The organism is Streptomyces sp. NPDC107559 (genome assembly GCF_055657365.1).
This window is the reverse complement of sequence record NZ_JBVKBD010000006.1, coordinates 1-56627: the sequence shown is the minus strand read 5'-3', so window position 1 is coordinate 56627 and position 56627 is coordinate 1. Positions and strand designations below refer to the sequence as shown.

At 73.1% G+C, this 56627-nt stretch carries 47 protein-coding genes; 16 read left to right on the top strand and 31 right to left on the bottom strand.

The features are described 5' to 3' along the window. The first annotated feature begins 159 nt into the window (after positions 1-159). Entirely contained in the window at positions 160-1383 is a 1224-nt protein-coding gene (locus tag ACZ7OY_RS19555) for an RNA-guided endonuclease InsQ/TnpB family protein (protein WP_471912502.1), read from the top strand. A 63-nt stretch (positions 1384-1446) separates the two neighbouring features. Here the strand turns inward: ACZ7OY_RS19555 and ACZ7OY_RS19550 are convergent, their stop codons facing one another. Further along, positions 1447-2478 carry a hypothetical protein gene (locus ACZ7OY_RS19550; RefSeq protein ID WP_471912501.1) on the bottom strand — a complete coding sequence of 344 codons (1032 nt, stop codon included), beginning with the start codon at positions 2476-2478 and terminating at the stop codon, positions 1447-1449. A 338-nt stretch (positions 2479-2816) separates the two neighbouring features. Here ACZ7OY_RS19550 and ACZ7OY_RS19545 point away from each other — a divergent pair, with 338 nt between their 5' ends. After that, a complete protein-coding gene (locus ACZ7OY_RS19545; RefSeq protein WP_471912500.1) occupies positions 2817-4265 on the top strand; it encodes a serine hydrolase domain-containing protein in 1449 nt (482 codons plus the stop codon). Here ACZ7OY_RS19545 and ACZ7OY_RS19540 read toward each other — a convergent pair. From ACZ7OY_RS19540 to ACZ7OY_RS19520, 5 genes are all read right to left on the bottom strand, one after another. Beyond that, positions 4254-5879, bottom strand: coding sequence for a serine/threonine protein kinase (locus ACZ7OY_RS19540; RefSeq protein ID WP_471912499.1), 1626 nt, complete (start codon positions 5877-5879; stop codon positions 4254-4256). The genes ACZ7OY_RS19545 and ACZ7OY_RS19540 overlap by 12 nt on opposite strands. Before the next feature lie 366 nt (positions 5880-6245). Continuing rightward, a complete protein-coding gene (locus ACZ7OY_RS19535) occupies positions 6246-7328 on the bottom strand; it encodes a polyprenyl synthetase family protein (RefSeq protein WP_471912498.1) in 1083 nt (360 codons plus the stop codon). After that, entirely contained in the window at positions 7325-8461 is a 1137-nt protein-coding gene (locus ACZ7OY_RS19530) for a tetratricopeptide repeat protein (RefSeq protein ID WP_471912497.1), read from the bottom strand. Before ACZ7OY_RS19530 ends, ACZ7OY_RS19535 begins: the two co-directional genes overlap by 4 nt. A 172-nt stretch (positions 8462-8633) precedes the next feature. Next, positions 8634-10040, bottom strand: a complete 1407-nt coding sequence (locus ACZ7OY_RS19525) for a CAP domain-containing protein (RefSeq protein WP_471912496.1) — start codon at positions 10038-10040, stop codon at positions 8634-8636. 106 nt (positions 10041-10146) lie between these two features. Continuing rightward, on the bottom strand, positions 10147-11397 hold the full coding sequence (locus tag ACZ7OY_RS19520; RefSeq protein WP_471912495.1) for a serine hydrolase domain-containing protein: 1251 nt from the start codon (positions 11395-11397) through the stop codon (positions 10147-10149). Between the two features lie 334 nt (positions 11398-11731). On the opposite strand from ACZ7OY_RS19520, the gene ACZ7OY_RS19515 reads away from it, so the two are divergent. Continuing rightward, a complete protein-coding gene (locus tag ACZ7OY_RS19515; RefSeq protein WP_471912494.1) occupies positions 11732-13561 on the top strand; it encodes a M4 family metallopeptidase in 1830 nt (609 codons plus the stop codon). Between the two features lie 123 nt (positions 13562-13684). On the opposite strand, the gene ACZ7OY_RS19510 is transcribed toward ACZ7OY_RS19515, so the two are convergent. From ACZ7OY_RS19510 to ACZ7OY_RS19495, 4 genes are all read right to left on the bottom strand, one after another. Continuing rightward, entirely contained in the window at positions 13685-16666 is a 2982-nt protein-coding gene (locus tag ACZ7OY_RS19510; RefSeq protein ID WP_471912493.1) for a helix-turn-helix transcriptional regulator, read from the bottom strand. Between the two features lie 71 nt (positions 16667-16737). Then, the gene (locus tag ACZ7OY_RS19505) at positions 16738-17088 is read right to left on the bottom strand and encodes a UBP-type zinc finger domain-containing protein (RefSeq protein ID WP_471912492.1); all 351 of its coding nucleotides are present in this window, start codon (positions 17086-17088) and stop codon (positions 16738-16740) included. Next, a complete protein-coding gene (locus ACZ7OY_RS19500) occupies positions 17085-18545 on the bottom strand; it encodes an ATP-binding protein (protein WP_471912491.1) in 1461 nt (486 codons plus the stop codon). The genes ACZ7OY_RS19505 and ACZ7OY_RS19500 overlap by 4 nt, the downstream gene beginning before the upstream one ends. Further along, positions 18542-20218: an NAD(P)/FAD-dependent oxidoreductase gene (locus tag ACZ7OY_RS19495; protein WP_471912490.1), complete on the bottom strand. Its 1677-nt coding sequence runs from the start codon at positions 20216-20218 to the stop codon at positions 18542-18544. Before ACZ7OY_RS19495 ends, ACZ7OY_RS19500 begins: the two co-directional genes overlap by 4 nt. A 288-nt stretch (positions 20219-20506) precedes the next feature. Here ACZ7OY_RS19495 and ACZ7OY_RS19490 point away from each other — a divergent pair, with 288 nt between their 5' ends. Beyond that, a complete protein-coding gene (locus ACZ7OY_RS19490) occupies positions 20507-21379 on the top strand; it encodes a universal stress protein (RefSeq protein ID WP_471912489.1) in 873 nt (290 codons plus the stop codon). A 62-nt stretch (positions 21380-21441) separates the two neighbouring features. Here the strand turns inward: ACZ7OY_RS19490 and ACZ7OY_RS19485 are convergent, their stop codons facing one another. Next, positions 21442-22188: an MBL fold metallo-hydrolase gene (locus ACZ7OY_RS19485; protein WP_471912488.1), complete on the bottom strand. Its 747-nt coding sequence runs from the start codon at positions 22186-22188 to the stop codon at positions 21442-21444. A 96-nt stretch (positions 22189-22284) separates the two neighbouring features. Here ACZ7OY_RS19485 and ACZ7OY_RS19480 point away from each other — a divergent pair, with 96 nt between their 5' ends. Beyond that, a complete protein-coding gene (locus ACZ7OY_RS19480) occupies positions 22285-23037 on the top strand; it encodes a DUF6348 family protein (RefSeq protein WP_471912487.1) in 753 nt (250 codons plus the stop codon). Positions 23038-23107: 70 nt separating this feature from the next. On the opposite strand, the gene ACZ7OY_RS19475 is transcribed toward ACZ7OY_RS19480, so the two are convergent. After that, the gene (locus tag ACZ7OY_RS19475; RefSeq protein ID WP_471912486.1) at positions 23108-23737 is read right to left on the bottom strand and encodes an alpha-ketoglutarate-dependent dioxygenase AlkB family protein; all 630 of its coding nucleotides are present in this window, start codon (positions 23735-23737) and stop codon (positions 23108-23110) included. Positions 23738-23872: 135 nt separating this feature from the next. On the opposite strand from ACZ7OY_RS19475, the gene ACZ7OY_RS19470 reads away from it, so the two are divergent. Both ACZ7OY_RS19470 and ACZ7OY_RS19465 read left to right on the top strand, forming a co-directional pair. Beyond that, entirely contained in the window at positions 23873-24520 is a 648-nt protein-coding gene (locus tag ACZ7OY_RS19470) for a TetR/AcrR family transcriptional regulator (protein WP_471912485.1), read from the top strand. Positions 24521-24537: 17 nt separating this feature from the next. Then, positions 24538-26211 (top strand): FAD-binding dehydrogenase, encoded by a 1674-nt coding sequence (locus ACZ7OY_RS19465; RefSeq protein ID WP_471912484.1) that lies wholly within the window; start codon positions 24538-24540, stop codon positions 26209-26211. Between the two features lie 217 nt (positions 26212-26428). Here the strand turns inward: ACZ7OY_RS19465 and ACZ7OY_RS19460 are convergent, their stop codons facing one another. After that, complete coding sequence (locus tag ACZ7OY_RS19460; protein ID WP_471912483.1) at positions 26429-26779, bottom strand: DUF488 domain-containing protein; 351 nt, start codon at positions 26777-26779, stop codon at positions 26429-26431. 153 nt (positions 26780-26932) lie between these two features. On the opposite strand from ACZ7OY_RS19460, the gene ACZ7OY_RS19455 reads away from it, so the two are divergent. Continuing rightward, positions 26933-28357, top strand: a complete 1425-nt coding sequence (locus ACZ7OY_RS19455; RefSeq protein WP_471912482.1) for a M1 family metallopeptidase — start codon at positions 26933-26935, stop codon at positions 28355-28357. Between the two features lie 116 nt (positions 28358-28473). On the opposite strand, the gene ACZ7OY_RS19450 is transcribed toward ACZ7OY_RS19455, so the two are convergent. After that, positions 28474-28734, bottom strand: a complete 261-nt coding sequence (locus ACZ7OY_RS19450; RefSeq protein ID WP_471912481.1) for a WhiB family transcriptional regulator — start codon at positions 28732-28734, stop codon at positions 28474-28476. Positions 28735-28852: 118 nt separating this feature from the next. Continuing rightward, positions 28853-30073, bottom strand: a complete 1221-nt coding sequence (locus ACZ7OY_RS19445; RefSeq protein ID WP_471912480.1) for a saccharopine dehydrogenase family protein — start codon at positions 30071-30073, stop codon at positions 28853-28855. A gap of 305 nt (positions 30074-30378) precedes the next feature. On the opposite strand from ACZ7OY_RS19445, the gene ACZ7OY_RS19440 reads away from it, so the two are divergent. Then, positions 30379-31080, top strand: coding sequence for a TetR/AcrR family transcriptional regulator (locus tag ACZ7OY_RS19440; protein WP_351622583.1), 702 nt, complete (start codon positions 30379-30381; stop codon positions 31078-31080). Positions 31081-31168: 88 nt separating this feature from the next. Then, entirely contained in the window at positions 31169-32455 is a 1287-nt protein-coding gene (locus ACZ7OY_RS19435) for an MFS transporter (RefSeq protein ID WP_471912479.1), read from the top strand. Between the two features lie 78 nt (positions 32456-32533). On the opposite strand, the gene ACZ7OY_RS19430 is transcribed toward ACZ7OY_RS19435, so the two are convergent. Together ACZ7OY_RS19430 and ACZ7OY_RS19425 are read right to left on the bottom strand one after the other, a co-directional pair. Then, positions 32534-32989: a cyclic nucleotide-binding domain-containing protein gene (locus tag ACZ7OY_RS19430; protein ID WP_471912478.1), complete on the bottom strand. Its 456-nt coding sequence runs from the start codon at positions 32987-32989 to the stop codon at positions 32534-32536. A gap of 383 nt (positions 32990-33372) precedes the next feature. Further along, positions 33373-33600, bottom strand: coding sequence for a hypothetical protein (locus ACZ7OY_RS19425; RefSeq protein WP_471912477.1), 228 nt, complete (start codon positions 33598-33600; stop codon positions 33373-33375). Between the two features lie 253 nt (positions 33601-33853). Between ACZ7OY_RS19425 and ACZ7OY_RS19420 the strand changes: the two genes are divergently transcribed. From ACZ7OY_RS19420 to ACZ7OY_RS19410, 3 genes are all read left to right on the top strand, one after another. Beyond that, positions 33854-34318: an ATP-binding protein gene (locus tag ACZ7OY_RS19420; RefSeq protein WP_471912476.1), complete on the top strand. Its 465-nt coding sequence runs from the start codon at positions 33854-33856 to the stop codon at positions 34316-34318. A gap of 320 nt (positions 34319-34638) precedes the next feature. Beyond that, complete coding sequence (locus ACZ7OY_RS19415) at positions 34639-35508, top strand: SigB/SigF/SigG family RNA polymerase sigma factor (protein WP_471912475.1); 870 nt, start codon at positions 34639-34641, stop codon at positions 35506-35508. Positions 35509-35530: 22 nt separating this feature from the next. Then, on the top strand, positions 35531-36364 hold the full coding sequence (locus ACZ7OY_RS19410; RefSeq protein ID WP_471912474.1) for a DUF1206 domain-containing protein: 834 nt from the start codon (positions 35531-35533) through the stop codon (positions 36362-36364). A 176-nt stretch (positions 36365-36540) separates the two neighbouring features. Here ACZ7OY_RS19410 and ACZ7OY_RS19405 read toward each other — a convergent pair whose 3' ends face one another. From ACZ7OY_RS19405 to ACZ7OY_RS19365, 9 genes are all read right to left on the bottom strand, one after another. Continuing rightward, entirely contained in the window at positions 36541-38838 is a 2298-nt protein-coding gene (locus tag ACZ7OY_RS19405) for an FUSC family protein (RefSeq protein WP_471912473.1), read from the bottom strand. Positions 38839-38896: 58 nt separating this feature from the next. Next, on the bottom strand, positions 38897-40264 hold the full coding sequence (locus ACZ7OY_RS19400) for an NAD(P)/FAD-dependent oxidoreductase (protein ID WP_471912800.1): 1368 nt from the start codon (positions 40262-40264) through the stop codon (positions 38897-38899). 329 nt (positions 40265-40593) lie between these two features. Beyond that, the gene (locus ACZ7OY_RS19395; protein WP_471912472.1) at positions 40594-42474 is read right to left on the bottom strand and encodes a PP2C family protein-serine/threonine phosphatase; all 1881 of its coding nucleotides are present in this window, start codon (positions 42472-42474) and stop codon (positions 40594-40596) included. Beyond that, positions 42471-43553, bottom strand: a complete 1083-nt coding sequence (locus ACZ7OY_RS19390; RefSeq protein ID WP_471912471.1) for a SpoIIE family protein phosphatase — start codon at positions 43551-43553, stop codon at positions 42471-42473. Before ACZ7OY_RS19390 ends, ACZ7OY_RS19395 begins: the two co-directional genes overlap by 4 nt. Next, positions 43553-44002 carry an anti-sigma regulatory factor gene (locus ACZ7OY_RS19385; protein ID WP_471912470.1) on the bottom strand — a complete coding sequence of 150 codons (450 nt, stop codon included), beginning with the start codon at positions 44000-44002 and terminating at the stop codon, positions 43553-43555. The genes ACZ7OY_RS19390 and ACZ7OY_RS19385 overlap by 1 nt, the downstream gene beginning before the upstream one ends. Continuing rightward, the gene (locus ACZ7OY_RS19380; protein WP_471912469.1) at positions 44002-44418 is read right to left on the bottom strand and encodes an STAS domain-containing protein; all 417 of its coding nucleotides are present in this window, start codon (positions 44416-44418) and stop codon (positions 44002-44004) included. Before ACZ7OY_RS19380 ends, ACZ7OY_RS19385 begins: the two co-directional genes overlap by 1 nt. Beyond that, complete coding sequence (locus ACZ7OY_RS19375) at positions 44415-45323, bottom strand: STAS domain-containing protein (RefSeq protein ID WP_471912468.1); 909 nt, start codon at positions 45321-45323, stop codon at positions 44415-44417. The genes ACZ7OY_RS19380 and ACZ7OY_RS19375 overlap by 4 nt, the downstream gene beginning before the upstream one ends. Before the next feature lie 141 nt (positions 45324-45464). After that, positions 45465-45857 (bottom strand): STAS domain-containing protein, encoded by a 393-nt coding sequence (locus tag ACZ7OY_RS19370; RefSeq protein ID WP_471912467.1) that lies wholly within the window; start codon positions 45855-45857, stop codon positions 45465-45467. Between the two features lie 124 nt (positions 45858-45981). After that, entirely contained in the window at positions 45982-46845 is an 864-nt protein-coding gene (locus ACZ7OY_RS19365) for an RNA polymerase sigma factor SigF (RefSeq protein ID WP_471912466.1), read from the bottom strand. A 215-nt stretch (positions 46846-47060) separates the two neighbouring features. Between ACZ7OY_RS19365 and ACZ7OY_RS19360 the strand changes: the two genes are divergently transcribed. Together ACZ7OY_RS19360 and ACZ7OY_RS19355 are read left to right on the top strand one after the other, a co-directional pair. Beyond that, entirely contained in the window at positions 47061-48029 is a 969-nt protein-coding gene (locus ACZ7OY_RS19360) for an anti-sigma factor RsbA family regulatory protein (protein WP_471912465.1), read from the top strand. 140 nt (positions 48030-48169) lie between these two features. Beyond that, positions 48170-48541 carry a PRC-barrel domain containing protein gene (locus ACZ7OY_RS19355; protein WP_384728577.1) on the top strand — a complete coding sequence of 124 codons (372 nt, stop codon included), beginning with the start codon at positions 48170-48172 and terminating at the stop codon, positions 48539-48541. Between the two features lie 98 nt (positions 48542-48639). On the opposite strand, the gene ACZ7OY_RS19350 is transcribed toward ACZ7OY_RS19355, so the two are convergent. Beyond that, the gene (locus ACZ7OY_RS19350) at positions 48640-49074 is read right to left on the bottom strand and encodes an ATP-binding protein (protein WP_471912464.1); all 435 of its coding nucleotides are present in this window, start codon (positions 49072-49074) and stop codon (positions 48640-48642) included. Between the two features lie 306 nt (positions 49075-49380). Between ACZ7OY_RS19350 and ACZ7OY_RS19345 the strand changes: the two genes are divergently transcribed. Beyond that, a complete protein-coding gene (locus ACZ7OY_RS19345) occupies positions 49381-49560 on the top strand; it encodes a hypothetical protein (protein ID WP_471912463.1) in 180 nt (59 codons plus the stop codon). A gap of 34 nt (positions 49561-49594) precedes the next feature. On the opposite strand, the gene ACZ7OY_RS19340 is transcribed toward ACZ7OY_RS19345, so the two are convergent. The 4 genes from ACZ7OY_RS19340 to treS all read right to left on the bottom strand — a co-directional run. Beyond that, positions 49595-51502: an AMP-dependent synthetase/ligase gene (locus ACZ7OY_RS19340; protein ID WP_471912462.1), complete on the bottom strand. Its 1908-nt coding sequence runs from the start codon at positions 51500-51502 to the stop codon at positions 49595-49597. A 236-nt stretch (positions 51503-51738) separates the two neighbouring features. Beyond that, positions 51739-53943 (bottom strand): 1,4-alpha-glucan branching enzyme, encoded by a 2205-nt coding sequence (glgB, locus tag ACZ7OY_RS19335; protein ID WP_471912461.1) that lies wholly within the window; start codon positions 53941-53943, stop codon positions 51739-51741. Between the two features lie 4 nt (positions 53944-53947). Beyond that, entirely contained in the window at positions 53948-55309 is a 1362-nt protein-coding gene (locus ACZ7OY_RS19330) for a maltokinase N-terminal cap-like domain-containing protein (protein WP_471912460.1), read from the bottom strand. 28 nt (positions 55310-55337) lie between these two features. Continuing rightward, on the bottom strand, positions 55338-56627 hold a 1290-nt coding region (gene treS / locus ACZ7OY_RS19325), incomplete at its 5' end, for a maltose alpha-D-glucosyltransferase (RefSeq protein WP_471912459.1).

Here is a 56627-nt window from a genome sequence, read left to right as displayed (position 1 = left end):
CGGCTACCAGTCCAGTACTCATTCACAGTGCTCTGGCCTTCAGGCTGAGGGTGAAGCGAATCTCGTGGTGGCGTTCCGGCGGGGCCGGACTCCGCCGGTGACAGGTCGCTCGTATGTTCCCGGTGGTGGCACGGGTTCGATATGCCTAGGGTGCTCGTCATGCAGCTGCGGTACGCCTTCAGGCTGTACCCCGACGCTCCTCAACAGGCAGCACTGTCCAGGGCGTTCGGGTGCGCCCGAGTCGTGTTCAACGACGCGGTCCGGGCCCGTGAGGACGCCCGCAAGGCGGGGCGGCCGTTCCCGACGGCCGGGCAGCTGTCCCAGAAGCTGATCACTCAGGCGAAGCGGACGAAGGAACGGTCCTGGCTGGGCGAGGTCTCCGCGGTGGTACTCCAGCAGTCCCTGCGCGACGCCGAACAGGCCTACAAGAACTTCTTCGCCTCCCTCAGGGGCATCCGCAAGGGTCCGAAACTGGGTGCGCCCCGCTTCAAGTCCCGCAAGGACGCCCGGCAGTCGGTCCGGTTCACGGCCGACGCCCGCTGGAAGATTACCGACGGCGGCCGGCTGAGCCTGCCGAAGATCGGCGCGGTGAAGGTGAAATGGTCCCGCGCCGTGCCCGCCACACCAGCCTCCGTCACCGTGATCAAGGACGCGGCCGAGCGGTACTTCGCTTCCTTTGTTATCGACACCGACCCCGCCGCCGATGCCACCCGGATGCCCGACACCGGCCAGACGGTCGGTATCGACCTTGGCCTGACCCACTTCGCGGTTCTCTCGGACGGTACGAAGATCGACTCTCCGAGGTTCCTGCGCCGGGCGGAGAAGAAACTGAAGAAGGCCCAGCGGGAGCTGTCCCGTAAACAGAAGGGATCGAAGAACCGGGACAAAGCGCGCCTCAAGGTCGCCCGCACTCACGCCAAGGCGGCTGACGCACGCCGCGAATTCCACCATCAGCTCTCCACTCGGCTGATCTCCGAGAACCAAGGGATCGCCGTGGAAGACCTGTCGGTCCGGGGGCTGGCCCGCACCAGGCTGGCCAAGTCCGTCCATGATGCGGGCTGGGCGTCGTTCGTGAACATGCTGGAGTACAAGGCGGAACGGTACGGACGCACCCTGGTCCAGATCGGCCGGTTCACACCGACCTCGCAGACCTGTTCCACCTGTGGCGCCGTGGACGGACCCAAACCCCTCGGCATCCGGGAATGGACCTGCACCGCCTGCGGCACCCTCCACGACCGCGACCACAATGCCGCACTCAACATCAGACAGGCCGCCGGACTGGCGGCATCGGCCTGCGGAGCGCCGGTAGGACCAGAACCCGTTCTGGCGCAGCGCGAAGAAACAGGAAGCCACGGATTCCCGACCGGAAACCGTGCCGCGTAGCGGCACGGCAACCAGTCAGGGAAGGCCAGAATCCTCGCCCCTTCAGGGCGAGGAGCATGTCAATCAGCTCTTCGGGTGCCGCTCGCGGGAGGTGCGCAGCGCGGTGATGGCCGTACCGATCGCCGCCTGGAGCTCTTCGAGCCGCTGCACCATGTCGTCCTCGTAGAAGTCCTCGGCGTCGTCGAAGGTCAGCTCCTCGAAGACCTTCGTGGCCTTCTGGAGGCTGCTGTAGAACTTCGTCCGCCGTTCCTGGACCCGCAGCTCGGCGTCCGCCTCCACCGCCTCGACGACGAGGGACTTCATGGTGTCGTAGGCGTCGGCCGCCCACTCGACGGTGTCCTCGTCGTCCTCCAGCTCGTCCAGCAGCGACAGGTGCCGTTCGGCCTCCTGGCGCAGCGGGACGGGCGCGTCGACGGTCTGTCCGGCGGGCGTCCTGATCTGCCCGGACTCGGCGATCTGGCGGACGTACCCGATGCGGTCGGCGGAGCGGCTCTCGGAGGCCACCGCCTTCTTGAGATCGTCGGTGCGTACGACGTCGCGCGCCCACTCGGTCTGGAGCTCGGGGTCCTCCCGGACGCGGTCGAGCAGCGCCTGCCGGGCGGCCCGCGCGGTGGAGGGGTCGGCGAGGATGGCGGCGCGCAGGGCGGTGGGGTTCTCGGCCACCTCCAGCGCCTTCGTCGGACGGATGCCCTCGGCCTCGGCGGCCTCGGCGATGGCGGTGCCGCGCTCGGACGTGGCGCTGGACCGGGAGACGTAGTAGCTCAGCCACAGGTCGGCGTCCGGCAGCTCGACCTGCTGACCCGGTGCCAGCGCCTCGAAGTGCGGGACGACACCGTCGTCGGCGGCCCGGTCCCAGGCCTTGTAGTAGCGCATGACCCGCTCGGCGGAGCACTCCGCGAGTTCCGCGAACTCCTTGGCCGACACCTTGGCCGTCCCGTCCGCGCCCTGCCCGCCGGGCCGCACGCTGCGCGCCACCATCAGGCCGAAGGCCCAGCCGCCGGTCCGCGCGTACACGCCGAACTCGCGCGCGTCGCGCGCCACCAGGTCGGACAGGGGCGCGGGAGAGGTCTCGGGCGGGACGATCGCTACGGTCACGGGTGGCTCTCCTGATCGGTGGCGGCAGGGCTGGTCGGTCTGCACGGGTGCAGACCGACCAGCCTATATGGACCCATTGGTGATGTTTTCCGGGTTCGGGCAGGACCACCGGGCGCAGCCACCGGGTCCGGATGCGCCCGCCGGACCCGCCGGACCCGTCGGGTCCCTGCGCGCCGGGCGAATCCGGCGCGCACGCCGGGGGCGCCGGGCGGGAACCGGCGCACGGTGCGGGGGAGACTCGGCGGTCCGAGCGGAAAACCTCACATCGGGCGGAAGCCATCGTCCGCGAGGCGGGAAATGCCGTCGAACGCGACCGGGTCCAGGGGGAGGATGCCGGTATGAGCGAGCGAGCCCTGCCCACGAGCACCCCCGCCGCAGAGGGCGTCGACGCGTCCGGCGTCCACGCGTTCCTCGACGCCCTGCGGGACGCGCCGGACATCGAGCCGCACAGTCTGATGATCGTCAGACACGGCAGGCTGGTCGCCTCCGGCTGGTGGGCGCCCTACACGCCGGAACGCCCCCACCTGCTGTACTCGCTCAGCAAGAGCTTCACCGCGACCGCCGCCGGGTTCGCCCTGGCCGAGGGGCTGATCGATCTCGACGCCCCGGTGATCTCGTACTTCCCGGAGTTCGCGGCCGACATCACCGACGCCCGCAGCCGTGCGATGCGGGTACGGCATGTGGCGTCGATGTCCAGCGGGCACCTCGCCGAGACCGTCCAGGAGTCCCTCGCCCTCGACGCCGCGGAGCCCGTACGGGGATTTCTGCTGCTGCCACCGGAACGCGACCCGGGCACGGTCTTCGCCTACAACCAGCCGACCACGTACACGCTGGCCGCGATCGTCCAGCGGGTGACCGGGCAGTCCCTCACCGCATACCTGCGGCCACGGCTGCTGGATCCGCTCGGCATCGGCGCCGTGTCCTGGCTGCGGGACCGGGCAGGGCGCGAGCTCGGCTACAGCGGACTGCACGCCACCACCGACGCCGTCGCCCGGCTGGGCCAGCTGTATCTGAGCGGCGGGCTCTGGGCGGGCGAGCGGCTGCTGTCGCGGGAGTGGGTCGAGCTGGCCACCCGCGAGCACATCCCCACCTCGGTCGCCGTGGGCGCGGCGGACCGGCAGGACTGGGAACGCGGCTACGGGTTCCAGTTCTGGCAGTCCCGGCACGGCTACCGGGGCGACGGGGCGTACGGCCAGTTCTGCCTGGTGCTGCCCGAGTACGACGCCGTGATCGCGACGACCGCCGCGACCGTGCAGATGCAGGCCCTGCTGAACCTGGTCTGGCGGCATCTGCTGCCCGCCTTCGGCCCCGCGCCCCTGCCCGGCCGTGCGCGGGCGGACGCGGACCTCGCACAGCGGCTGGCGGCGCTCGCGCTGCCCCCGGCCGCGGGCCTGGGCGCGCCGCCCGAGCGGGCCGGGGACTGGGCCGGCGCCGAGTTCACCCCGGCCGGCGGGGTCTGCGCCGCCCAGCCGGACCTGACCTCGGTCGCCGTCGCGGCGGACCCGGACGGCTGGACGCTGACCCTGACCGAGGACGGCGAACCCCATCGGCTCCGGCTCGGGCCGGACCGGTGGAGCCTCGCGCAGGAGCCGCTGCCGACCGCGGTCAGCGGCGGGTGGACCGACGGGCGCACGCTCCAGGCGCACGTGCTGTTCCTGGAGACACCGCACCGGCTGGTGGTGACCTGTGCGCTCGACGACCGGACGTTCACGGCCCGCTGGTCCACCGAACCGCTGCACGGCGGGCGGCTGCGCTCCCTGCGCGCGCCGCGTGCCTCATTGCTGTGACCCCGGCCGGAACGTACGCAGCACGACGTCCAGCGCCTGCCGGTTCGCGGCGCTGCCCCAGTCGGCGGCGGGCGTCGTCCAGCGCAGTGAGAAGCTGCGGTTCCCGCCGAGCAGGAAGCCGCGGCCGAAGGTGCGCACCCCGGTGCCGCCCACGCCGGCGAGCCACTCCATGTCGGCGGCCTTGTAGCCCTGGTACGTGGTGGCGCGGATCTCCCCGATCCGCCGGAAGCCCGCGTCCTGCGCGAGGTTGGGCTCCACCTCGTCCCGCCACACGGCGACCGGGTCCGGGCCCGCGTTCTCGCTGTACGTCACCGCGAGCGTGCGCGGATCGCCCGCCGCGCCGAACGTGACGCGGTAGGCCCCATCGGCCGCGCGCTCGGTGCGCAGGGGCTGCCAGCCGCCGGGGAGGGCGACGTCGAAGCCCTCCGGTGCGGAGTAGACGCGGAAGCCGGCCGGCAGCGCGGTGGCGGAGCCCGAGGGGGACGGCGTGGGGGCCGTCGCGGTGGCGGTCGAGGTGCCGGCGGGTCTTTCACCGTCCGGCGCGCCGGCCGTGGCGGACGCCGCCGAGGACGTCGAGGGGCGGGACCGGGAGCCGGTCGCCGCGTCGCTGCCGGACGGCAGTCCGGTGGTGGCCAGCACGGCGACCGCGACGGTGACGACGGCCAGGCCGGTCCCCACGGCCATGGCCCGGCCGCTCCACTCCGGACCGGCGTGCCGGACGGCGACGTACGCCCCCCGCAGCCGGGGCGCGGGCGCGGCGGGCTGCGCCGCGTCGGGGTCAGCGGTGAGCACGCGGTCGAGGATCTCGCGCAGCTGCGGGCGGGTCAGCCGTTCCCGGGAGTTCTTGCGCAGCAGCCCCTGCACGGCCTGGGTCAGCGGCCCGCTGCGCACCGGGGTGCGCAGCGGCAGCCGGTCCACGCTCCGCAGCGTGGCCTCGGGCCGCTCCCGTTCCCGGAACGGCGGACGCCCCTCCAGCATCGAGTAGAGGATCGCGCCCAGCGCCCACAGGTCGGCCGCGGGGCCGATGCGTTCGTCACGTGCCTGTTCGGGGGAGGCGTACGACGGCGCCGTGACCCTGGGGGCGAGCGTCGCGCCCGCCAGCCCGAACCCGGTGACCGTGATCGGCCCCCGGTCGGGGACGTGGATCTGGCCCGGGCTGAGCTCGCCGTGCGTGATGCCCTGACCGTGCGCGGCCTCCAGCACGTCCAGCAGCTCCAGCCCGATCCGGGCCGCCCGCACATGGTCGAAGGAGCCCTGCCGGGCGAGGAGTTCGCTGAGCGGGGTGCCGTCGACCCACTCCGTGACGGTCCACAGGGCGCCCGCGTCCTCGACCGCGTCGACCACCGGCACGACCCGCCCGGGGCACAGCCGAACCAGGGTCTCCGACATGCGCAGGATGCGGCCGGTGGTCCGGCGGACGGCCTCCTCGCCCGTGGGACCGGTGCCGGCGGCGCCGTGCGGGAACCCGATCTGGGTGAGCAGACAGGGGCGTTGGGCTTCCAGGTCCTCGCCGTACCAGCAGATCCGGTTCACTTCGCGGGAGACGACATCGAGCAGCCGGTACCGCCCGGCCACCGACTCTTGTGTGAAGACATGCGCCTCGGCCATCGTCATCCCTCGCTGCAACCCGCGTAGTTCTGCTTTCCCATGGGTACGGGAGCCGTGACGGGATGTGTTCAATCGGATGCGACTTCCCGGGAATTCCTGTCCTTCGTTCAAAAATGGTCCGGTCCCGCGGTGCTGAAAATGCGTCAGACGACCGGAGCGCGGCCCGGCCGCCGCTCCCACCTCGGGCGGGGTGTCACGGCACCGTGCCACGATCGGGCGCCATGAATTCATCCACGCGTAACCCAGATAGCGATTGCTGACGGGTCCACCTGGCGGTAACCGGCGGTAAGAGAACCCCCATACGAAAAGTGCCGCGCCGGATTTTCTGCGCCCCGACCCACCCCCCTCGGCGAGCACCCGGGACGGTCGGCCTCAGAGCTCGCGGTCCACCAGGAACCCCAGCAGGGAGCGCAGGCCGGCGACGGCAGGCTCCCGCAGCACCGCGCCGCCGAGCGCCCTCTCCACGGCGGCGACGCGCCGCCCGGCCTCGGCCAGCGCCGCCCGGCGCCCGCCCGCCCGCTCGACCAGCTCCGCCGCCTCCTCGGCGTCCCCGCCCGCCGTCAGCAGCGCCGCGAGGCGGCTTGCCGCCGGATCGGGCGCGTCGAGGGCGAGCAGCACGGGCAGTGTCTTCTTCCGCTCGCGCAGATCGCCGTGCACGGGCTTGCCGGTGACGGCCGGATCGCCCCAGATGCCCAGCACGTCGTCGACGACCTGGAAGGCGACTCCCAGTTGGCGGCCCGCGCGGTCGAGCGCGGCCACCGTCGACGGCGGCGCGCCGCCGAGCCGGGCGCCCAGGGCGGCGGCGCAGCCCAGCAGGGCTCCCGTCTTGCCCTCGGCCATCGCCCGGTACTCGGCGGGCCGCACACGGTGCGGTCCGGTCCACGGGCGCTCGGCGAACAGCAGGTCGTCCGCCTGTCCGCGCACCACCTCACGCAGCGCCGCGGACAGCGCGCCCACGGCACCCGGCCCGCCGGGCGCGACGGCGAGCGTCTCCACGGCCAGTGCGAACAGCGCGTCCCCCGCGAGCACCGCCGGACCCGTGCCGTACGCCTTCCACACGGTGGGGCGGCGGCGCCTGGTCGCGTCGGCGTCCATGATGTCGTCGTGCACCAGGGAGAAGGCGTGCACGAGTTCCACGGCGACCGCGGCGGGGACGCCGGTCCGGGCCGGTGCGCCGGCCGCCTCCGCGCCCAGCACGGCCAGCGCCTGCCGCACCCCCTTGCCGCCGGTGCCGGCGGCCGGCGCACCGCCGACCTCGCACCAGCCGAAGGAGTACGCGGCCATCTCCCCGAGCCAGGGATGCAGTCGGCCCACAGCCTCCCGCAGGGCCGGATCCACGAGGGCGCGGCAGCGGTCGAGGACCTGGGAGGCGGAGGGGGCGAGAGCGTGGGGACCGGTGGTGGCCCGGGGGGAGGCGGGCGGAGTGGCGGGGAGGGCTTCGGGCATCGTCGTCATCGCGCGGCCTCCTCGCCGGTGGCGGTGGCGGTCGTCCTGGGGGTGGTGGCGGTGCCGGTCGTGCTGGTGCCTGTTTCCGGGGCGGCTCCCGTGTCCGTGCGCGGGGCGGTGTCGAGGCCCAGCTCCTCCTGCGCCCGTGTCACCATCTGCCGGGCGTGCCGCAGCCCGATCCGCTCCAGGGTCCGGGCCAGATCGGCCAGTTCGGCCGCGGTCTTCGCGCGGTCGCGGCCCAGCCGGGCCAGGGACTTGGCCAGACCGAGCCGGGCCAGCGCCTCGCCGCGAGGTTCGCCCATGGCGCGGAACTCGTCGAGCGCCAGCTCGTAACGCTGCCGGGCTTCGGCCCAACGCCCGGCACGGTAGAGGACGTTGCCCTGCATCTTGTGGTTGTAGGCGAGCGCGCTCGACAGGTTCATGTCCCGGCAGGTCGTCTCCGCCTCGGCCAGCAGCGCCAGTGCCCGCCCGGTGTCGCCGTCGCGCACCGAGACGACGTCGGCGAGCCCGCGCAGCGCCCAGGCGTGCCCGCGCCGGTCCTCCGCGCGCTCCGCAATCTCCGCCGCCTCCTCGAACAGGCCGTACGCGGTGTCGTAGGCGCCCGAGTTGCGGTGCATCTGGGCGATGCCCTCCAGCGCCCAGACCGTGTGCCGGGCCTCGCCGCGCCGACGGGCCTCGGCGAGGAGCTGTTCGTGCAGCCGCCCGACGGCCTCGTAGTCGCCCTGGATCCGGCCGGTCTCGGCCAGGCCCGCCAGCGAGTAGCCGCGGGCCACGATGTCGCCGCCGCGCTCACCGAGTTCGGCCGCGAGCCCCAGCAGCCGCCAGGCCAGGGGGAATGCGCCGCGCTGGCGGGCCAGTGTGCCGCCGCTCCACAGCGCCCAGGCCATCGCCGCGACGTCGCCCGCGTCCCGGGCCGCGCGGTAACTCGCCTTCCAGGCCAGGTCCGCCTCCCGCACCTGCCCCAGCCGTCGGTGCGCCTCCGCCACCGCCAGGCCCGAACGCGCGGCCTCGCCGCGCTGCCCGGCCCGTTCGGCGGCCCGGAGCTGTTCGGTGCCCGCGGCCAGCACGTCGACCAGGGACGAGTTCACGGAGAGGGTGGTGAGGGCGCCCTGGTACTCGGGGGCGCGTGCTTTGCCGTACATCGGTGCCTTTCCACGCAGGGGGACGCTGTCCGGCACTGCATCTATGCACTGTGCGTATACATACTGTGTATACGCGATGCGTATAGTGCGCCGGAAATCAGCCCCGGCACTGGAGGCCGGGGCCGTCGTCTGTTGTGGATCAAGACGTCGGAACGGGCGACGAGGTTGCCTCTCAGGCGCCGAAGAGCTGGGTCCAGTACGTACCCGCAGGTCCGCCGCCCGCGAAGCCGACCCCGATATGGGTGAAGTCGGGCTTGAGGATGTTGGCCCGATGCCCCGGACTGTTCATCCAGCCCTCGACCACCTCGGCGGGGGAGCGCTGACCGCAGGCGATGTTCTCGCCGATCGAGCGCCGGGTGGAGCCCGCCGCGGCGGCCCGGTCCCACGGCTGGGTCCCCTCGGGCGAGGTGTGGGAGTAGAAGGAGCGCGCCACCATGTCCGTGCTGTGGGCCCGCGCGGCGGTCGCCAGCAGTGGATCGGCGGACAGCGGCCGCAGGCCCGCGCGGGCGCGCTCGGTGTTGGTGAGGGCGACGACCTCGGCCTCGGTACGGGCCAGTCCGTCGGCGGTGAGCGGGGTCGCCCACAGCGCGGTCCAGTAGGTGTCGCCGCCGCCCGGCACCCGGGCCAGACCCGCGTGGCTGAACGCCGGGTCCAGGAGCGTGCGCCGGGGCTGGTCGGAGTCCAGGCAGTACGCGACGAACTCGGCCGGGGTGCGCGGTCCGGACACCAGATGCTCGCCGACGGTGAGATACGCGTATCCGGCGGCGGTGACGCGCTGGTGGACGGAGACACCGTCCCGTCCCTCGGTGTCGAGGCGGCGGGCCGCGGCCATGGCCGCCGCGTGCTCGCGCGCCGCACCGGCCAGCCGGGCGTCGAGGGCGACCGGCGGGGAGCCGGCCCGGGCGCGGGCGGAGTTGACCAGGTCCAGGAAGCCGTCCGGATCGGGGGCGGGCACGTGCCCCTGCCCGGGGCCGCCCGCCGCGACGGGGGCCCGGCCGTGCGCGGGCCGGACCCCGGACGCCGTCGGTGGCACCGGGCGGGCGGACGGTGCTGCCGGGCGGGCCGTCGGCGGTGCGGGGGGCGCGGCCGCCCCGGGCGGTTCGTCGGTGACGTCCACGCCGAAGTCCCGGGCGAGGCCCGCCAGCCCGTCCGCGTACCCCTGTCCTACGGCACGCAGTTTCCAGCCGGTGCCGCGCCGGTATATCTCCGCGAGCAGCAGGACCGTCTCCTGCCGGGGCCGCGGCGGGGTGAACCGGGCGAGCGGGCGGCCCTGCGGGTCGGTGACGTACAGGGTGGGGGCGGGCAGCCGGTCCAGGGAGGCGCCGGGGTCTGCGGGGCTGACCACCACCGTGACCCGGGTGGCGCCGCCGCGCAGCGCGGCCGGGTCGACCCGCAGGGTGTCACCGCCGAGCCGGGCACCCGGGGCGGACGGCTGGTTGTAGAAGACGAAGTCGCCGTCGCCCCGGACCCGGCCGCTGTCGTCGGTGACGAGCGCGGACACGTCGAACGGGCCGGGCACCCGAACGGTCAGCGCGCCGTCCGGGAGGGGCACATTGCCCCCGGGGACCAACTCGCTCATCCTGCCGCCCTGGTGTCGTGGTGCCGGGCCCTTGCCCGACATGCCGGGGCCCTCCATCCGACAACGCGCCCCGCGATGCGGAGGTTCCTGGCCCCGGCGCGCGGTGTCAGTCCCGCACGACCCCCGGGGCGATGTCCTCGTGCCGCTCCACCGACGAGGCCCGCCCGGCCGCGCCGCCCATGCGGTTGCGTGCACCGCAGAACGCGGATTCCAGCGTGCCGAGCATGGTGTTGAGCACCGCGCCGTTGTTGGAGGTCGTGGCGAGCGCGGTGAGGCTGCGACCGCCGTCCCCGGTGGTGAACGCGTAGCTGTAGTAGCCCTGTACGGCACCCGTGTGCCCGTACACGGACACCCCGCAGGACAGGTCGCGCCGCCGCAGTCCGAGCCCGTACCCCTGCGTGGGGTTGACCACGGTCCACCGCTTCATCTCGGCCAGCCGCGCGGCCGAGGTCAGCCGGCCGCGCAGCAGCGCCGCGTAGAAGGTGCCGAGGTCCCGGGTGCTGGAGATGATCGCGCCCGCGCTCTGCGCCCACGACGCCGTCTGCCCGGTGGCGTCGACCAGCGGGGCGCCGGCCTTGTCGGGGGTCAGATAGCCGTGGGCGTGACGGCCGGGGATCCCGGTGCCGGGATGGACGTAGAAGGTGTCGTGCAGTTTCAGCGGGTCGAAGATCCGCTTCCGGTACGCGGTGCCGACCGGCAGGCCGGTGAGCTTCTCGATCAGCAGCCCGGCGACGACGAAGTTGGTGTTGGAGTAGGAGTAGGCGCCGCCGGGCGCGGTGGTGCGCGGGTGCCGCAGCGACAGGGCCACCAGCTGGCGGTAGGTGAAGACCTTGGTGCGGACCGCTTCGAAGCCCCGGACCGAGTCGGCGAACATGTCGTTCGTGTAGTCGTACAGGCCGCTGCGGTGGCTCAGCACCTGGCGCACCGTGATCCGGGTGTCGGGCAGCAGACCGGGCAGATGACGGTCGACCGGGTCGTCCAGCTTCAGCCGGCCCTCGTCGACCAGCTGCAGCAGGACCACGGCGGAGAAGGTCTTGGTGATGCTGCCGACCCGGAAGCGGTCGGGGTCGGCCAGGAGCCGTCCGGTGGTCCGGTCGGCCACCCCGACGGCCGACCACCGGACCGTGCCGTGGTCGTCGATCCGGGCCATGGCACCGGGCGCGCCCTGCTGCTGCGCCGTGCGCAGGACCCCGCGCAGCCCCGTGAGATCGGGTTCGGGCAGCAGGGGCCGGGTGGTGGTGGCCGGGGCCGCGGTGGGGCTCGCCCCCCGGGGTGTCGCGTGTGCGGGTGCCGCCAGGAGCGACAGCAGGGCCGCCGTCGCCAGTGCCGTACCTCTTCGGGCCGTCGTCGTGACCATGCGGTTCCTCGTCCGTCGTCGGTCGATGGGGAAGTGGGTTCCACGGGCGGACGTCAATGCGATATGTGTCACACCCGCGCGAGGGCAACCTTCTCGCGTCTCGTCATATCTCCTCGGTCGACGCACAGTTGGTCGCTCACCGATCACTGAGCGGGACGGATTTGCAAAGTAATGCCATGAAAAGCAGTTAAAGAGACGATTTACTCTTTACATGGACATGACTGATCCATAAGGGTTCCACTCTGGGGCTCTCCCGGCCCCCATGGCGCTCGACCCGCCATGCGTCAGGGCGGTCGGTGTTCCCGGCCGTCTGTGAACTAAGGAACCCTCAGCAGTGCGCAGACCCCATATACGCAGCCTGGCGGTGGCCGTCGCCGTGACGACGACCGCCACCGGACTGGCGGGCACGGCCCTCGCGGCCCCGGCCACGGGGACGGGCGCGGGCACCGCCTCGACCTCGCCCGCGTCCGTGGTGGGGGCGGCCGTGGCCGTCGCCTTCGCCCACGCCTCGGCGACCGGCCTCACGCCCGGCGACGAACTGCACGCCCAGGACGTGATGATCGACCCGGAGGGCGGGCGCCACGTCCGGTTCGTCCGCACGCACGGGGGGATGCCGGTCCTCGGCGGCGACCTGGTCGTCCACCTCACGAGGAACCTGGCGTACGCGGGTGTCACCCGCGCCGTCGACCACACCGTGAAGCCCGCCGTCGCCAAGGCCAAGGTCACCGCGCGGCAGGCCGAGCAGAAGGCCGCCGCCGTCGCCAAGGGCGACGCGGGCAGCGCCCGGCTCGTGGTCGACGCCCGCGACGGTTCCGCGGCCCTCGCCTACCAGGTGCGGGTGAGCGACAGCGACACCACCGAGAGCGGCGGCTCGCGTACCGTCGTCATCGACGCCGTCAGCGGCTCGGTGCGCAGCAACGCCCCCGACCAGGACGAGTTCCTGTCGCCCCGGCTGGTGGCCACCCTGCGCCAGCGCGGCGAGACGATCTCCCCGGCCGTCGGCACCGCCCCGCGGTCCGCCTCCTCGATCGTGGGCTCCTCGATCGCCGGCTCGTCGGCCGCCGCGGTGTCGTCCGCCGCCGTGACCACCGGGCGTTACCCGGCGACCGCCTTCGGCACCGGCTCCTCGCTCTTCGTCGGCAAGGTCCCGCTGGTCACCACCCGGACCGCCGCCACCACGTACGTGCTGAAGGACCCCTCCCGCTGGGGCACCGAGACGCGCGACGCCAAGGGCCTGGAGCTGGAGGTCTTCGCGCAGGGCAAGCAGTTCACCACCACGAACGACCAGTGGGGCAACGGCGCCGTCTCCAGCCGCACGACCGCCGCCGTCGACGCCCAGTACGGCGTCACCAAGACCCTGGACTTCTACAAGAAGACCTTCGGCCGCAAGGGCATCGAGAACAACAGCAAGGGCGCCCGCGCCATGGTCCACTTCGGCAACAAGGTGGGCAACGCGTTCTGGGACCCGTACTGCGACTGCATGCTGTACGGCGACGGCGACGGGACCTGGTTCAAGAAGCCGCTCGTCGTCCTCGACGTCACCGGCCACGAGCTCACCCACGGTGTCGTCGACGCGACCGCCGCTCTGGAGCCCACCCGGTACGACAACCTGGGCAACCAGTACGGCGAGCCCGGCTCGCTCAACGAGTCGCTCGCCGACGTCCTCGGCTCCAACGTCGAGTTCAGCGCGAACAACCCGAACAACCCGCCGAACTACCTCATCGGCGAGAAGCTGGGCCTGTCCCAGAAGTTCCTGCGCCGCCTGGACAAGCCCTCCCTCGACACGCTGGAACGGACGATCGACTACTGGTCGCCGGCGGTGTACGACACCGAGGTCCACGCCGGCTCCGGCGTCTCCTCGCACGCGTACTACCTCCTCGCCGAGGGCAGCGGCAAGAAGACGATCGGCGGTGTCACCTACGACTCGCCGACCTACGACGGTCTGCCGGTGACCGGGATCGGCCGTACCAAGGCCACGGCGATCTACTACCGGGCCCTGACCCGCTACATGGTCTCCACGACCGACTTCCACGACGCGCGCGTCGCGACGCTGAAGGCGGCGAAGGACCTCTACGGGGCGGACAGCGCGGAGTACAAGGCGGTGGACCGGTCCTGGGCCGCCGTCAACGTCACCGCCGCCAACACCCCGGCCGCGCGCAACTGACACCGGGCCGGACCGGGCGTCCTGGGTGCCCCGCCCCTCGGGCGGGGCACCCGGTCCCGGACCTGCCGCCGGGCCGCCTCGACGGTCGCTGGCGAGAGGCCGGACGCGCCCGGCCCCGGGCGATCAGCCGGACGCGCTCGCCTGCCGGGGGATCAGCCCCTCCCGGTAGGCGATCGCCACCGCCTCCGTGCGGCTGGCGGCGCCCAGCTTGGCCAGGATGTTGGAGACATGGACGCTGGCCGTCTTGCCCGTGATGAAGAGCTCCTCGCCGATCAGCCGGTTGCTGCGGCCGAGCGCGAGCAGCCGCAGCACGTCCTGCTCACGGGCGGTCAGCGGCGAGAGGCGGTCGCCGGACGGCCGGGTGTCCGCCAGCCGTCCGCGCCGGACCAGATCGTCCACCTGCTCCCGCAGCGGCCCGGCACCGAGCAGGTCGGCGCTCTCGCGCACCGCGCGCGCCTGCGCGGCGGCCTCCTCCCGGCGGTCGGTGACGAGCAGCGCCTCGGCGAACCGCAGCCGGCAGCGGGCCTGCTCGTACACGTCGCCGTAGTCGAACGCGGCCACCGTCTTCTCCCAGACCGCCGGATCCGGCCCGGACACGGCCCGGGTCCACTCCGCCTCCGCGCGGGCCAGCCACGCCTGTCCCTCCGGGCCCTGCGGCGCACCGGCCTTGCCGAGCGCGGCCGTCTCCCGGGCCAGTTCGACCAGTTGCGTCGCGGTGTCCGTCCAGCGGCCCAGCTCGCCCTCAGGGCCCGGTTGCCCCGGCTGGCCCGTGCGCCCCGCCCGGCGCAGTTCGGCGGCCCGGTCGGCGACCGCGGACAGCGCGAGGGCCACCAGCCGGACCGCGGCATCCGGCAGCCGCCCCCCTTCGGACAGTGCCGAGACCGTGGTGCGCGCCCGCTCCACGGCTTCCTGCGGGTCCCCGCGCAGCGCGGCGTCGTCCGTCAGCACGATGCCCGCGACGAGCGTGGCGAGCCAGTCGAAGGGCTGGCGAAGCAACTCCCGGGCCCGGTCGGGGGCCGTCCGGTCGCCGCGCGCGACACCGACGTACCACGCGGGCCCCAGCGCGAACCCGCCCGACGGGGGCAGCGCCTCGGCGGCGGCCGCCGCCGCGACCAGGCACGCGTCCCACTGCCCCAGGGTGTACATCGCCAGCAGCTGGAGATAGCGCATCTCCAGCGGATAGGGCGCGGCCTGGAGCCCCGCGCGGCGGGCCCGGTCCAGCCCCTCGGCCAGCCAGGGCAGACACTCCTGGAGCTCGCCCGACTCGAAGCAGCCGATGGCCAGATGGAACAGCGCCCGCATCTCGACCGTCATGTTGCCCGAACGGCGCGCCAGTTCGCGGGCCTCCTTCAGCCGTTCACGGCCCTGCGGGGTGCGCCGGGTGCCGCCCTCCAGCCCCGTCAGCGAGATCAGCAGGTCGGCCTGTGCGTCCGTCACCCGCAACTCCCGTGCCACCGGCAGCGCCTGACGGGCGACGCGCAACGCGGTGTCGTCGTCGCCTAGCTGACGTGCCGCCAGGACGTGCGTGGCCGCCGCCCACACCCAGGTCGGCGACGGAGGGTCGGCCGGTATGAGCGCGAGCGCCTCCCCGCTGTGCGCGAAGGCCGCGCCGTGGTCGACGCCGAGCAGGTTCCCGGCGAGGGTGTAGCGGACCCGGGCGGCGAGTTCGGAGTCCGCGTCCTGCCCGACACCGGCCAGCGCGGCACGGGTGAGCGCGACCGCGCGATGACCCTCGCCCGCGTGCGCCGCCGCCACCGAGGCACGCAGCATGAGCGTGATCCGGTCCGTCCCCTCGCCCGTGGGCAGCGCCGCCGCGTCCACCGCCGACCAGAGGTCCAGGGCCGTCTCCAGGTGCCGCAGCTCCTCCGCGGGCGCGCCGACCCGCTGGGCGTGCCCGGCGGCCTCCAGCGACGCGGCGAGCGCCTCGGCCAGGTCATGGCTCTCGCGGTAGTGATGGGCGCGCTCCGCGGCCGTCTCGGCCGGGTGTCCCCGGCCGGCCAGCAGGCGCGCGAACGCCCCGTGCAGCCGCGCCCGTTCACCGGGCAGCAGATCGGCGTACACCGCCTCGCGGGCCAGCGCGTGCCGGAAGGCGTACGTGTTGCGGCTGTCGGTCACCAGGAGCTGATGCCCGACGGCCTCGCGCAGCGCCGACTCCAGCTCGTCCTCGGGCAGCCCGACCGCCCGGCTCAGCAGGTCGTGCTCGACCCGGCGTCCGGCGACGGCGGCCGTCCGCAGCATCAGCTGGGCGGTCTCCGACAACTGCTCGACCCGGATGAGCAGGAGGTCGGCCAGACCGCTGGGCACCCCGCCCGCCCGCGCGTCGGTGGCGGCGAGCAGCTCCTCCGCGTAGAAGGCGTTGCCCTCGGCCCGCTCCACGATGCCGCGGACCGTCGCGTCCGGCAGCGGACGGTCCTGCCGTGCCCGCACCAGCCGCGCGACCTCGCCGTCGGTCAGCGGTTGCAGCTCCAGGCGCTCGACGGCGGGCAGCCGCACCAGTTCGGCCAGCAGGGGACGCAGCGGGTGGCGGCGGTGCAGGTCGTCGGCGCGGTACGAGCCGAACACGGTGAGCCGGTGGGCGGGCGCACCGCCCACCGGGCGGGCCAGGACACCGCGGCTGAGCAGGAAGCGCAGCAGGTCCCGGGAGGACTGGTCGGCCCAGTGCAGATCCTCCAGGACGAGCAGCAGGGGCGCGGTCCCGGCCAGGTCGGCCAGCAGCGCCGCGACCGCCTCGAACAGCCGCAGCCGCCCGCCCGCGTCCCCGGCGGCGTCCGGCCCCGCGCCGAGCAGCCGGTCCACCGCGTGGTGCGCGGCCAGGACCGGCGCGAACCGCTCGTCGGCGGCGACCGCCGCCAGGATCTCGGTGAACGGCAGATACGGCAGCCCCACGTCCCCCAGATCGACGCAGTGACCGGTGAGCACGGCCGTACCGGACTCGGACGCCCGCGCGGCGGCCTCGTCCAGGACGCGGGTCTTGCCGACCCCGGCGTCCCCGGCGAGGAGCACGGCACGGGACTCGCCGGCGCGGGCTCGCTCCAACACACCGGCGAGACGGGCGAGTTCCGTCTCCCGGCCGACGAGAGGGGTGGTGAAGACGGGTTGCGGCACGGCTCCATCCTGGCACGGATCACCGACGGCGTACGGATCACCGACAGCGCCCCGGCCGTGGGACGGCAGGCTCAGTGCAGCGACTGCGACCAATTCGCCGGTACGCGCCCCGCCGGGCCCGGAGCGGGCTGGTCCGCCGGGTGGTGTGCGGGCGGCGCGAGATCCGGCCCCGACTCGTACATCTCGCTCGTCTCGTAGTTCCAGAACCAGTCCTCGCCAGGTTCGAAACTGCGCACCAGCGGATGCCCGGAGGCCTTGAAGTGGGCGGTGGCGTGCTGGGCGGGTGAGGTGTCGCAGCAGCCGACGTGCCCGCACTGCGCGCACCGCCGCAGATGGAACCACCAGCCGCCGGCCGCGTCGCAGTCGGTGCAGCCCTCACCGCTCGGCGGTACGCTCGGGTCGATGCCGTCGACGTTGCTCACAGCGCCTCCTCGGAAGTGGTTTCGGGATCCGCCCCGGTGAGCGGCAGGAGGATCCGGAACCGGGTGTCACCCGGCACGGACTCGACCTCGATGCTGCCGTGGTGCTTGTTGACGACGATCCGCCAGGAGATGTCCAGACCCAGCCCGGTGCCCTGGCCCACCGGCTTGGTGGTGAAGAACGGGTCGAAGATCCGGCTGCGGATCTCCGGCGGAATCCCGCCGCCCGTGTCCCGGAACACCACCACCAGCTGGTCGCTCTCCCGTGCGGTGCTCACCGTCAGCGTCCCCTCCCCGCCCGTGTCGGCGATGGCGGAGACCGCGTTGTCGATCAGGTTGGTCCACACCTGGTTGAGCTCCGCCGGGTAGGACGGGACGCGGGGCAGCGAACGGTCGTACTCCTTCACGACCTTGATCTTCTCGCCGAGCTTCGCGGAGAGCATCAGCAGCGTGCTGTCCAGGAGTTCGTGCACGTCGACGACCTGGAAGGGGGCGCGGTCGAGCTGCGAGTACTGCTTGGCGGCCTCGACCAGGTTCGAGACGCGGGTGGTGGAGTCCTCGATCTCGTCCATCAACAGCTCGGTCTCGACCGTGTAGTTGAGCCAGCCCACCGCCCCCGGCAGGATCTCCTCGTCCACCGCCGCGGCGACCTGGTCCAGCCAGTCGACGTGCAGACCGGCCTGGACGAAGGTCGGCGCGAGCCGCCAGCCGTCCGGGATGCCGTGGTCGTCGAGCCAGTCGGTGACGGCGTCCTCCCGGTCCGAGGCCTCCAGGGGGCTCAACGTGGGTGCCTTGGCGACCAGTTCGGCCGTCCGCTCCTGGATCTCGATGAGGCTGGCGAGGGCCTCGCGTGGATACGGGCCCGCCGAGATCACACTCAGCTTGTGCCGCATCTTCGCCACCCGCTCGCGCAGCGTGGCCGTGGCCCGCACGGCCGCCGCGGCCGGGTTGTTGAGCTCGTGCGTGAGCCCGGCGGACAACGAGCCCAGCGCCAGCAGCCGTTCGCGCTGGCCGATGACCCGCTGCTGGCTCTTCGAACCGAAGAACAGCCCCTCCAGCAGATGGACCGCCATCGGGAACCACTCCTGCATGATGCCCGCGAACGTGTCCGCGGGCAGCACGAAGAACCGCGTCGGCTCCGTGACCCGCAGCGAGTTCGTGTAGACCTGCCGCACCCGGTCGCCGATATAGGCCTGCATCGCCCCCGCGTACACCCCGGGCTGCGAGGTCCGGCCGACCTCGACATCGTCGTCGCCGACCCGGCGGAACAGCACGACCGTGCCCTCGACCATCACGTAGAAGCAGGTGGCGGGCTCTCCCTCGGTGTACACCGGCCCCGGTTCGAACCGCTCCACCCGCCCCTCGTGGCACAGTCTGCCGAGCTGCTCCGGGGTGAGCTTCTCGAACAGGAAGAGCGAACCGATCTCCTGCGGCCGGCACTCGACCCGCTGCCCGCTCACGACTGCTCCAGATAACGGTGGACGAGCATCACGGCCATGGCTCCCTCTCCGACGGCGGACGCGACGCGCTTCGCGGACTCGGCGCGTGCGTCGCCCGCCACGAACACGCCGGGAATACTGGTCTCCAGGTGGTAGGGCGGCCGGTCCAGCTCCCAGCCCGCGGGCGGCCGTCCGTCGGGTGTCAGGTCGGGCCCGGCCAGGATGAACCCGCGCGCGTCGCGCAGCACCGTGTCGGACAGCCAGTCGGTCAGCGGGGCCGCGCCGATGAACACGAACATCCACTGCGCGTCGACCAGTTCGCACTGCCCGCTCGCCGTGTCGCGCAGGGTCAGCTGCTCCAGATGGTCGGAGCCGTGCGCGCAGTCCACCACCGTGCCGGTGCGCACGGAGATGTTGGCCGCCTCCTCGATCTGCTGGATCAGGTAGTACGACATCGACGCCGCCAGCGACGCCCCGCGCACCAGCAGCGTCACCGACTTGGCGCCCCGGGACAGGTACATCGCCGCCTGCCCGGCGGAGTTGGCGCCGCCCACGATGTACACGTCGTGCCCCTGGCAGGAGGCCGCCTCGGTCAGCGACGACCCGTAGAACACCCCGCAGCCGGTGAGGTCGTTCGCGCCGGGCGCCGGCAGCTGCCGGTAGGAGACACCCGTCGCCAGGATCACGCTGTGCGCGGCGATCGCCGAGCCGTCCGAGAACCGTACGATCCGGGCCGCGCCGTTGACCTCCAGGCCCGTCACCTCGCGCGCGGTGAGGATCTCGGCACCGAACTTGGCCGCCTGCCGCCGGGCCCGGTCGGTGAGCTGCGCGCCCGACACCCCGTCCGGGAACCCCAGGTAGTTCTCGATCCGGGAGCTCTGCCCGGCCTGCCCGCCGGTGGCCGAGCGCTCCACCAGCACGGTCCGCAGTCCCTCGGACGCCCCGTACACGGCCGCGCCGAGTCCGGCCGGGCCGCCGCCGATGACGATGAGGTCGTAGAAGTCGGCGGTCGGTGTGGTGGCCAGCCCCACCCGGGCGGCCAGCTCCGGCGGCTCGGGCTCGACCAGCGGGGTGCCGTCCGGGGTGACGACCAGCGGCAGCCGCTGTCCGTCCTGCCCGGCCGCGTCGAGCAGCCGCCTGCCCTCCGGCTCGTCGGCCGAGTACCAGCGGTAGGGCACCTGGTTGCGGGCCAGGAACTCCCGTACGTCCGACGAACGCGCCGACCAGCGGTGCCCGACGACCTTCGTGACCGCCACCGACCGGTAGTCGCTGGCCCGCCAGGCGACCAGCAGGTCGTCCAGGACCGGGTAGAGCTTCTCCTCCGGCGGGTCCCACGGTTTGAGCAGATAGTGGTCGAGGTCGACCACGTTGATCGCGTCGATCGCCGCGCTGGTGTCCGCGTAGGCGGTCAGCAGCACCCGGCGCGCCCCCGGATACACGTCCAGCGCCTGTTCCAGGAACTCGATGCCGTTCATCTGCGGCATGCGGTAGTCGGCCAGGATCACCGCCACGAGGTCGCCGCGCAGCTTCAGCTCGCGCAGCGCGTCCAGCGCGGACGCTCCCGACTCGGCGCGCACGATCCGGTACGACTCGCCGTAGCGCCGTCTGAGGTCCCGGGCGACGGCACGGGAGACTCCCGGGTCGTCGTCCACGGTCAAGATGACGGTCCGCGCTGCCTCGGCGGCCTCTGCCATGCGTCTCCCACCCCGAGCGGTCGGATGTGCGGCACGGCGCCTGCGTCGCCGCCGGGCCGACTCCCGCCATCGTATGTTCGATCGCCCCGCTTCGCTCAGGTATGAGCCGGCCGGACCGGACCCCGTCGGCACCGGCGGTCACTCGGTGCGCCGCACTCGTCGCCCTCCGGCTCCGGGAGCGCCCCCGCGCCCGGACCGGCCGAGATCATGAAGGACGGGCGGCGCGGGAGGGCCGTGGGGAAGACTGGGGGTTCCACGGACGGCACACGACACAGGGAGGCGACGCGCATGACGCGCCCCATCACGGCAGGCGTCGACGGAACGGACGAGAGCCTGGCCGCGCTCGCCTGGGCGGCGCGGGAGGCCGTGCGCAGGCGGCTGGCGCTGCGGGTCGTGCACGCCTGGCGGTTCCAGCAGGACGCGGCGCCGGACGTGGCCGGGCGCGACGCACAGGAGCGGTGGGCACGGGACGCGTTGGACGGCGCCGTGCGCACCCTCACCGGGCGCCACCCCGACCTGGAGGTGTCCACCGACGTCCTGGAGGGCGACGCGGCCGAGTCGCTCATCGCCGCCGCGGCGGACGCCGAGCTGCTGGCGCTGGGCTCGCGCGGGCACGGCGGCGTCGTGGGCTACCTGCTGGGCTCCGTCGGACAGCATGTGATCGCCGAGGTGGTCCGGCCTGTGGTCCTCGTACGGGCCGGGGACCAGGCCGCCGCCGAGGCCGGCGGCCGCGAGATCGTCGTCGGGCAGGAGGGCGGCCCGGACGACAGCGCCGAAGTGCTGCGGTTCGCCTTCGAGACGGCCGCGGTCCGAGGTGCCACCCTGCGCGCGGTACGGGCCTGGACGCTGCCGCCCGCGTTCGCCTACAGCCCGGGTTCGCTCCGGCTCCTCGACGACGCCGGGGGCCTGGAGCCGTACGAGACGAAGGCGCTCGGCGAGGCCCTCGCACCCTGGCGGGCGCGCTTCCCGGGCGTGCCGGTGGTCGAGCAGGTGGAGATGGGCAGCGCGGGCCAGGTCCTGCTGTCGGTGGCCGGGCGGGCGCAGCTGGCGGTGGTCGGACGCCGGGCCCGCCGTACGCCCGTGGGGGCCCGGATCGGCTCCGTCGCGCACGGGGTGCTGCACCACGCGCCGTGCCCGGTCGCCGTCGTCCCGCACGGCTGAGCACCCCGGCGCCGGGGCGCCCTGGACCGCCTGCCTGCGGTGTCGCAGCCCCCGACGGCCGGCTAGGCCGCCCGTTCCCGGGCCAGTCGTGCCGCCGCCTCGACCGATCCCCGGTGCACGGGTCCGTGTCCGGGGAGCAGCACGTCGGCGGACAGGGCCTCGATGACGGACAGGGAGGCGACGGCCCGGGCCCGCTCGTGGTGGAACATGTCGGGCAGCAGCTGCGGCCCCTTGGCCCGCGCGGTGGCGTGGCCGCTGACCAGGGCGTCGCCGGAGACGAGCGCGCCGACCTCGGGCAGATGGAACACGGCGTGCCCGACCGTGTGGCCGGGGGTGTGCACGGGCACGGGCCGGCCGGGCAGATCCAGCGCGCCGGTGCCGGTGAACGGCGCGGGCGCCGCCACGGGGTGCTGTTCGGTGCCGCCGACGCGCAGCACGTGCACCAGCCACGGCAGCACACCGGGCCGCCACACGTTCCCCAGCACCTGCCCGACGCTCACCTGCTGGAGGAAGTCCCGGCGCGCGTGCGGTACTTCGTCCTCGTGCAGGTACACCGGGGTGCCGTAGGTGCTGCGCAGGTACTCGGCGGAGCCCAGGTGGTCGTTGTGCGCGTGGGTGATCAGCACGGCGGCGACGGCCTCCGGTGAACTCCCCACCGCGGCCAGGGATTCCAGCAGCTGCTGCCGGTCTCCCGGATAACCGGTGTCGATCAGGGTGGCGGCGTCCCCCTCGGTGAGGATCACCCAGTTGGTGTTGCTGCCGTGCACCAGGTAGGTGCCGTCCGCGACTTGCTGCACATCCGCCCGCATGATCGTCCCGTGTGGTGTGGTCCGTGCCCGACCCGCACAGCAAAGCAGATCACCGAGAAGGCCCGCCGGGCGGGGCGGCTCCGTAAGATCACCCGTATGCCTTGGATACGCCGCCGTGCGCGCAAGCCCGAGCCGTCCGCGGACCGCCTGCCGGACCTCGAGTTCCTCGCCCTCGTGAAGGCGAGCCTGGAGGAGTACGCGCCCGGTGTGACGCAAGGCGCCGAACTCAAGGGCCAGTCGCTGCTCAGTCCGCAAGGATGGGCGGTGGCGGTGGCGCCCCCGCACCACGGGGGCGGCCGGCACTACGACCTCGTCGCGCTGCCGGACGTGAGTCTCCAGCCGGACGTGCCGTGCTTCATGGACTGTGTCGTCGCCATGTCCGGCAACCCCCGGCAGGCGGCCGACGCGTGGGTGGAGACGGCCGGCGCGTGCCTGCTCGAACTCCTCGACCCGCAACAGCGCTTCGCGGAGCACGCGGGTCCCGGGGACGAGCGCGGTGTCCCCGGAATGCACTCGATCATCTCCGGCGTGGTCGGCTTCGGACTCGACGCCACCGAGAACCGGCGCATCCAGACCGCCCTGGTGGAAGCGAACGTGCTGCACCGTCTCGCGGACACGTTCGCCGCGGACCTGGAGTCCCCGTTCTTCAACGGGGTCAAGGTCTTCTACGGCGGACGGCCCGGCTCGATGCAGACCGAGATCCGGGTCAACGGGGAGCGCCACGAAGCCGCCTCGGCCGCGATGACGGCACTGGACCTGCCCGAACCCTCGGTGTTCACCGCCGTGCGCGGTTACGCGCTGCTGATCCCCGAACAGGCCGACGGCGGGGCGCCGCACCTCCCCGCGTGAGACCGGCGGCGGGGGCGGCCGGGCCACCCCCGCGTCCGCTGCACCCGGCGCTGCGATCGGTGAACCCCCGTCACCGCACCCCGTGCGGCCGGAACTGGATGCTGATGCGCGGCCCCGCGGCGCGCGCGGACTTGGGTACGCAGTGCTCCCAGGTGCGCTGGCAGGAGCCGCCCATCACGATCAGGTCGCCGTGGCCCAGCGGCCGCCGCACGGTGTCGCCGTGTCCGTGCAGCGGCCTCAGCAGCAGATCCCGGGGCGCGCCCACGGAGAGGATCGCCACCATCGTGTCCGCGCGCGCGCCCCGGCCGATCCGGTCGCCGTGCCAGGCGACGCTGTCCCGGCCGTCGCGGTAGTAGCACAGCCCGGCCGTGGTGAACGGCTCGCCCAGCTCGTCCGCGTAGCGCGCCGACAGCAGCTCGCGCGCCTCGGCCAGCACCGGGTGGGGCAGCGGGTCGCCGGCGCCGTAGAACGCGAGCAGCCGGGGCACGTCCACGACCTGGTCGTACATCTTCCGCCGCTCGGCATGCCACGGGACCTCGGCCGCCAGCTGTTCGAAGAGCGCGTCGGCTCCGGCGAGCCAGCCGGGCAGCACGTCGATCCAGGCGCCCAGGCCGAGCTCCGTGCGGCGTGTCCCGTCGAGCCGGCCCAGCCGCAGCCGGTCGGTCTGGTCGAAGAGCGAGCCCTGGAGGTGCGTGGTCATGGATCCAGCGTACGCCTTAATCGAAAATATGTTCCCTTCATAGGGTCGGGTGTCACCGGATCTCCTCGCCCGTCGCACACCTCTTTCGATGCACTCATGTATCGGATACATTCGCGTATCGAACGGAGGTGGGGCATGCCGGAAGCGACGCGACAGCCGGCGGGGCGGGTCACCAAGCGCCGTGTCCGCACCCGCGCCAACCTGCTCTGCGCCGCCTTCTCGGTGTTCGCGGCCAAGGGGTACGGGCGCGTCTCGATCGAGGAGGTCTGCGAGGCCGCCGGCTACAGCAGGGGCGCCTTCTACTCGAACTTCGACAGCCTGGACGAGCTGTTCTTCGCCCTCTACCGCGAACGCGCCGACCTCATCGCCGACCAGGTCGCCGGGGCGCTCGCCCTCGACGGGCCCGACCTCGACGTACCCGCCGCCGTGGACCGCGTCACCGAGGTGCTCCTGCTCGACCTGGACTGGCTCCTGGTGAAGACGGACTTCCTGGTGCACGCGGCGCGCGACCCGGTCGTCGCGCAGACCCTCCTGGAGCACCGGGCCCGGCTGCGGCGGGCCGTCGCCGACCGACTCTTCCGGGCCCGGGGGCACACCGAACTGCCCGCCGTGCTCGGCGACGCCGACGGCGCCGCCCACGCCGTGGTCGCCGCGTACGACGGCGTGACCACCCAACTGCTGCTGGACAAGGACGTCGAGCGCGCCCGCGCCTGGCTCAAGCAACTGCTCACCGCGCTGCTCACCGACGGCAGCGACAAGCCCGCCGCGCAGCGCGGCGGATGAGGAAGGAAACGGTCGCCATGGACGCGGACGTCATCGTCGTCGGAGCGGGCCTCGCCGGCCTGGTCGCGGCGCACGAACTCACCAGCCGGGGCAGGCGCGTCGCCCTGGTCGACCAGGAGAACGCCGCCAACCTGGGCGGCCAGGCGTTCTGGTCCTTCGGCGGACTGTTCCTCGTCGACTCCCCGGAACAGCACCGCCTCGGCATCAAGGACTCCTTCGACCTCGCCTGGACCGACTGGCAGGGCAGCGCGCAGTTCGACCGCGCCGAGGACGAGGACTCCTGGGCGGTGCGCTGGGCCCGCGCCTACGTCGAGTTCGCGGCGGGGGAGAAGCGCTCGTGGCTGGAGGGCCACGGCATCAAGCTGCTGCCCACCGTCGGCTGGGCGGAGCGCGGCGACCTGCGCGCCGACGGGCACGGCAACTCCGTACCCCGCTTCCACATCGCCTGGGGCACCGGCACGGGTGTCGTCGAGCCGTTCGTCGAGTACGCCCGTCAGGCCCAGCGCGACGGGCTGCTCACCTTCCACCACCGCCACCGGGTCGACGAACTCGTCGTCGAGGACGGCGCCGCGCGCGGGGTGCGGGGCACGGTCCTGGCCGAGGACGACTCGCCCCGCGGTGTGGCCTCCAACCGGGAGGCGGTCGGCGAGTTCGAGCTCACCGCGCAGGCCGTCGTCGTCACCAGCGGCGGCATCGGCGCCGACCACGACATCGTCCGGCGCTACTGGCCCGAGCGGCTGGGCACGCCCCCGGCCCACATGGTCACCGGCGTACCGGAGTACGTCGACGGGCGCATGCTCGACATCAGCGCGGCGGCGGGCGTCCGACTGGTCAACCGCGACCGCATGTGGCACTACACCGAGGGCATCCAGAACTGGAACCCGATCTGGCCCGGGCACGGCATCCGCATCCTGCCCGGCCCGTCCTCGATGTGGTTCGACGCCCTCGGCCGCCGGCTCCCCGACCCGTGCCTGCCCGGCTACGACACCCTCGGCACCCTCAAGCACCTGCGCACCACCGAGGACATCGCGGGCCACGACCACTCGTGGTTCGTCCTCACCCGGAAGATCATCGAGAAGGAGTTCGCGCTGTCGGGCTCCGAGCAGAACCCCGACATCACCGCCAAGGACCGCAAGGCGGTGCTGCGCGACCGGCTGCTCGGCAAGGGCGCGCCCGCTCCGGTGACGGACTTCCTGCGGCACGGCGCCGACTTCGTGATGGCCGACACCCTGGAACAGCTCGTCGAGAAGATGAACGGCCTCACCGACAAGCCGCTGCTCGACGCGGCCGCGATGCGCCGTCAGATCGAGGCCCGCGACCTCCAGATGGCCAACCCCTACAGCAAGGACTCGCAGATCCAGGGCATCCGCAACGCCCGCCGCTACATCGGTGACCGGCTCGGGCGCGTGGCCACCCCGCACCGGATCCTCGACCCGGCGGCCGGCCCGCTGATCGGTGTCAAGCTGCACGTCCTCACCCGCAAGACGCTCGGCGGCATCCAGACCGACCTGGACTCCCGCGCCCTGGGCGCCGACGGCACGGCGATCGACGGTCTGTACGCGGCCGGCGAGGTCGCCGGGTTCGGCGGCGGCGGTGTGCACGGCTACAACGCCTTGGAGGGCACGTTCCTCGGCGGCTGCCTCTTCTCGGGGCGGGCGGCCGGGCGGGCGGCGGCGAAGCAGACGGCCTGATTGCCCGTCCCCGGTGGCCGCCGATGCCGCGACCGCCGGGGACTGCCGCGACCGTCGGGGACTGCCGCGACCACGGCGACTGCCGCGACCGTCGGGGACTGCCGCGGCCGTCGGGGACTGCCGCCACCGTCGGGGACGGCCGAGACCACGGCGACTGCCGCGATCGCCGTGATGGGCGCGGCAGTCACGCCGCTCGCGGGCCGTCCGTCCGTCCGTCTCAGGTCTGCAGGAGGTGGGCCAGGACGGCCGCGTGGCTGTGCTCCGGGGACTTCGAGGCGGTCAGCAGGGTGACCGGCCCCTCGCCGGCCGACTCGCGCAGCACGTCGACGAGCCCGGCCGCCTGCGGCGCGGCGAGCTCCGCCTCGTAGCGGCGCGCGAACTCCTCGTACGACGCCTCGCCCGCGTGGTACCAACGGCGCAGTTCGGTGGACGGGGTCAGGCCCTTGGGCCACTCGTCCACCCGTGCCGCCTCCTTCGACAGGCCGCGTGGCCACAGCCGGTCGACCAGGACCCGCACACCGTCCTCGGGCTGCGGCGGTTCGTAGACGCGGCGCACACGCACGCTCATGGTCGGGCCCCTCCGTAGTGGCAGTGGTTCTCACGAGCCTACGACCGAGGGCCCGGTGACGCCCCGTGACTTGACCTGAACGAGGGGGACCGCCGGGCGAAGGGGCCCCTAGTCTTGGGTGGTTTGATCATCGTCACCCCCCCAGGAGTGCATGTGAAGCCCCCTCGGCAGCAGTCCGCCAGAAGCACCGCCGTCCTCGGCCGCAGGGCCGTCGTCGGAGCCGTCCCCGTCGCCGTCGCGGCCCTGCTCGCGACCGCCGGGCCCGCAGCGGCGGGCACCACGGGCGCATCCGGAGCCGCGGACCCGTACTTCCCGCTCGCCGGCAACGGCGGCTATCACGTCAGCCACTACGGTCTGACCCTGGACTACCGGCCGTCGAACCGTCACCTCGACGGCAGGGCCGTCCTCACCGCCCGCGCGACCGAGCACCTGACCCGCTTCGACCTCGACTTCAAGGGCCTGAAGATCACCGGCCTCACCGTCGACGGGCACACGGCGGCCTTCCGGCGCAGCGGCCAGGAACTCGTCGTCACCCCCCGTCATGCCCTGCGCAAGGGGCAGCAGTTCCGGGTCACCGTCACCTACGGCGGCACCCCCGGACCGGTCACCGACCCGGACGGTTCCGCCGACGGCTGGATACCCACCGACGACGGAGCCTTCGTCGCCGGTGAGCCGCAGGGTGCCATGACCTGGTTCCCGGCCGACAACCATCCCAAGGACAAGTCCTCCTACGACTTCACCCTCACCGTCCCCGAGGGACATGCCGCGATCGCCAACGGCGTCTACCTCGGCCGGCGCACCGCCCACGGGAAGACCACCTACCGTTGGCGCCAGGCCGAGCCCATGGCCGCCTACCTGGCGACCGCGACCGTGGGGAAGTTCGAGCTCCAGCGGTACACCACCCGTGACGGCGTGCAGGTCGTCAACGCCGTCGACCCGCGCGAGGCGGCCGCCGCCGCACCCGTGCTGAAGAAGCTGCCCTCCGTGCTGGATTGGGAGAGCAGGATCTTCGGCCCCTACCCGTTCCGGGCCGCCGGTTCGATCGTGGACCACGCGCCCGACGTCGGCTACGCCCTGGAGACCCAGACGCGGCCGCTGTACGACTCCGCGCCCGACCTGGCCACCCTCGTCCACGAGAGCGCCCACCAGTGGTTCGGCGACTCCGTCTCCCTCACCAGCTGGAAGGACATCTGGCTCAACGAGGGCTTCGCCACGTACGCCGAGTGGCTCTACAGCGAGCAGCACGGGGGCGACAGCGCCCAGAAGACCTTCGACAAGCTGTACGCCCGTCCGGCGGGCGACGAGCTGTGGGCGTACCCGCCCGCCAACCCGGGCAGCGGCGCGAACATCTTCGGCACGCCCGTCTACGCGCGCGGCGCGATGGCCCTGCACGAGCTGCGCACCGCCGTGGGCGATCGCACGTTCCTGCGCATCCTGCGCGCCTGGGCCACCGAGCATCGCGCCGGACACGGTACGACCGCGCAGTTCGAGCGTCTCGCGCAGCGGGAGTCCGGCAAGAAGCTCGACACCCTGTTCCGGACCTGGCTGTACGGCACCGACAAGCCGGCCAGGCCGTAGGGGCCGTCGCGTCGCGCACCCGTGTCGCTCCCGCCGGGGCGGGGCAGACACGGGTGCGGTCCGCGGGGACGCGACCGCCGCGGCTGCGGCCGTCGGGAGGGCGCGGGAGGGGCGCCCTAGCCCGACTGCCCCGAGTGCCGCCGGGCGTTCAGGCGGCGCTTCAGCGCGCGCCGTTGCGTCTCGTCCGTGCCGCCCCAGATCCCGAGGGCCTGCCCGGTGTCCAGCGCGAACTCCAGACACCGCTCCTGCACGGGACAGGGCGCGCAGACGGCCTTCGCCTGCTCGGCCTGGAGCAGCGACGGTCCCGAGGTGCCGACCGGGAAGAACAGATCGGGGTCCGCGGTCCGGCACTCGGCGCGGAATCGCCAGTCGTCCATGGAAGTCACCTGCGATCGGAATCGTGTGTGCGCTTGTGGAGGAACAATGTGAACCACTCGCCTGCGGGTGACCTCTCGACGCGCCGTCAAACAGCGCTGCCTTCCTCCAAGACGCACATCACTGTTCCCGGATGCTCCAGGGCGAGCCGTACTCGGTGAGCAGGTCCAGGAACGGCACGGCCGGGAACGCCTCGGGGCCGAGGACGCCCGCACCCGACCACACGCCGTCGGCCAGGAGTTCGAGGGCGACGACGGGATTGACGGCGGTCTGCCACACCACCGCCTGGCAGCCGTACTCGGCCATCGACCACTGGTTGTCGACCACGTGGTACAGATACACCTCGCGCGGCGCGCCGTCCTTCACGCCCCGCACCCAGGTGCCCGCGCAGGTCTTGCCGTGCATGCGCTCGCCCAGGGTCGCGGGGTCGGGCAGGCAGGCGGCGACGACGTCCCGCGGCGAGACGGCGACCGGACCGTCGGGGCCGGGCACGGTCACCGGCTCGGTGCGGTCGAGACCGAGCAGACGCAGGGTCTTCAGGGTACGGATGAAGTCCTCGCCGAGACCGTACTTGAAGGTGACCCGGCGGGCGTCGACCCAGCGCGGAACCAGCAGGACCTCCTCGTGCTCCACGTTCACGCACTCCACGGGCCCGATGCCCTCGGGGAAGTCGAACACCTCGGGCTCGCTGAAGGGTTCGGTGGTGAACCAGCCGCGGTCGGCCTCGTAGACCACCGGCGGGTTGAGGCACTCCTCGATGGTGGTCCAGATGTTGAACGAGGGCGCGAAGTCGTGGCCGTCGACGGTGAGGTCGGCGCCGTCGCGGATGCCGATCTCCTCGATCTCGTCGAACAGTTCGTCGGCGGCGTACCGGGCGAAGACGTCCGACAGGCCCGGCTCCACCCCCATGCCGACGAGCGCCAGGGCTCCCGCCTTCTCCCACTCGGCCGCCTGCGCGAACTGCGCGTCGCCGAGCATGACCCCGCACTCCTCGTACGGGCGCTCCGGGTGCGGCCGGGACAGCGACATCGCCATGTCGACATACGTGGCCCCGGCGGTGCGGGCCGCCCGGAACAGGGGCTCGACGAAGCGCGGGTCGGTGGCGTTGAGCAGCACGTCGCAGGCGTACCGCCGCAGCAGCGCGGCCACCGCCTCCTCGTCGTTCGCGTCGACGCGCTCGGCCCGGAACCGCGTCCCGTCGGCGCCCAGGGCGGCGACGGCGGCCTCGGCCCGCGCCGGGTCGTGGTCGGCCACCACCATCGCCTCGAAGAACGACCGCCGGGCCGCGATCCGGGTGATCGCGGTGCCCACACCGCCGGCTCCCACAAGCAGAACACGCATGACGAGGACTCCTTCTCGGGTGAAGTGGCCGACTCGGTGACACGGCTGATCCGTCGACCGGGTCGGATCGGGTCGGATCGGTCCACCAGATCGAACAGATCGAACAGATCGAGCGGGTCGACGAGGTCGAGCGGGTCGACGAGGTCGAGTCGGTCGACGTGGTCGAGTCGGTCGAGTCGGGTGAACGAAAGAAGTGGGGCCCCGCCGGTGATACAACGCCTTCCGTCGTCGTAAGGTCAATGGCGTTGGCATAAGAGCGGCCGGGCGGGGAAGCGACCGGGCGGGAAGCGGTCGAGGAGGCGGCGATGCCCAAACCGGTGGTGCCCGAGGACAAGCGGCGCCGGCGGCGGCCCACCAGGAGCGGCACCGTGCTCTCGGAGCGGCTGATCGTCGACACGGCGCTGCGGATGCTGGCCGAACACGGCAGCACCGGACTCAGCGCCCGCCGTCTCGGCCTGGCGCTGGACTGCGACCCGAGCACGCTCTACCGGTACTTCCGCGGCATGGACGAGCTGACCCTGGCCATCGGCGACGCCCTCATCGGACAGGCCCTGCGGGGCTGGCGGCCCACCGGACAGTGGCGGACGGACCTGCACGCCGTCGGGCTGCGCATCCACGCGGCGTACGTCGCCCATCCGCAGGCGGCCCTGCTCACCGCGAGCCGGGTCACCGGCCGCACCCATGAACTGGCCGCCGACGAGGCCGTACTGGACATCCTGCGCACCGCGGGCTTCCCGCTGCCGGACACGGTCCGCATCTACCACGCCTTCATCGACCAGACCCTCGCCTTCGCGGCCCTCGACGCGGCCTCGCTGGCCCTGCCGCGGGCCACGCTGCGCGCCGACGAGGACAAGTGGCGCTCGACCTACGGGCGGCTGCCGGCCACCACCCACCCGCGCATCGCGGAGGCCGCGCCGCTGCTGGCGGCCCGCATGGTCGACAGCGCCTACCCGACCGCGCTGGAGATGCTGCTGGACAGCGCGGCGGCCCGGCTGGCGGCGGTCTGATCCGGACCGCGGACCGCGGCCCGCGGGCACAGCAGGTGCTGCGATAGTGATCCCCGGCAGAAAGATGTATCGAGCAACCAGGAAGCCCGTGGACACCAGCGAGAGCAGTACCGAGTCACCCACCGCCGCCCCGGCGCCGCCCCGGCGCGGCTGGCGGCGCTGGGCCATGGACACCCGCCCCCTGCGCCGCCCGGCCTACCGCCGGCTGTGGTCGTCGACGATCGTCACGGCGGTCGGCAGCCAGCTCACCGCGGTCGCCGTGCCCAAGCAGATCTACGACATCACCGGCTCCTCGGCCTGGGTCGGGGCCGCGAGCCTGGCCGGCCTGCTGCCGCTGATCGTGTTCGCGCTGTGGGGCGGCGCGGTCGCCGACACGGTGGACCGGCGCAAGCTGCTGCTGATCACGAACGTCGGCATAGCCGTCACGTCGCTGCTGTTCTGGGTCCAGGCCGCCGTCGGACTCGACTCGGTGGCCGCGCTCATGGTCCTGCTCGCCGTGCAGCAGGCGTTCTGGGGGCTCAACGCCCCGGCCCGCAACGCCTCCATCGCCCGGCTGGTCCCCGCCGACGAGCTGCCCGCCGCGAACGCCCTCGGCTCGACCGTGATGCAGACCGGACAGGTGGTCGGACCGCTGCTGGCGGGCGTCCTGATCCCGATCATCGGACTGCCCGAGCTGTATCTCGTCGACGCGGTGGCGCTGTGCGTCACGGTGTGGGCGGTCCTGCGGCTGCCCGCGCTGCCGCCGCAGGCCGCCGTGGCGCGCCGTGCGGGGGTGCGCGAGATCGTTGCCGGTTTCCGCTACCTCTCCGCGCACAAGGTGCTGCTGCTGTCCTTCCTGGCCGACATCATCGCGATGGTCTTCGGCATGCCCCGCGCCCTCTTCCCGCAGCTCGCCGCGGAGAGCTTCGCGCCCTGGGGCGAGGGTCTCGCGCTCGGTCTGCTGTTCGCGGCGATCCCGGTCGGCGCGGTGGCCGGCGGGCTGTTCTCCGGCGCGTTCTCCCGGGCCCGCAGGCACGGCTGGATGGTGATCGGTTCCGTGGTCGCCTGGGGCGCTGCCGTCACGGGCTTCGGACTGAGCCGCAACCTGTGGTTCGCGGTGGTGTTCCTGGCCGCCGCCGGGGTCGCCGACATGGTCTCCATGGTCTTCCGCGGGGCGATCCTGCTGTCCGCGGCCACCGACGAGATGCGCGGCCGGATGCAGGGCGTCTTCACGGTCGTGGTCGCGGGCGGACCGCGCGTCGCCGATGTGCTGCACGGCACGGCCGGTGCGGCGTTCGGCCCCCACGCGGCCGTCGCCGGCGGCGGTCTGCTGGTCGTCGTGGTGATGCTGGGCCTGGCGGCCGCGGTACCCGCCCTGCGCCGCTACCGCATCTGACGCTCCGCACCCCGGCACCCCCGCGGGCCTGTGGGCGCGTGGGGCCGCGCGACCGCGCGACCGCCGGACCGCCGTGGACTACAGGGCGCTGCGCCGGCGCAGCGCGTACTGCTCCATGAGTTTGGTGCGGGTCATCTCCAGCCGGTGGGCGAGGATCTCCGCGACCGTACGGATCAGCGTCAGCCCGAGCTGGGCGTCCTCGTCGCACAGCTCCCGCACGGGCTGCGCGTCGAACTCGTAGGCGCGTACGGGGCTGAAGGCTTCCGCTCCGAAGTCCCACAGGTAGGGCGGGAACAGCCAGGACCAGCCGAGCAGGTCGCCCGCCCCCAGAGTGGCCACGGTCACCCGCTGTGCGGTCGTGACCTGCTGGTCCAGGGAGACGGCGCCCGAGCGGATCACCCAGAACCGGTCGGCCGTGCCGCCGGACTCGAAGATGCGGGTGTCCTCGGGGAAGGACGCCTCCCGGGCGAGCGACATCAGGCGCTCGCGCTGCGGCTGGGGCAAGGCGGTCAGGAGTTTTGTCGCTTTGGTCATGAGCGGGGCTCCTCGCCGGCGAAGTGGAGGGAGGGCGGCCGCGTGGCGGAATGTCACCGTCGGCGGTGTCTTCCCCTAAGCCCCATTTCAGCCGCTGCCGAGAACTCGGGCACCTCGGCGGGGTGGGCACCCGTATTCGTCGGCCCGACGCGCGGGTGGGGGTGGTAGAGGCAGTTACCCAGTCCCTCGCCGTTCAACCCGGGGAGGGGTGGCGCAGACGCGTCCGGGCATGAAAAAGCCCTGGCTGGACGGGGGAAACCAGCCAGGGCTTCAACGCGGTGGTACACGGAGGACGGTACGGTCGACTCCGTCACCGCGTATAGGTGAATGGTAAACCATCTGCTAAGGGTCTCCGCACCGGAAACCCGGTTGCGTGACCGGTTTCACTTGCCGTCCTCGCCGCGGTGCCTGCCGGGGGTGAGGATCTCGTCCATCACCCTGATCACCGCCTCGTAGGCCAGCGTCCGCACGGCCGCCTCGCGGGCCCCGTCCGGATCGGTCGCCCTCAGGTCCCCGCACCGCGCCTGCCAGGTCCGCGCCTCCTGCTGGGCACAGGCCCTGGCCCGCTGCATACGGCGCACCAGCTCGTCCGAGTCCACAACATCCGTCATGGCATCCGACTACCCCCGATGGCCCCGTCGATGACGGGGTCTCCGTCCCGGAACGGCAGGTTTGACGGCCCGCCTCCAGGTCATGCGAAGAGAGAAGGATCCGCTGATTCCGGGCGGCGCGACAGCGGGTGCCCGGTCCGGGTGCCCCCAGGTCCTCTCCGACGGGCGCCGCGGCCGGACGGAGCTCGGGGCGCGGGTCGCCCGCGAGCCCTGTCCGGGGCCGTGAAGAAGCGATCGCTCAGGGAGCGCGACCATGTGCGCGAAGCCACCGACCGGACCCGCCACCGATCCCGTCCGGGGCCCGGACGACTCGCACACCCGGGCCGGCTGCGACAGCCGGCAGCCCTGGTGCCCGGCCGACGTCCGCATCGCCGTACGGCGTGTGGTGGACCGGTGGTGCCGGGAGGAGGGCTCGCCCTGTGACGAGGACGCGCTCTCGGACGCGCTGCTCGTCGCCTCGGAACTGACCACCAACGCCATCCTGCACGGCGGCGGGGTCACGGGGGTCGACGTGGACCTGGAGGGACGGGCCGTACGGGTCTCCGTCTGCGACCGCAGCGAACGGCTGCCGGTCTTCACGCCCTTGACCGGTCTCCGGGAGCACCGGCACACCGGCGGGCGCGGCTGGCCGATCGTGTGCCTGCTGTCGCGGGACGTACGGGTGACGGACCTGCCCGCGGGCGGCAAACGGATCACCGCGGTGGTGCCGGTCCGGTGACCGGTCCGGTGACCGGTCCGGTGACGCGGGCGGAGCCCGTGCACCCGGCGGGTCCGCCGAAGTGCGCGGACCGCTGCCGGGGTTTCCCCCGGGCCCGGCGGGAGCGAGGCTTCCTCCCGGCCCCGCGGCCGCGCCGTCCGTCCCCGGCCTCCTGTCAGGCCGCCGAGTTTGCGCCCCGCAAGCCAGGGCAGACGCACGTTCGTGCTTCGGACCGGAGGCGCGCCCGCGGGAGCGGAGTGCAGGCCCCGGTGTTCTGGGGCCGCCGAGCGAGGCCCCTCCCGCGCACATCCCAGAAACCATCTGTCCGGGAGTGATTCCGCATGCTCATCGACGCATCGACAGACAGCACCGACGCACGCGATCGTCCCACCCCGCCCGCGCGGCGGCCGCACGACGACACCCCCGACACCGCAGGCCTGTTCACCCGTCTGGTGGACCTGGAGGACGGTCCCGAGCGGGACGACGTCCGCGACCGGCTCGTGGCCGCCTGGCTGCCCATGGCGCACCGGATCGCCGGACGCTTCCGCGAGCGCGGCGAGTCCCTGGAGGACCTGCGCCAGGTGGCGGCCCTCGGACTGGTCAAGGCGGTCGACCGGTTCGACCCGTCCCGCGGGGCGTTCGAGAGCTATGCCGTGCCCACCATCACCGGTGAGGTCAAACGGCACTTCCGCGACCGGATGTGGGCCCTGCGGGTGCCCCGCCGGGTGCAGGAACTGCGCAACAAGGTGCGCGTCGCGCGCCGTGAACTCACCCTGAACCCCGGCACCCCCGAGCCCTCGGTCACCGACATCGCCGCCCACACCGGGCTGACGGAGGACGAGGTCGGCGCGGGCATGGAGGCACTGGAGAGCTTCAGCACCCTGTCCCTGGACGCCGAGCTGTCGTCCGCCGACGACGGCCACAGCCTCGTGGACACCCTGGGCGAGCCGGACACCTCCTACGATGTGGTGGTCGACCGCGAGGCGGTCAAGGAAGGTCTGCGCCGACTGTCCGAGCGCGAGCGCGCCGTGCTGTACATGCGCTTCTTCGAGGACATGACGCAGAGCCGTATCGCCGACCGGCTGGGCATCTCCCAGATGCACGTGTCGCGGCTCATCAGCCGCAGCTGCGCCCGGGTGCGCGACCAGGCGCTGGAGCGGCACGGAAGCCGGCGCGGGCCGGGCCGGGGCAGCCGCGGCCGGACGGCCTGAGGGCGCGGAGGACGCGACGGACATGACTGTCAAGACCGACGGCGGGCGGAGCGAGGCCGAGCGGGTGGCGAGGGGATCCGTGACGGAGGGCGCCGCGCGGGCCGGGCTCGTCGCGCAGGGCGTCATCTACCTGCTCGTCGGGGTGCTCGCGCTGCGCATCGCCGTCGGCGACAGCAGCCACCAGGCCGATCGCGGCGGCGCCCTCGCCGAGATCGCCGACCAGCCCTTCGGCGACGTACTGCTGTGGGCGCTGGGCATCGGAGTGGTCGGCATGGCCGTGTGGCGGCTGTCCGAGGCGGTCTTCGGCGCGGTCGGGCCGGACGGCCACAAGCCGCACATGCGCCTGCTCGCCGTCGTACGGTGCGTCTTCTACGTCTTCGTCGCCTTCTCGGTGCTGGCCTTCGCGGCCGGGGCGGGCGGCAGCGGCAGCGGGGCCGGCGACCGGGAGTCCAAGGACGTCACGGCCCGGGTGCTCCATCTGCCCGCGGGGCAGTGGCTGGTGGCGGCGGCCGGGGCCGCGGTCGTCGTGGCGGGCGTCTGGATCGGGGCCCGCGCCGTCATGCGTTCCTACCGTGACGAGCTGAAGCTCGCGCAGATGTCGCGAGGCGCCCGGCGGCTGGTGGACGTGACGGGCGTGGCGGGCGGCGCGGCGCGCGGTCTGGTGTTCGCCGCGGTCGGCGCGTCCGCGGTACGCGCCGCGGTCGACTTCGACCCCGACCGGGCCAAGGGCCTGGACGACAGCCTGCGCGCGTTCGCCGCCACGCCGCTGGGCCCGTCGCTGCTCGGCTGCGTGGCCGCCGGTCTCGCCCTGTTCGGGCTGTTCTCCTTCGCGCTGTCCCGCTGGCGCAGGGTCTGACGGCGGGCCTGGCGCGGGGGGCTGTCACCGGCGGGCGCCTGGTCGTGGGTCGTCCTCGGGTGTGACCGGCGGGAGCTTGGCCGCGGTTCGTTCCTGGCCGTCGCGGACGGGAGCTCGCCCGCAGCCGGCCCTCGGCTGTCACCGGCGGGCGCTCGCCCGCGGTTCGTCCTCGGGGGTCACCGGCGGGCGCCTGCCCGCGGTTCGCCCTCGGGGGTCACCACCCGGACGTCCAGCGGCCGGGCCAGGCCCACCACCGCCTCGTCCAGGCGTTGCAGATGGCGCAGCACCCGGTCGGTGACCCGGCCGAAGCGGGGGCCGACGTCCGGTCCCAGCAGGGACGCGATGCTCGGGCCGGTCCACACCCGGAACTCTTCGCCGGCCTCCTCGTCCGCGAGGTGCCCGACCCGTGCGGCGATCGCCGCGATGTTGTCCACCACGCGCCGCCCCGCCCGCCGCAGCCGCGGGTCCGCCGCGATCGACGGGTGAGTGGGCAGCAGTTCGGCCGTCGCCGCCAGGGAACGGGCGTGATAGGCGCACGTCTCCAGCAGCGCGAGCACATAGCGAGCGGTGTTGCGCCGGTTCCGCAGCGGTGTCACCGGATGCGTCAGCGGCTGCACGGCGGCGCTCAGATCGCTCAGGGACCGGTCCAGCTCGCGCGCCCGGTCCAGCAGATCGGCCGGGTCCCCGCCACTGAGCTGACCGACCGCAGTGTCGGTGACCTCGCCGAGCCGCTCCAGCACCGTGACCAGCAGTTCGTCCGTACGACGGGCCGTGCGCACCGGCAGCACCACCGCCGCGGCGATGACCCCGCACGCGGCCCCGAGCGCGGTCTCCGCCACCCGCAGCATCAGGACCGACGGCGAGTAGGTGTGCAGCAGGGTGTAGAGCACCCCCAGCGCCGCGGTCACGAAGAACGACATCAGCGTGTACGACAGCGGAGCCGTGTAGAACATCGCGAAGAGACAGAACAGCACCAGCGCGAACGCCGTCCAGGTGTGGTGGCCGACCAGCCCCGCCAGCACGATGCCTGCGCACACGCCCAGCACGGTCCCCACGACCCGGCGGGAGCCCTTGACCAGGATCTCGCCGGTCGACGCCGTGTTGACGAACACGATCCAGCAGGTCAGCACCGCCCAGTACCAGCGCTGGCTGGAGAGCAACTCCCCGCCGACCATGGCCAGCGCCGAGCCCACGGAGACCTGCACGGCCGTCCGGGTGGTGGGCCGGTCCAGGCCGGTGAGCGTGCTCGTCCGCTGCTCCTGCTCCTCGGCACCGGCGATCGCGGCGTCCTCGGCGTCCAGCTCCTCGCGGGAACGGGCCGTCGAGGGGCTGTCGTCCGTCTCGTCCTGGGGCCCGTCGAGGGCGATGCGCAGACCCAGCACCGCCCGCGCGGCCTCCCCCACGCCCCGGAAGACGTCCCGGACGGCCGGGGAGGCGGGCGGCAGGTTCTCCTCCTCGCGGTAGCCCAGGAGCCGGTTGCGCAGTACGGCCGACGCGGTGCCCCGGCTCCCGGACACCGGGCGCAGCACCAGCAGGCGCAGCGCCTCCAGATCCCGCCGCAGCGTGTCCGTCGCCTCCTCCCGCACCGGCAGACGACCGCCCGACGGCAGCGGCGCGCCGGCCAGATGCAGGGTGAGAGTGCCGGGGTCGAGGGTGCTGTCGGCCTGGTGGGGACTGCGCGCGGTCAGCACCAGCAGCCCCAGCCGCTCGGCGGTGACCTCGGCGTCCGCGATCCGGCGTTGCAGCAGCCGGGCCACCGACGGGTCGGAGGTGCCGTCCTCCAGACGGCCCTGGATCAGCAGCGCCGTCTCGTGCAGCCGCGCGGTGCCGCCGCGCACGTGCTCCAGCGCCTTCTGCACGTCGTCGGGACCCGCGTCCAGCAGTTCGACCTGCGCGGACACCAGCTGGGCGAACCGGGCCCTGAATGCCTGGCGCAGCCGCTCCAGCACGCCCTCGGGAGTCTCCGGCACGACCACGAACCGCACGAGGGCACTGCACAGGAACGCCACGCACAGGACGCCGTACAGGGCGGGCAGCGCGGGGACGGTGGCACCGACGAACAGGGAGACGAAGTAGATCTGGAAGGCGATCAGGCCGAGCGCCGTACCGCGGTCGCCGAACCGGCGTCCGTAGACGGCGCCGAAGATGACCAGCAGGAAGATCAGGTCGCCCAGGACGACCCGGGAGTTCAGCAGCGCGCCCAGGGTCAGCGAGGCCAGTGCCACCGGCAGGCCCAGGGCCAGCGTGACGGCCTGCCGGTCGCGCTGCTTCTCCTGGACGGCGAACGAGGCGGCCATCGCCGTGATGGCCCCCGCCACCAGATGGGGCACGTCGGTCCCCAGCAGGGCGAGCACGACGAGGGTCAGGGCCACGGACCCCACGGTCCGCAGCCCGGCGGCCAGCCGCAGCAGCCCGGGATCGGATGCCGCGAGGTCGTCCCGCAGCCGGGCCCAGGCCCCTCCGGCCGCCCTCACGTCGCCGCGCTCTCTCCCGCCCCACGGCCTGCGCGCGCGCCGGACGCGGCGTGCCGTGTCACTGCTTCGGCGAATGCGTCCGGGCCACGTGGGCCCGTACCTCGTCCGGGGTCAGATAGTGGTTGGCGTACTCGAAGTCCTTGAGCTTGGCCGGCCTGCGGGACTGGAAGCCGGTGCGGACGAAATCGTCGCCGGCGAGCGCGTTGAGCGTCCAGTTGGTCAGCACCCGCGCCTTGGCGACGTTGGTGCGCAGCGCCGACCAGTGGTAGCCGCGCGCCACCGCCTGGGCGATCAGTCCGCGCAGTTCGATGCCCAGCGGCTTGGACACGGCGTCCGCGCCGCCGAGGTCGACGACCAGACCGAGATCCCGGTGGACGTACGGGGTCAGCGGCTGGTTGCGCAGTGTCGCGATGACGTTGTCGGCGACGTGCCGGCCCTGCCGCATGGCGTGCTGCGCGGTCGGCGGGCAGATCGCGTCGTCGCCCTTGGCCCTGTCGGGTACGGCGGCGGCGTCGCCGAGCGCGAACACACCGTCCTCGCCGGGCAGGTGCATCTCCGCGTTCACCGCGAGCCGCCCGCGGACCGTCTCCGCGCCGAGTGTGGCGATGAGCGGACTGGCGACCACCCCGGCGGTCCAGATCAGGGTGCGGGTGGGCACCACCCGGCCGTCCGTGAAGGTGACCTCCTCGGCGGCGGCCTTGTCGATCGAGACGCCCAGGGAGACCTCGATACCGCGCCGGGCCAGGATCTCCTGGGCGCTGCGGCCGAGCTTGTCGCCCAGTTCGGGCATCAGCTTCGGCGCGATGTCGATCAGATGCCACCTGATCAGGCTCGGGTCCAGCCGCGGATAGCGCCGGACGGCACCGTGCGTGAGGCGTTGCAGACAGGCGGCGGTCTCGGTGCCCGCGTAGCCGCCTCCGACCACCACGAACTGGAGCCGGGAGGCGCGCTCCGCCGGGTCGTCGCTGGCGTCGGCGAGATCCAGCTGCGAGATGACGTGGTCACGGAGGTACGCGGCCTCCGCCAGCGTCTTCATGCCGTACGCGTGATCGACGAGCCCGGGGATGTCGAAGGTGCGGGTGACGCTGCCCGGGGCCAGCACGATGTAGTCGTACCGCTCGTCGACGATCTTGCCGGTGATGGTGCGGATCACGCAGACCTTGGCCTTGAGGTCCACGCCGATGGCACCGCCCGGGATGATCCGGGTGCGGTACTTCTTGCTGCGCCGCAGGGACAGGGCGATCGACTGGGGCGTCAGCACGCCGGAGGCGACCTGGGGCAGCAGGGGCAGATAGAGCTGGTAGGACTGCGGCGTCACCAGAGTGATGTCGGCCTCGCCCGGGGGAAGCCTGCGTTCCAGGCGCCGTACGCACCCCACTCCCGCGAAGCCCGCGCCCACCACCAGGATCCTGGGTCGTGTCACGATGGTCCATCCCTTCTGCGGCTCCAGGCGGTCTGCCTCGGCACCATTCGCGTGCCCGCCGGGCGCTGCATCGCACCTCCCGATCGCACCGCGCCCGAAACACCCGCCGACCGGGTGCTGTGGCGTGCAGACGAACGAACAGATCTTCAGTCTGCCTGCTCGGCGGCCATGGCGCGTGGGGAGCCGGGACGCGACGACACTCCCGCGGGTCCCACCGGCCCCACGGGTTCCACGAGCCCGACGCCGTACACCTATGCGACCCTTCCGGACTCCCCGGACCTCGTCCGGCACCTTTCCGGGCTCCCCGGAGCTCCGCACGGGCCGCCGCGCGGTCAGGACGGCGCCGGCCCCGGCTGCCGGGTCCGGCCGCTCGGGCCGTCGACGTGGCACAGCAGCAGGCACACGTCGTCCTCGCGCGGGGAGTCGCCGAGCAGCGGACGCAGCATCCGGTCCGCCACGCCGTCCAGGTCCGCGTCCAGCTCCGCCGGGCGGAACGCGCCGAGCGCGGCCGCCAGCCGCTCGATGCCCGCGTCGATCCCCCGGGCCCGGCGCTCCACCAGACCGTCCGTGTAGAGCGCCAGCGTGCAGCCCGGGGACAGCCGCACCGTGTGGTCGGCGATCCGCTGCTCCAGCGGGATGCCGAGCATCGCGCCGGGTTTGGCGTCGAGGACCCGGACGCTTCCGTCGGCCCCGCGCAGCACGGGCGGCGGATGACCGGCGGCCGCCCAGGTCACCGTGGGGTCGTCCGGGTGGAAACGGGCGATGACCGCGGTGGCGTACAGATCGGGTTGCAGATGACGCAGCAGTACGTGCAGCCGGGTCAGCAACTCGCCCGGGCTGCCGCCGTCGACGGCGTACGCGCGCAGCGCGGTGCGCAGCTGGCTCATCATGACGGCCGCGCGCAGTCCGTGCCCGGTCACGTCGCCGATCACCGTGATCAGGCTCCCGTCGGGCTGACGGAACGCGTCGTACCAGTCCCCGCCGATGTTCAGCCCGTACGTGGCCGGCAGATAGCGGGCCGCCAGGCGCAGGCCCGGGGTGCGGGGCAGGTCCGTGAGCAGGGCGCGCTGAAGCGTCTCGGCGATGTCCCGGTTGTGTTCGAAACGCCGGGCGTTGTCGATGGCGATGCTGGCCCGCCGGGTGAGTTCGACCAGCATGACCGCGTCGTCGGGGTCCCAGCGTCCGCCGGGCGGGGACAGCGTCAGCACGCCGAGGGGTGCGTGCCGGGTGGGCAGCGGGACGCACAGCAGCGGCCGGGCCGGGTCCAGCGCCGAGGGCGGCTGGTCGTCGACGCCGGGCAGCCCGCCGGGGTGCCCGGCGGCGTACTGTGGCCGGCCGGTGCGGGCCGCGAGCACGGCGGCGGCAGGACGTGCACCGGACCGCCCGGGTCCGCCGCCCCGCACCGGCGCGTCGGCGTGGGGGCCGGCCGGCGCGGCGGCGCCGGGGTGCCGACCGTCGTCCTCGGCGGATGCGGTCCCGGGCGGCTGTCGGCCGGTGTCGGTCCCGGACGGTTCCGGGAGCCGTTGCTCGTCCTCGGCGTCGAACAGCCAGACGTCGACGCTGCGGGCGTACTCGGGCACCAGCAGCTCGGGCAGCCTGCGCACGATCTCGTCGTGGTTCAGCGACGCCGTCAGCACCGCACTCGCGTCGGCCAGGAAGGTCAGCCTGCGCCGGGCGCGCTCCGCCTCCCGGTGCGCCGCGCGTTCGGCGGCGAACGCCTCGCGCTGGGCCCGTCCGGCGGCGTCCAGCTCGCCGTGCAGCGCGAGCACGCCCTGGTTCGTCTGGTGCAGTTCCTCGCGGTGACAGGCGACCAGCGCCTCCTGGTCCGCGAGCTTGCCCAGCACGAGAGCGGTGTCCTCGTCGGCGCCGAGCAGGGCCTCCGCCAGCAGTCCGGGACCGTCGGCCACCGGGTCCGGCCCCGCCGTCCGGGCCTCCTCGGTGCAGCGCACCGCCATCCGCCACGTCGGCTCCCCGCCCTCCCGGGGACGCACCAGGACGCGCAGCGACCGCTGTCCGCCCGGCGCCGAGGACGCCTCCAGCGTGAGCCGCCAGCCGCCGCCCTTGGTGAGGCACTGCCGCAGCCGGGCGCTGAGCGCCGTGACCAGCCGGGTGCGCTCCAGGACGGGCACGCCGAGCGCGGCGGCGACCCGGGCCGTGGCGATCCGGGCCCGCGCCGCGTCGGTGACGGACGCGACCGGCCAGACCTGCCTCATGGGCCCTCCGGCGGGTTCGGCGCCAGTACGGCGACGGCGGTGTCGTCCCTGACCGGGCGGGCGGCACTGCCGGCGTCGCGCACGGTCACGGCGGCCACGACCGCCGGGTCGGCCAGCAGCAGACCGGGGTCGGACGGCGGGACCCACCGGCTGGGCAGCCCGTCGCTGTGCAGCACGAGCAGCCGGTCCGGGCCCCACGGCAGCCGGGTCTCGGGCAGGGTCGCGGGGCGGTGGACGCCGACGATGCCGGGCCGGGACAGCAGATGCCGCCAGGTGCCGCCCTCGCGCAGCCGCGCCCCGATGTTCCCGATGCCCGCGAAGGTCAACCGGCCGGTGTCCGCGTCGAGCTGGGCCAGCGCGACGGCCGCGCCGCGGGTGCCGCGCAGTCCGGCGTCCAGGTGCCGCAGCAGTTCGGCGGGGGAGAGGTGGGCCGATCGGCCGAGCACCCGCGCCGCCTCCGTCGACGCGTGAGCCGCCTGCGGCCCGTGTCCCAGCCCGTCGGCCAGCATCAGGGTCAGCCGGTCGCCCGCGCGGACCCACGCCCAGGTGTCGCCCGAGCAGTCCGCCCCGGCGAACGGGATGTTGATCCCGCCGGCCCGCGCCACGCACCGCTGCGCGCCGCCTGCCACCGCGGCGTCGGCGCGCCCGGCCCGGCCGGGGGCGGCGCCGATCCGGGCCAGGGCGACCGTGCCCCGGCCCGGCGCGCTGTGCAGGCCGAAGTCGTCGGCGAGGCGGACACAGGTGCCCAGGCCCGCGCCGAGCGAGTCGGCCGTCGAGAACCCGTCGCGCAGGGCGGCCCCGACGTCGGGCATGCCCGGACCGTGGTCGACCGCGGCGATCTGCACGACGTCGTGCCGGTCCCGGCCCTCGCCGGCCGTGGACGGCGCGACCAGGTCGACGAGGAGCTGTCCGCCGCCGGCGTGCTTGAGCAGGTTGGTGGCCAGCTCGCTGGCCACCAGCGCGGCCGCGGCGGTGCGCCGCTCGTCCAGCCCGGCGAGCGCCGCGGCCTCCTCGGCGGCGACCCTGGAGTCGCGCACCCGGGTCGAGTCGTGCACCGGTACGTCCCACAGCCGTGCCATCACCACTCCTCGCGCGGGTGCCCCGGCCGGGGCGGCCGGCCCGCCCAGGACGTCACCGTGACCGTGGTACCGACTCCCGGGGTGCTGTCGATCGCGAACCGGTGCACCAGCCGGCGCGCGCCGCCGAGGCCCATCCCCAGCCCGTCGCCGGAGGTGTAGCCGTCCCGCAGGGCTCGCTCCAGGTCCGCGATCCCCGGGCCCTCGTCGCTGAAGGCCAGCCGCAGCCCCTGCGCCCGCCCCTGGGCCACCCGGGCCGCCGTCAGCTGTCCGCCGCCGCCGTGGACGAGGGTGTTGCGGGCCAGTTCGCTCGCCGCGGTGACCAGCTTGGTCTGCTCGACCAGACCGAAACCGAGCCGGGCGGCGGCCTGGCGCACATGCTGGCGCACCCACACCAGGTCCAGGTCGGAACGGATCGGCAGGCGGGCGTCGACGCCCGCGGCCGCCTCCATCACCGTCTCCCCGGCCGAGGCCCGGCGGCGTCGACTCGCGCCGGGTCGCCGAGCAGGCGCAGAGCCGCCTCGGTGTTCAGGGCCGTACGCAGCCCCGGCAGCGTCAGCCCCATCTCCACCAGGGTGATCGCGACCGCCGGACGCATGCCCGCGACCACGGTCCTGGCCGCCAGCAGCCCTGCCTTCGCCGCGATCTCGGCCAGCACCCGGCCGAGGAAGGAGTCCACGATCTCGATGCCGGAGATGTCGATCACGACGCCCGTCACCCCGCTGCTGCCGATCCGCTCCGTGATGTCCTGCTGGAGCTGCTCGGCCGTGCTGTCGTGCAGGTCCCCCTGGAGGGTGACCAGGAGGACGTCACCGAGCCGGAGCACCGGCACGTGCGTCATGGGCGGGCGGGAGAACTCGTCGGTCACCGCGCCCCCGCACCGCCCGGCGTGGCGTGCACGATGTCCGCGCCCAGCCGGTGCAGGGCGTGCGCCAGGGCGTCGGCGAGGCTCGCCCGGGTGACCACCGTGCCCAAATCCAGACCGAGGTGGACGATGGTCTGCGCGATCGCGGGCCGGATGCCGGAGACCACGCACTCCGCACCCATCAGCCGGGCCGCCGCGACCGTCTTCATCAGATGCTGGGCCACCAGCGAGTCGACCGTCGGCACACCGGTGATGTCGAGGATCGCGTACCGCGCCTGCTGGTCGACGACGGCTTCCAGCAGCGTCTCCATGACCACCTGGCTGCGGGCGCTGTCGAGCGTCCCGATGAGCGGTACGGCCACGATGCCGTCCCACAGTTTGATGACGGGCGTGGCCACCTCCAGCAGTTGCAGCCGCTGCCGGTCGATGAGGGCCTCGCCCTCGCTCAGCGCCGTCTCCAGCACGACCAGCCGCAGGGTGCCGAGCAGCACGGTCAGCGCGGACTCGCACTCCCGCAGCTGTCCGGGCGGCACGTCGGCGAGGCCGGTGAGGTCGGCGACCAGGAGGTCCACGACCGGCGGCCGCAGCGCGTCGACCTCCCTCGACACCTGCGCGGTGCCCAGTCCGGCACGGGCGCGCGAGGCGGCCATCCGCGCCAACTGCTCCCGTACCAGGGTGAATCCGGTGGCCTCGGGATCCGCCACCCGTTCCGCCGTGGCGACTTCGGCCAGTGCGTCGGCCACCGACCGTCCCGCCTCGACCGCCTCGTCCCGCGAGACGGTGAACACCGCACGGAACAGCGGCTCGTCGGCCCACCGCTGCGCGATCTGCTCGCGGCGGCGGCGCAGGAAGACCCCGACCTGCCGGGCCGGTGATCCCTGCTGTGCTTCCGCTTCGTGCTCCGGCACCTGCTTCACTCCTCGTGTCTGTCGCGGTGGGCGGCGACCGGCGGCCGTCGCCCCGCCCCGGCCCGCCCGTCGCCCGGTCCTGCCCCGGCCGGGGCGCGTGGCCCGTCAGGTCCGCCGGTCCGGGGGGCCTGCGGCGCACCGTCAGGTTCGGGGGTCCGGGGAGGCCTGCGGCGCCGTGCCGACCAGCGCGAGGGCGTCGTCGACGGTCTCGGAGACGGGGACCGTGATGCTGACGCCGGTGAGGTCCAGGATCCGCCGTACGGCCGGGGCGGGCGCGATGACGTGCACGCTCCCCGACACCCCGCGTGCCTCCTGGTACACCCGCAGCACGATGTTCATGCCGGACGAGTCCATGAACGGGACCGCGGAGAGGTCGAGCAGGAAGTGCCGGCGGCCGTGGTGGAGCTGGTTGGCCAGCTGGTGCTGGAACTCGGTCGCGGTGTCGAGGTCCAGATGGCCCTCGACCGCGACCAGGGCGATGTCCTCCCGGGGCACGGTGACCTCGACGGACAGGGGGTTGCGGGCTCGTGTCACGAATGCCTCCACGCGTGCGGACGACCTGATCCGGTGCTGGTCTGCGGTGCGGGGGGCACAGGTCCCCGCACAAGGCTGTGCCCGGTGTCACCGCCCTCGGGCGGCGGCACCGGGCACAGGGGTGTCAGGCGATCTCGGGGCCCAGCAGTCCGGCGCGCAGCCGCCGGACCATGCGGGTGATCAGACGGGAGACGTGCATCTGGGAGATGCCGAGCTCCTTGCCGATGTCCGCCTGCGTGCGCTCCTCCACGAAGCGCATATGGATGATCAGCCGTTCCCGGTCGTCGAGTTCGGCGATGAGGGGCGCCAGGGAGTGGAAGTTCTCCACCAGTTCCAGCGCCGGTTCCTCCTCGCCGATGAAGTCGGCCAGCACCGACTCGCCGTCCGCGCCGCCGTCGGAGGTGAGGGCGGCGTCGAGGGAGGACGACGTGTAGCAGTTGGCCGCCTTGCGGGCCTCGATGACCTCTTCCTCCGACAGCGACATGAGCTGCGAGAGCTCGCGCGTGGTCGGCATCCGGTCCAGCCGGGTCTGGAGCTCCTCGGTTGCCTTGGCCAGCTCGACCCGGGCCTCCTGGAGCCGGCGGGGCACATGCACGGCCCAACTGGTGTCGCGGAAGAAGCGCTTGATCTCACCGACGATGTACGGGACGGCGAACGAGGTGAACTCGACCTCGCGGGACAGCTCGAACCGGTCGATGGCCTTGATCAGACCGATCGTGCCGACCTGGACGATGTCCTCCATCGAGTCCTGGCGGCTGCGGAAACGGGAGGCGGCGTAGCGCACCAGGGAGAGGTTCATCTCGATCAGCGTGTTGCGCACGTACTGGTGCTCGGGCGTGCCCTCCTCGAGGGTCGCGAGCCGGTCGAAGAACCGGCGGGAGAGTTCGCGTGCGTCCTTCGGGCTGACCTGTGAGGGGCTGTCGATGAACGGCAGACCGTCCCGAAGGCCGTCCGTGACCGTCTGCTCCGCTGCCGTCACGGCATTCATGCCGCCCACTCCGTTCGTCGTACGAGTTGCTGACAGGGGTCGACTGCCCCGGCTTCCCCAACTCATGTCAGGGGGAGGCGAAAGAAAGTGGTGCGGCTCGAAGACATGGCCGAAAAGCGCCGCTTGGGCAGGGTCGGCTGAGGAGGCGGGCCCGCCACACCGGACCCGGCGGCCCCGACGGTATGTCAGGACGGCGACGTACGCTGAGGGACGGGATGCGGAAGACGGGGGTGCGGGTGGTGCAGGAAGGGCGTGCGCAAAGCCCCGGGGAGTCGTTCGTCCACCCGGCATTCCTCTATCGCGGTGACGACGAGTACCGGGCGGAGATCGTGTCCTTCGTCCTCGAAGGCCTCGCGGCGGGGGAGCCGGTGGCCGTCGCCGTGCCCGCGCGTCGGCTCGAACTGATCCAGGACGGGCTCGGCGCGCGCGCCGCCGAGGTGCGCTTCACCGACATGACCGCCGCCGGCCGCAACCCCGGCCGCATCATCCCGACGGTGCTGCGGGCGTTCGCGGACGCCGTCGGCGACGACCGCCGGGCACGGATCGTCGGGGAGCCGGTCTGGCCCGGCCGGACCGCCGAGGAGTATCCGGCCTGCGTCCAGCACGAGGCGCTGATCAACACGGCCTTCCAGGGGCGGCCCGTGACGATCCTGTGCCCCTACGACGCCCGCGCCCTGTCCGCCGGGACGCTCGCCGACGCGCACGCCACGCACCCGCTCGTCGTCGGCGCAGGGCGTACGACCGTCAGCCGGGCCTACGATCCGCAGGGCGCGCTGGAACGCTGCAACCTCCCGCTGCCGCCCCCGCCGCGCGCGGTCACGGTCCGCTTCGACGCCGCGGCGCTGCCGGACACCAGGGACATCGCCGTGCACGAGGCGCGCAACCGGGGCATGAGCGCCGTCCGGCTGCCCGATCTGGCGCTCGTGGTGGCGGAGTTGACGACCAACAGCGTGGTGCACGGGGGTGGCGGGGGCACGTTCGGACTGTGGGCCGAGGGCGGCCGGATCGTGTGCGAGGTGCGCGACTCCGGCCGGCTCACCGACCCGCTGGCGGGCCGCCGCCCCGCGCGCCCCGAGCAGATCGGGGGACGCGGACTGCTTCTCGTGCACCGGCTCGCGGACCTGGTGCGCACCCACACCGGCGAGCACGGCACCGTCACGCGCGCCTGCCTCGACCTCTGCTGACGTCATGTCGCTCCGCACGATCTTGCCAGGCCCGAATGCGCGTGCGGGAAAAGGGTATTTGGTGCTGTGTGGGACAGGCGGGCGACCGTCGGCCGCCCGCACGGGCAGCACAGGCCCGGGGAGGAAGAGGGAGGAGCAGTGTGGCCACAGGCAGAATCTGGACGTACGCACCGGACAGCGGTCACGTCGAGGGGCAGGATCTGACGGGCTACGCCGTCGTCGCGACCGACGGCACGGTCGGGCACGTGGCGCGGCAGGCGGATCCCCACGGCATGCGGCACCTGGTCGTCGACAGCGGGGTCTGGCTGTTCGGCAGGAGCGCCGTGGTTCCGGCGGGTCTTGTCACCGGGGTGGACCCGAGGGCCCGCAGGATCTCGCTGGCCTGCACGCAGGGCGCGGTCAAGGCGGCGCCGCGGTTCCGCATCGACAGCGAGACGAGGGACGCGCGGTACCTGGCGACCGTGGGGGAGCACTACGAGCGGCTCGCCGTGCCCAGGAGCGCGAGGGACTGACCCGCCTACCGCCCCGCACCCGCAGCGGTACACCGACCGCCACGGCCGGCCCGGTGACCCACCGGGGGAGGGACGGCCGATCCGTCCGGCCCGGTGACTCACCAGGGGAGGAAGACGTGCACGTCCTTGCCCCGGTCGGCGGGCACCACGCTGACCTGGGTGCACAGCGCGTGCACCAGGTGCCAGCCGATCCCGCCGCCACCGGAGGCGGGGTTGAAGCGGCGGGGCGTCGGCGGGGTGGTGCTGCTGTCGTGCAGGGTGACGTGCACGCCGTCGAACGTACGGCGCAGCCGCAGCTCGAACGGGCCCGGCGCGTACTGGACGGCGTTGGCGGCCAGCTCCGTGACGATCAGCACGATGTCGTGCCAGCACTCCGGCGACGCGGGCGGTGAGACACCGGCCAGGGCGCGCAGGAAGTCCTCCGCGGCCAGGCGCGCACCGGTCACGTCCGCGGGCGCGCCGCTGAAGCCGACGGTACGGCTCGCGATGTCCTGGGAAGCCAGTGTGTCGTCCCCACGCTGCTCGGCTGCCATCTCGCCTCTCTTCGACCCCTGACGTCGGCAGGGCTGTCGTCCCTTCTCACACGTCTCTCTCGCTTCGTCACCTCTGCGAGTTCCCGGGGGTGCGCGGCGTACGCGTCCGAGGTGGGGGCCGGATGGGTGATCCTTCCCCGGCCCGCCGTCGGGACACACCGGGCCCGCCTCCGGTCACGGAGCGTACGGGGACGGAGCCGACGCTGCGCGGCGCGGGGAAATCGCGGCCGGGACGGCTGTCCCGGCGTTTCCGGGGAACCCGGACGCCACGGAAAGACCCCGACACCATCGACAAGAGGAGAACCTGTGCTGGCCATCGTTGCGGCGGTCCTGCTGTTCATCGCGTTCCTGATCAATGCCGCGGACATCTCCACCAACGACGTCTTCACATCGACCAACGTGATGCTGCTCGGGCTGACCGCGCTGAGCCTGCACCTCGCGGGCGTCGGCACCGCCTGGGCGGCGAGCCGCGGCCGCCGGCGCTGACCGGGGCGGCCGGTACCGACCGGGGCGGCCGGGGCTAGCGGAACATGTTGTCCGCGTCGTCCCAGCCGAGCACCTCCTCCGCGGTGGGCTGCCGCGGAACACGCGAACGTGCCTGGTACATCGCCTCGATCTCCTGCGCGTAGTGCCGGACGATCGCGTCCCGGCGCAGCTTCATCGACGGGGTCAGCAACCCGTTGGACTGGTCGAACTGGTCCGGGAGCAACCGGAACACCCGGATGGACTCGGCCCGGGACACCGCGCTGTTTGCGGCGGCCACGGCACGCCCGATCTCCTCCCGCAGCGCGTTCTCCTCCCGCGCCTCCCGGTTGGGCGTGTCGCCCTGGAGGGTCAGGGCCCCCCGCCAGTGCACCAGGTAGTCCGGGTCCAGGGTGATCAGCGCGCCCACACAGGGCCGGTTGTCACCCACTACCACCGCCTGGTGCACCAGCGGATGCATCCGCAGCCGCTGCTCCAGCGGGGCCGGCGCCACGCTGTTGCCGCCGCTGGTGACGATGGTGTCCTTCTTGCGGCCGGTGATGGTGAGGTAGCCCTCGTGGTCCAGATGCCCGAGGTCGCCGGTGGCCAGCCAGCCGTTGCGCAGCGTGGCCCGGGTGGCGGCCTCGTCGTTGACGTATCCCTGGAAGACCGACGGTCCGTGCACGAGGATCTCCCCGTCCTCGGCGACCCGGATGTCCGTGCCGGGCAGCGCCTGTCCGACCGTCCCCGACTTCTCCCGGCCCAGCGGCTGCATGGTGATCCCGCCGGCGGTCTCGGTCAGCCCGTAGCCGTCGTGCACGTAGATGCCGATGCCCTCGTAGAAGAGGGAGAGTTCGCGGCTGAGCGGTGAGCCGCCGGAGGTGGCGCGGGTCACCCGGCCGCCCAGCGCGCCGCGCAGCCTGCGGTAGATCGTCCGCTCGTACAGGGCGTGCTGCAACCGCAGGTCGAGGCCGGGACCCGAGCCCCGGCCCAGCCGCTGCCGCTCGTTCGCCGCGGCGAAGTCCCGCGCCGTCTCGGCGGCCCGCTCGAACAGCGCTCCCCGGCCCGTCTGCTGGGCCGTGCGCAGGAAAGTCTTGTACAGCTTCTCGAAGACCGACGGTACGGCGTAGAAGTACGTGGGCCTGAACGAGAGCAGCGCCGACGCCAGGGACTCCTCGCTGAGGTCGGGTTCATGGCCCATGAGCAGGCCGCCGCGCAGGCACAGGCCCTGGATCATGAGCCCGTACACGTGGGAGAACGGCAGGAAGGCGAGGACGGCCGGCTGTTCCCCGGCCTGCGCCGCCGTGTGGCCCCAGCCCTGCAACAGGGTGTCGCAGGGGCTCGCCAGACTCCGGTGGCTCAGCGCGCAGCCCATCGGGTGTCCCGAGGTGCCGGAGGTGTAGGCGACCACCGCCGTGGAGTCCGGCATGACGATACGGCGCAGCGAGTCCACCGTGGTGAGGGGGATGAACTCGCCCCGCTCCACGAGCTGTTCGAGCGCGCCCGCGTCCAACTGCCAGACGTGCCGCAGCCGGGGCAGTCCCGCGCACACCGAGCCCACCGTCATCACGCTCTGCTCGTCCTCGACCGCGACGCCCACGCAGCCCGAGTCGCGCAGCATCCATTCGACCTGGTCGCGGGAGGAGGTGGGATGGATCGGCACCACCTCGGCGCCGACCGTCCACAGCGCGAGGCCGAGGACCGTCCACTCGTAGCGGGTGCGTGCCATGACGGCCACCCGGGCGCCCGGTGAGATCCCGGACGCGATCAGGCCCTTGGCAAGATCGACCACCGTGTCCCGGACCTCGACGGCCGTCACCTCTTCCCAGGAGGCGTTCTCGGAGGTGCCCCGGCGGCGGGCGAGCAGCGGCAGGGCGGGGTTGCGCGCCGCCGTGTCGAAGACGGTGTCGGCGAGTCCCCCGGTCACGGACGGTGTGGCCGGGGGAGCGAAGGCGAAGTCGCGCATGCGCTGGCTCCTGGGGTGTACGGGGAGTGACTCCGCCTACGAGAACTGTTATCGACGGTGGTCGAATCTAGCCCAGGAGAGACCGGATGGGGCCGGGAACGGAGAAGTAATCGAGCCGTGATCATTTCCACACGGCGGACCGGGCCGGCCCCCGTTTGAATCCCGGGTCCGGCAAACCGGACGACCACCGGCGGGTCCGGGCACGGTGACGGCACCGCGCCCGGACCCGCCCGGTCCTAGAGCTGCGCCGGCGTCAGCCAGACCGTCGCCAGCGGCGGCAGCGTGAGCGTGATCCGGCCGTCCAGCTGCTTGACCGGTTCGGGGTGGACGAGGTCGCTGCCGCCGTAGCGTGCCGCGTCGGTGTTGAGGGTCTCCTGCCAGGCGTCGACCGAGTCCGGGACCCACAGCTCGTAGTCGTGCCGGACGACGGGGGAGAAGTTGCACACGGCCAGCAGCGGGCTGCCGTCCGCGGCGAACCGCAGGAACGCGAACACGTTGTCGTCGGCGGCGTCCCCGGCCACCCAGCGGAAGCCCTCGGGCCGGGTGTCGCGCTGCCAGAGCGCGGGGGTGTCCCGGTAGACGGTGTTGAGATCGCGCACGAGGTCGCGCACACCGCGGTGGTCGCCCTGCGCCGCGTAGGCCGGGTCGAGCAGCCACCAGTCCGGGCCGTGCTCCTGCGACCACTCCCCGCCCTGGGCGAACTCCTGGCCCATGAAGAGGAGTTGCTTGCCGGGATGGGCCCACATGAAACCGAGGTAGGCGCGGTGGTTGGCGCGCTGCTGCCACCAGTCGCCGGGCATCTTCGCCACCAGCGCCTGCTTGCCGTGCACCACCTCGTCGTGCGAGATGGGCAGGACGTAGTTCTCGCTGTAGGCGTACACCATCGAGAAGGTCATCTCGTTGTGGTGGTACTTGCGGTGCACCGGCTCGTGGCTCATGTACTCCAGCGAGTCGTGCATCCACCCCATGTTCCACTTCAGCCCGAAGCCGAGACCGCCGCCGTCGGTGGGCCGGGTCACCCCGTCCCAGGCGGTGGACTCCTCCGCGATGGTGACGACACCCGGCACCCGCCGGTACACCGTCGCGTTCATCTCCTGGAGGAACGCCTTCGCCGCCAGGTCCTCGTTGCCGCCGAAGACGTTGGGCTCCCACTGGCCCGAGTCCCGGGAGTAGTCGAGGTAGAGCATCGAGGCGACCGCGTCCACCCGCAGCCCGTCGATGTGGAACTCCTCGCACCAGTACACCGCGTTGGCGACCAGGAAGTTACGGACCTCGATGCGCGCGTAGTCGAACTCGTAGGTCCCCCAGTCCGGATGCTCCGCGCGCCGCCAGTCCCCGGGCTCGTACAGCGGCTCCCCGTCGAACCGGGCCAGCGCCCAGTCGTCCTTGGGGAAGTGCGCCGGCACCCAGTCCATGATCACGCCGAGGCCGGCCCGGTGCAGCGCGTCCACCAGGTACCGGAAGTCGTCCGGCGAGCCGAGCCGGGACGTCGGCGCGTAGAAGCCGGTGACCTGGTAGCCCCAGGAGCCGCCGAAGGGGTGCTCGGCCACCGGCATCAGCTCGACATGGGTGAATCCCAGCTCCCGGACGTACGCCGGGAGCTCCTCGGCCAGCTCGCGGTACGTCGCGCCCGACCGCCAGGACGGCAGGTGCACCTCGTAGACGGAGAACGGCGCCTCGTGCACCGGGGTGTCACCGCGGCGCGCCAGCCAGTCGGCGTCGCCCCACTCGTAGTGCGAGGCGGTCACGATCGACGCCGTGTCGGGCGGCACCTCCGTGCGGCGCGCCATCGGGTCGGCCTTCAGGAACCGGTCCCCGTGCCGGGAGGTGATCTCGAACTTGTACCGCGCGCCCTCGCCGATGCCCGGCAGGAACAGCTCCCACACCCCGGCCGCGCCGAGGGAGCGCATCGGGTACTGGGTGCCGTCCCAGAAGGTGAAGTCCCCGGCCACCCGTACGCCCCGGGCGTTGGGCGCCCACACGGTGAAGCGGGTGCCGGTCACGCCCTGGTGGGTCATCGGCTCGGCGCCGAGCGCCTTCCACAGCTGCTCGTGCCGGCCCTCCCGGATCAGGTGCAGGTCGAAGTCGCCCAGCGACGGCAGGAAGCGGTAGGGGTCGTGGACCTCGTACTCCGCGTCGTCGTACGCCACCAGCAGCGTGTACTCCGGGATCGCGTCGAACGGCAGTACGGCGCAGAAGAGGCCGTCGCCCTCCGAGACCAGGGCGCCGCGCGTGCCGTCCGCCACGACGGTGACCGAGCGGGCGAACGGGCGCAGCACCCGGAAGAGGACTCCGCCCGTCACCGGGTGGGCGCCGAGCAGCGCGTGCGGGTCGTGGTGCGCCCCCGACAGCAGGCGCAGGCGCTCCTGCGGATCCAGGGTCAGGGCCGTCGGCGGAACCGGTCCGGCCGACTCGGGAAGCGAGGTCTCTCGCAGTGCCACGGTGTCAGGCTCCTCTCACGGCGAGACGCTCGATCGCCGCCATAGGTACGGGCATCCAGTCCGGGCGGTGCCGGGCCTCGTACAGGACTTCGTAGACGGCCCTGTCCGTCTCGTAGGCGCGCAGCAGGGCGTGTTTCTTGCGCGGGTCCCAGCCCGCCCGGTCGGCGTAGCCCGCGCAGAAGGCCTCCCGGCAGCGCCGGGCCCACTCCGGTCGCCAGGGGTGGCGCTGGCGGGCGGCGTAGTCGAAGGAACGCAGCATGCCCGCGATGTCGCGCACCGGGGAGTGCGCGCTGCGCCGTTCCGCCAGCGGACGCGACGGTTCGCCCTCGAAGTCGATGACGAACCAGTCGCGCCCGGCGCGCAGCACCTGCCCCAGGTGCAGGTCGCCGTGGATGCGCTGGACCGGGGGACCGGGGTCGCAGGTGGCGAGCGCGGTGAACGCGGTGCGCAGGGCGCCGACGAACGGCCGCAGGGCCGGGACGTGGTGCGCGGCGGACTCCAGACGCTCGGTCATCGCGGCCGCCGTCAGGTCGTTGTCGGTGTGGGCGCAGGACGGCAGGGCCGAGGCCAGCGCCAGGTGCACCTCCGCCGTCGCCCGGCCCAGCTCGTGGGCCTCCGCCGTGAAGGTGTCGCCGGTGGCGAGCGCGCGCAGGGCGAGCGCCCAGCCGTCGGAGGCGCCGGGCAGGAACGGCTGGAGCACCCCGAGTGTCGCCTCCTGCGGATGCATGGTGCGGAACCAGGCCACCGGCGCGGGCACCCGCCCGCAGCCCTGCCCGGCCAGTGCGACCGGCACCTCCAGATCGGGGTTGATCCCGGGCTGGATGCGCCGGAACAGCTTCAGGATGAACGCGTCGCCGTACACCACCGACGAGTTGGACTGCTCGGCGTCCAGCAGCCGCGGCGGCAGCCCGGCCGGCACCGGCACGGACGCGTCGGACTCGAACCGCAGCGGGCCCAGGGTGCCCGGGTGACGCAGCCGCTCCAGGAGCAGATGCGTCGAACGGGGGTCCTGGAGGGCGTCGTAGACCGCAAGACCGGCCAGCGGACCGAAGTCCGCCCGGCCGATCAGCGCCCGCCCGAGCCGGGGCGAGAGATGTTCCTGGATGCCCAGCAGCAACTGGTAGCAGTCCCCGGCCGGGGTGGCGCCGCCGGGTGCGGGGACCCCGTTCTGGTCGGTCTGGACGAGCAGATGCAGACAGCCCGGGAACAGCTCGGTCATCGACAGCAGCCGGAGGTCGGTCAGGGGCCGGTCCTTGCCTGCGAACCAGCGCTGCCGCGGCAGCCACTCCCGCAACAGTCCGCCGAGCGATGCCATCGGCTGGATGCCGTCGGCAGTGATCGGGTGGAGATATGCGGTCTTCGGCATGGTGACGCGTCCTTTCCTCGGCGCACGCTCACAGTTGTCGGCCGGTGCGGGGTGCGACTCGGGCGAGCCGGAACCAGTAGAAGCCGTGTCCGGTGAGGGTGAGCAGGTAGGGCAGTTCGCCGATGGCGGGGAAGCGCACCCCGCCGAAGAGCTCGACCGGATGTCTCCCGTCGAACTCGCGCAGGTCCAGCTCGGTCGGCTGGGCGAAGCGGGAGAAGTTGTGCACGCACAGCACCAGGTCGTCCTCGTACTCGCGCAGGAAGGCGAGGACGGCCGGGTTGGAGCACTGGAGCTCGGTGTAGGACCCCAGTCCGAAGGCAGGATTCTGCTTGCGGATCTCGATCATGCGGCGGGTCCAGTGCAGCAGGGACGACGGCGAGGACATGGACGCCTCGACGTTGGTGACCTGGTAGCCGTAGACCGGGTCCATGATCGTCGGCAGGTAGAGCCTGCCGGGGTCCGAGGACGAGAAGCCGGCGTTGCGGTCCGGGGTCCACTGCATCGGCGTGCGCACCCCGTCGCGGTCGCCGAGCCAGATGTTGTCGCCCATGCCGATCTCGTCGCCGTAGTAGAGGATCGGTGATCCGGGCAGGGAGAGCAGCAGGGCGGTGAAGAGTTCGATCTGGTTGCGGTCGTTGTCGAGGAGGGGGGCCAGGCGTCGGCGGATGCCGATGTTGGCGCGCATGCGCGGGTCCTTGGCGTACTCCGCGTACATGTAGTCGCGTTCTTCGTCGGTGACCATTTCGAGGGTGAGCTCGTCGTGGTTGCGCAGGAAGATGCCCCACTGGCAGCCGGAGGGGATGGCCGGTGTCTTGGCCAGGATTTCGGAGACGGGGTAGCGGGACTCGCGGCGCACGGCCATGAAGATGCGGGGCATGACGGGGAAGTGGAAGGCCATGTGGCATTCGTCGCCGCCGCCGGCGTAGTCGCCGAAGTAGTCGACGACGTCCTCGGGCCACTGGTTGGCCTCGGCCAGGATGACGGTGTCGGGGTAGCCGGCGTCGATCTCCTTGCGGACCCGCTTGAGGAACTCGTGGGTGGCGGGGAGGTTCTCGCAGTTCGTGCCCTCCTCGGCGTAGAGGTAGGGCACGGCGTCGAGGCGGAAGCCGTCGATGCCCAGGTCCAGCCAGAAGCGGAGGGCGGCCAGGACCTCTTCCTGGACGGCCGGGTTCTCGTAGTTGAGGTCGGGCTGGTGGGAGAAGAAGCGGTGGAAGAAGTACTGGTTGCGGACCGGGTCGAAGGTCCAGTTGGAGACCTCGGTGTCGACGAAGATGATGCGGGCGTCGCCGTACTGCTTGTCGTCGTCGGCCCACATGTA

What these genes read in the sequence shown, in the direction of transcription:
- ACZ7OY_RS19485 (WP_471912488.1), bottom strand. Translation starts at nt 22,188, where the DNA reads ATGCGGGCGGATGTGCAGCAAGTCGCGGACGGCACCTACCTGGTGCAC.
- ACZ7OY_RS19490 (WP_471912489.1), top strand. Translation starts at nt 20,507, where the DNA reads ATGACGCGCCCCATCACGGCAGGCGTCGACGGAACGGACGAGAGCCTG.
- ACZ7OY_RS19545 (WP_471912500.1), top strand. Translation starts at nt 2,817, where the DNA reads ATGAGCGAGCGAGCCCTGCCCACGAGCACCCCCGCCGCAGAGGGCGTC.
- ACZ7OY_RS19555 (WP_471912502.1), top strand. Translation starts at nt 160, where the DNA reads ATGCAGCTGCGGTACGCCTTCAGGCTGTACCCCGACGCTCCTCAACAG.
- ACZ7OY_RS19330 (WP_471912460.1), bottom strand. Translation starts at nt 55,309, where the DNA reads ATGCCGAAGACCGCATATCTCCACCCGATCACTGCCGACGGCATCCAG.
- ACZ7OY_RS19430 (WP_471912478.1), bottom strand. Translation starts at nt 32,989, where the DNA reads ATGACCAAAGCGACAAAACTCCTGACCGCCTTGCCCCAGCCGCAGCGC.
- ACZ7OY_RS19470 (WP_471912485.1), top strand. Translation starts at nt 23,873, where the DNA reads ATGCCGGAAGCGACGCGACAGCCGGCGGGGCGGGTCACCAAGCGCCGT.
- ACZ7OY_RS19365 (WP_471912466.1), bottom strand. Translation starts at nt 46,845, where the DNA reads ATGAATGCCGTGACGGCAGCGGAGCAGACGGTCACGGACGGCCTTCGG.
- ACZ7OY_RS19465 (WP_471912484.1), top strand. Translation starts at nt 24,538, where the DNA reads ATGGACGCGGACGTCATCGTCGTCGGAGCGGGCCTCGCCGGCCTGGTC.
- ACZ7OY_RS19350 (WP_471912464.1), bottom strand. Translation starts at nt 49,074, where the DNA reads ATGGCAGCCGAGCAGCGTGGGGACGACACACTGGCTTCCCAGGACATC.
- ACZ7OY_RS19530 (WP_471912497.1), bottom strand. Translation starts at nt 8,461, where the DNA reads ATGTACGGCAAAGCACGCGCCCCCGAGTACCAGGGCGCCCTCACCACC.
- ACZ7OY_RS19450 (WP_471912481.1), bottom strand. Translation starts at nt 28,734, where the DNA reads ATGGACGACTGGCGATTCCGCGCCGAGTGCCGGACCGCGGACCCCGAT.
- ACZ7OY_RS19460 (WP_471912483.1), bottom strand. Translation starts at nt 26,779, where the DNA reads ATGAGCGTGCGTGTGCGCCGCGTCTACGAACCGCCGCAGCCCGAGGAC.
- ACZ7OY_RS19495 (WP_471912490.1), bottom strand. Translation starts at nt 20,218, where the DNA reads ATGGCAGAGGCCGCCGAGGCAGCGCGGACCGTCATCTTGACCGTGGAC.
- ACZ7OY_RS19520 (WP_471912495.1), bottom strand. Translation starts at nt 11,397, where the DNA reads ATGGTCACGACGACGGCCCGAAGAGGTACGGCACTGGCGACGGCGGCC.
- ACZ7OY_RS19390 (WP_471912471.1), bottom strand. Translation starts at nt 43,553, where the DNA reads ATGGCACGGCTGTGGGACGTACCGGTGCACGACTCGACCCGGGTGCGC.
- ACZ7OY_RS19540 (WP_471912499.1), bottom strand. Translation starts at nt 5,879, where the DNA reads ATGACGATGGCCGAGGCGCATGTCTTCACACAAGAGTCGGTGGCCGGG.
- ACZ7OY_RS19480 (WP_471912487.1), top strand. Translation starts at nt 22,285, where the DNA reads ATGCCTTGGATACGCCGCCGTGCGCGCAAGCCCGAGCCGTCCGCGGAC.
- ACZ7OY_RS19420 (WP_471912476.1), top strand. Translation starts at nt 33,854, where the DNA reads ATGTGCGCGAAGCCACCGACCGGACCCGCCACCGATCCCGTCCGGGGC.
- ACZ7OY_RS19415 (WP_471912475.1), top strand. Translation starts at nt 34,639, where the DNA reads ATGCTCATCGACGCATCGACAGACAGCACCGACGCACGCGATCGTCCC.
- ACZ7OY_RS19340 (WP_471912462.1), bottom strand. Translation starts at nt 51,502, where the DNA reads ATGCGCGACTTCGCCTTCGCTCCCCCGGCCACACCGTCCGTGACCGGG.
- ACZ7OY_RS19425 (WP_471912477.1), bottom strand. Translation starts at nt 33,600, where the DNA reads ATGACGGATGTTGTGGACTCGGACGAGCTGGTGCGCCGTATGCAGCGG.
- ACZ7OY_RS19360 (WP_471912465.1), top strand. Translation starts at nt 47,061, where the DNA reads ATGCGGAAGACGGGGGTGCGGGTGGTGCAGGAAGGGCGTGCGCAAAGC.
- ACZ7OY_RS19445 (WP_471912480.1), bottom strand. Translation starts at nt 30,073, where the DNA reads ATGCGTGTTCTGCTTGTGGGAGCCGGCGGTGTGGGCACCGCGATCACC.
- ACZ7OY_RS19440 (WP_351622583.1), top strand. Translation starts at nt 30,379, where the DNA reads ATGCCCAAACCGGTGGTGCCCGAGGACAAGCGGCGCCGGCGGCGGCCC.
- ACZ7OY_RS19525 (WP_471912496.1), bottom strand. Translation starts at nt 10,040, where the DNA reads ATGAGCGAGTTGGTCCCCGGGGGCAATGTGCCCCTCCCGGACGGCGCG.
- ACZ7OY_RS19475 (WP_471912486.1), bottom strand. Translation starts at nt 23,737, where the DNA reads ATGACCACGCACCTCCAGGGCTCGCTCTTCGACCAGACCGACCGGCTG.
- ACZ7OY_RS19385 (WP_471912470.1), bottom strand. Translation starts at nt 44,002, where the DNA reads ATGGAGGCGGCCGCGGGCGTCGACGCCCGCCTGCCGATCCGTTCCGAC.
- ACZ7OY_RS19410 (WP_471912474.1), top strand. Translation starts at nt 35,531, where the DNA reads ATGACTGTCAAGACCGACGGCGGGCGGAGCGAGGCCGAGCGGGTGGCG.
- ACZ7OY_RS19395 (WP_471912472.1), bottom strand. Translation starts at nt 42,474, where the DNA reads ATGAGGCAGGTCTGGCCGGTCGCGTCCGTCACCGACGCGGCGCGGGCC.
- ACZ7OY_RS19535 (WP_471912498.1), bottom strand. Translation starts at nt 7,328, where the DNA reads ATGACGACGATGCCCGAAGCCCTCCCCGCCACTCCGCCCGCCTCCCCC.